This window comes from Candidatus Poribacteria bacterium, assembly GCA_009839745.1.
In the GTDB taxonomy this organism is placed as follows: Bacteria; Poribacteria; WGA-4E; order WGA-4E; family WGA-3G; genus WGA-3G.
In genome coordinates, this window is record VXPE01000036.1 from 57672 (window position 1) to 115342 (window position 57671).

Sequence of the window (57671 nt, forward strand, 5' to 3'; positions counted from 1 at the left end):
AACACCGTGGGGCAGTAGGGATGCGTGCCCCCGCACACTTCACATTGTGTGCTTTCTTGTCAAACAGCAAGAACAGATTTTCAGGGATGAAATCTATTCTGAACTAACCTTTGGTGCGTGTTATTGAAGGCTGTGAGGTTAGGGAGCCTCTCTACCAGTAAAGGTAGGTGTCTTCGGAACACGCTTGGAAATTTAGGTTTGGAGTATCTTTTATAGATTATGCCAAACCACTTGCATAAACGTTGTTAATTGTAAACGAGTTACGAAAAAAGTCAAGTCTTTTTTAGCGGGATCGGAAATCGCTCAAATTTTAGAATTCAGGAAGTCCGTTCTACCACAGTTATGTAATTATTATACTACATTTGTAATGCAGTGTCAAATTTTTCTTCAAAAAAATGTGTAGTGGGTTTTTGTTGGGTTTCGCTAACCCCCTACCCAACCTACGTTACACGTTATTAATTATACCGTAGGCTGTATTTTTTGTCAAATTTTTTTGAAAAAATGTTTTCAGAGGTGGAGCGTTCGGATTCTCGGTTTCGGTGAGGATTCGGTCTCCATGCCTTCTATGCCCTTTATTAACACTCATAATTGTAAAATAGTTACGAAAAAAAGTCAACACTATTTTTTCGTATATTTGGAATTCTACAGAAATTGGGTATTTTTGTCAAGTATTTTTTTTCAACAGGGTGCGAAAAACGCGTATTTCGGTGTTTTTAGGGTTGAATCGATATTAATTATAGCGTAATGGATGTTTTTTGTCAAATTTTTTGTCTGAATCGTGGATTACGCGGATTATCGCGAGCACAGTTCGTTCCCACAAGTTAGCAATCAGCAGGCAGCAATCTCCTGTTCTGAAAATCCTGATTCTGACGAATTCGCTGACGGGCGAATTTGCGAAGTCCCTACACCTATGCTATAATGTCTTGTAGGAGGCATTCATTATGACAGCAGATCTTGCTATCGCACAGTTACTTTTAAGCACACTCTTTGTCGGTGTTACCTTAATATGGGGTATCCTTCGGTATCGACGGAGCGGTTCCTGGCGGCGTGGCGTTCATAACAAATTGCAGGCGTATCTGCTCTGGACGTTGAGCGTGCTGATTGCGATGAGCTGCTTTTTCCCTTTGGCGCATCTCTATACAGAACACCTCTGGTTTGAACACGTTGGCTACGCTGCTGTGTTCTGGGGGCTCCAGAAGGTCCGGTGGGGCATTTTCGGTGTCTGTTTCATTGTCGCTGCTGGATTTATGAATGCCAACACGGCAATCGCTAACATGTTATGCCCAGAATCCCGCGAGTTTCGGCGCTGGACACATACGCAGACCTTCTCTTTCCATCGGATGGTCATCTGTATCACGTTGATTGCGGCATTTCTGCTCGCAGGACCGATGCTTCTATTAGACGATATAATGCTTCGGTACCTGAATCAATCAGATGTGGTAGCGGTAGAGAGTTCTCTCCACTTCGGAATGGATCGGAATTTCTACCTTTTTAGTTTCCCACTCCACCGATGGGTGAGTCTCTGGGTAGAGATAACGCTGTGGGTAACGTGTATTGTCGTTGGGTTGTTATATAATTTCTATTACCGTCGGGACGCCCACACAATGGCACGTGTGAAACGACATATTATCTTTCACGGCTCGGCTTTATGGATATTGCTACTGATCGTCAACGGGTGGCGGAGCTATGTGAACCTCTGGGACAAGGTATATACAAAGCCCCTGACGAACGGGCTGCAGACCCTCCATGGATTATTTTACATGGATTTTCACCTTGCAGGTGCTACGAAAATTTATTGCGGCGTGCTGATCGGCATCGCAATCGTTATCGTGATTAACATCTTCTGGCGGAAACGCCTGTTGTGGTATGTGTCTGGGGCGATATGGGGATTGAGTTACGTGTTGTTGATCCAAGCATATCCGCTGGGTCTCCACGTGGCACGTATGCGTGTGGAACCTTTTCTCAAAGAGGGTCGGTACTTGCAGAGGCACATTGAAGAGACACGCCGCGCCTTTGATCTCGATGAGATCGTGAGGGTTGACCGCGAGCCTGGGACCGCAACACTGGAAATGATAACGGAAAATGCCGAGGTCAAGAAGAATATCCAAATTTGGGATCGACGCGTACTGTATGAGGCCCTCCGAGAGACACAGATTAAACCGCATTACAACTTCCATCCGTATACCGATGTCGACAGATATACAGTAGATGGTGAATATCGGCAGGTCCTGATAGCCGCCCGTGAAATTGATCCCGGTCCTGAGATTACGGGGTGGGATCGCCTGAAAACGGATCTGCGCTCTTTTACGCACGGCTATGGCGTGTGTGTCGCCCCCGTGAACGAGTTCGTTGGCGAGGGTTTACCGAAACTCTGGGTCAAGGATACACCGATCGATAGTGCTTACAAGGAACTGACAGTAGAATATCCGCAGATTTACTACGGTGAGATGATCCGCAATTACATGATTGTGAACACCGATCGCGATGCAAATAGTGCTGAACGCAGGCTGGACCCCGAAAGTGACGAGGGTGTTACGGAAACCCCAGAAATACCTGAATGGATGCAGCATACATACGCCGGGGACGGAGGCGTGTCTTTAGGTGGTTGGTTCCGTCGACTCTGTTTCGCGCTTCGATTCGATTTCATCCCCATCCTCATCTCAGAGAAGTTGACACCGGAGAGCCGAATCATGTTCCGACGAAGGATCGGTACCCGTCGAAATGACCGCCTCGTCAAAGACCGTGTTTCATACATAGCCCCCTTCCTGAATTACGACCCCGATCCGTATATTGTGATTAACGATAAACAGTTGTATTGGATCATCGACTTCTATGTAACGAGCCGGTATTATCCGAACGCACAGATGTATGTGGACGATAAGACGCAACTCACAGACAGTGAGCTATATGAGGAGCCGGATTTTGACACATTCAACTACATCCGAAATGCTGGTGTCGCTGTCGTTAACGCTTACACCGGTGCGGTGGATTTCTATGCCATCAAGAAAGATGAAGTAGACGAAACCGTGATGCGGACTTATCAGAAAGCGTTTCCGAATCTCTTTAAATCACTCTCGGAGATGCCGGACGGGTTGGAGGCGCACTTGCGGTACCCGGATTACCTGACCCGGATTCAAGCGAGACTCTACGGCGATTATTACCGGCAAGCGAGCGGGTTCTATGATAATACGAACCCTTGGTCGATACCGAAAGAGGCATACTACTCCTCACAAGCCGATCAGGAAATGATGCCCTATTATGCTATGTTGAAGTTGCCGGGTGAGGAAAAAGTTGAGTTTGTGAATGTGATTCCATTCGCGCCGCAAGATCGCGAGAAACAGTTGAAGGCATGGATGGTGGCACGCTGCGATCAACCGCATTACGGTGAGCGTATCGTTTATGTGCTCCCTGAGAACGCAGGGATCGCCGGACCGACACAGGTGGAAGACGATATTAATAAAAAGACCGGAGATCAGCAACGCGGTTGGCAAACGGCAAACGATGTGATTCGGGGCAATCTACTGATTATTCCGATTGAGAACGCGCTGTTCTATCTTGAGGCGATTTACCTGCAAGCGAAAAAGCCGGAGGGTGAAGATGACGACAAGCCGCGGCGTCCGAAGTTAGAGATGGTGGTCCTGAAGGCAGGATCAAATGAACTTGAGGCGGTACAGGCGCAGACATTTGATGAGGCGTTGAATATGCTGCTGTTGGGAATCCCAGCGAATGGTGAAACACTCACAAAAGGTGAGAAACCGTCAACGTTAGCGGAGTTAGTCCAACAATATCGGGAGCGGGAAGCCGATAGCAATCAACTCCTTGAGCAGATCCTTGAGAAGATGGTGGAATAGTCATTAGCCGTCAGCAATCAGCAATTATTGCTAATGACCAATCGCCTCTTTACACAGGGCACTGTAATACTCCACACACACCGCTAACACCGCCTCCAATTCTGTGGGAAACGGTTCCGATTTCGGACGGTACGGCGCAAACCCTGTGCTCCGATGCACGTTCTGATACCAATACGGTGCCCATACGCCATCCGCGGGATTCCCACCAGCCTCCCAAGACAGCATTGATCGCTCGAATTCCAACCCGAGCCGCTCACATAATTGTGACAAAACAGTAGACGGGTTCTCCAATAACAGTCGCGCGTCGAGAATTGGAGGGGACTGCCCCGCGGCGCGTAGGTCCTTTAAGAGATCGTATTGTGTTTTGAGTCCGGTGTCGGCGAGTGTTGGTGTCCCGATGACCTTGGCAAGAGAGGGAAGCATCTCTCGTGGGTCGCGGATGAGTAGAACGTTGTGGGTGTGTTGAAGGAAACTGAGGTTAATGTTGAGGAGGTGGTGCGCCATCTGTTTCATAAAAAGCACAGGCTTCTCACAGGAACCAAGGATCACCTGCTCAATCACCTGTTCGCCGTCTGTTGACATAGATGCCAGCACCTCTGCTGCGCCGGGATGTGTACCCTTGAAAGCCTGTGCACCGTATTTTGTGTAGAGGTAGTGTGCGTAGAGCGGTTCGTCAATGACCTCGGTATCGCTGCGTTGTGCGAAGGCGTACATCAGTGCGGTTGAGACGTTCCGCGGTCCCGACCAGAGACAGATACGTTTTGTGTCCAAGTTGTGTATCCTTTAAAACATTACCGCCGCTGGCGGTGTCTACCCCGCCTATTCCGTCGACGCGCCTTCCTCTCTTCGCCTTCTCCGGTTTCGCCGGTGAGATCGCTCACTCCAACCAGCGCTACGTGAGGTCGGTTGTGCATCCAGAAAATGAGCCCAATGCCGACAATGAACGCCGCGATACTGAAAAATTGTGCTGCGGTCATCCACCCAAGTACGCGCGGTGTGATCCGCCAGAACTCGGCAATAAACCGCTCCACCCCCAACGCGACAAGACTCGCACCGAACAAAACACCAGGTGTCTCCTCAAGTCTACGGCGTTGCGACCAGAGAATACCGAAAAATGCGAATGACATTAGGGTCTCGTATATAGGGGTTGGATGGACAGGAACATCGGTTGGGACAGTGCCGTTAGGGAACGCCATCGCCCACGGTAGATCTGACGGGGGTCCATAGTCACCATCACCAGCGAGGAGACATCCGATCCGACCAATGCCGTATCCAAGAATGACTGTCGGACCGACAATGTCGATTGTAGGTAGGAATGGATTCGGAGAGCGGAGGACGACGATAATAACGGCGAGACATCCACCGATGAAACCGCCATACCAGACTAATCCACTCGTTGAGAAGAGTTCGTGAAAAGTGATTTGACCGTCGAGTAATGCAGAATAGAGTTTCGCGCCGACAATGCCGCCGATTGCTGCAGCCATGACGATCGTCGAAGCGAGTTCTGGGACAAAACCCCTTCGCTTCAAATCGGATTGTATAACAAAGACGACAGTAATAAACGCCGTAGCTAACATCAACCCGTAAGAATGGATACCCACGGGACCGAAATCAATGATCGTTGGATACATTAATATTTATTCTCCGAGGTAAGCCTGTCGCACGCGTTCGTCGGCTAACAGGTCGGCAGAGGTGCCTTCAATTGTAATTTCACCGGTTTCCATAACGTAGCCTCTATCGGTTACTTGCAGTGCGATTTGTGCGTTCTGCTCGACGAGGAGGATAGTTGTGCCATCGGCGTTAATCTGCTGGATGATCTCGAAAATCTGTTTTACGATCAGAGGTGCAAGTCCTAAGGAGGGTTCGTCTAATAAGAGAAGTTTCGGTCTGGACATCAGGGCGCGTCCGATTGCCAGCATCTGTTGTTCGCCACCGCTGAGACTGCCCCCCCGCTGTTTCTGCCGGTTCTGTAGGACGGGAAAAAACTGAAAGATTCTGTCTAAATCATCTTTGATGGCACTTTTGTCGCTCCTTGAATAGGCACCGAGTTCGAGGTTTTCAAGGACACTCATATCCGGAAAGATGAGTCGTCCCTCTGGGACCTGTGAGATACCGAGGATGACGCGTTCTTCTGCGGATGTTGTTGTGATGTCGTTACCATCAAAGTGTACACTGCCTTCAACGGGGGTATGTATCCCGGATGTCGTCATGAGCGTTGTCGATTTTCCGGCACCGTTGGCACCGATCAAACAGACCATCTCGTTCTCATTGATAGCGATAGAGATGCCTCGAACGGCGCGTATGTTTCCGTAATAGGTATGAATATTTTGAAGTTCAAGCATCGTCAGAAGTCCCCAAATATGCCTCAATGACGCGTTGGTCGTTCTGTACGTCCGTAGGTATCCCCTCGCTGATTTTTTCCCCATGGTCTAATACGGTAACCCAATCGGAGATTTGCATCACCAACTTTACGTCGTGTTCAATGAGAAGCACGGTGATTCCCTGCTCTCGTATGGCGTAGATCAGGTCAATAAGTTCTTGCGTCTCTTGAGGATTCATTCCAGCGGCGGGTTCATCAAGGAGCAGGAGTTTCGGTTCAGTTGCTAAAGCTCTGGCGATTTCAACGCGGCGTTGGTCGCCGTAGGAAAGGTTTCCTGCTGTGTGGTCGCTGATGTCGTCTAACCCGACAAATTCAAGCATATCACGTGCGCGTGCGGTGATCTCCTCTTCCTCACTTTTCTGCCGATTTGTGCGGAAGACTGCGCCGACAAACGTGCTGATCGTGCGGGGATGCCTTCCGATTTTAACATTATCAAGAACTGTGAGTTCTGCGAAGAGTCGTATGTTCTGAAAGGTCCTGCCAATGCCGAGTTTTGTAACTTGGTCTGGACGGAGATCTGTAATGGCTTCTCCTAAGAAATCAACGGTGCCAAATGTTGGTTTATCCAAACCCGTAACACAGTTGAAGAGTGTCGTTTTTCCTGCACCGTTCGGTCCAATTAAGCTGAAGATTTGTCCGGGGTGTACAGCCATTGTCACTTCGGACAACGCGATGACCCCACCATAATGTCGACTGAGTCCATTTGTTGAGAGCAAGCGTATGGAGGTATTTTGCATTTTTCTCCCCTCGTTTCGATTGTCTACACTTTAAAGTATACCTTTAACTGAAAGGAGATGTCAATTTGTTTTTCGGGCTTATTCCTGTAGGAGCAGCACAACACAGATTTGACATCCATCCTTATACTATGTTATACTTTACTTATATATTAAGGTATAGAGGAAAGACTTTATCGAACTGTAAATGGATATGACGCATTCAAAAAAGAACACCACTCTTGAATATTGGTTGGCACTTGCCTCCGTTGAGGGACTCGGTAGCGTGCGGATTAGACGGCTGATAGCACGCTTCGGTAGTGTGCAGGCAATTTTTGAAGCGGAACTCCCCGAAATTGCGCGATTGCCTTCCTTCAACCCTGTTCTCGCATCTCGGATACTCACAGTATCCGGGAACTTTCCGACCTTTCGTGAGAGACTCGATGCTCTCGAAAATCAGGATGTCAGGGTAATGTGCCTTGAAGATCCAGACTATCCAGCCCCTCTCAAAAATCTGCCCGACGCTCCGGGAATCCTCTGTAGGGTCGGGACGTTAACAGGCATCGGTGATCGATGTGTTTCGATTGTGGGGAGTCAGAAACCGAGCATAGAAGGAATTGAACTGACGCTTTCGCTGGCGACACAACTCGCGCTTGCCGGATTCACGGTTGTCAGTGGATTAGCAACGGGTATTGATACGTATGCCCACTCGGGTGCGCTCGCGGGTATGGGAAAGACGATTGGCGTTGTCGGAACGGATCTGTCTTCTATCTATCCCGGACGGAACAATCCACTCGCAATGAAAATTTATGAGCATGGTTGTCTGTTTTCAGAGCATCCATTCCCGACTGCCCCGTCACCGGGCAACCTTGTGCAGAGAAACCGTATTATCAGCGGTCTTTCTATAGCAACCATTGTAATTGAAGCGCGAAAGACTGGGGGTGCGATGCATACAGCACGGTATGCGCAGCGTCAGGACAGATCGGTTCTGGCATGTCGCTGGGATACAGGGCACACGCAACGGGAAGGACCTCAAGAGTTGATAGGGACAGGCGCGTTTCCTTTCGCACCGACCGAAGTTGACAAGGTGATTGATGTGCTAACGCATCCAGAACGGCTTGAAACGTATGTGAGTGGAACAATCAGCGAACAGATGGGATTGTTTGAAGAGTAGCACTCAGAAGTTGGGAACTGGAGTTCCTTGAAGAAAAAATTGCTTTTTTTTTCAATGTGTGATATACTATATAATGTCCTTAAACTTGATGATGTGAGTACATGTATCAATTTTTTCTTGACACCGTTAAAATTTATGGTAAATTTACGTAAAAATGAAGTTTTCTCTTGACAAAAGAGACTAATTTTCATATAATTTTGGGAAAATCCGTAATTTACCTTTACAAAGTTTGCAATTTTTGCTAAACTTTAAGGTACTCGTTTAGATATTGACTTTCGGGCGAGGGGTGCAACAATCCAATGGTGTTTTACTCTGTTAACTGCCCTCGCGGAATTCTGTTCTCAACGTGTCGGTTTGTTCTTTACGCACCGCGAAGAGGACAACAAACGAAATAGCCTTACGTTACTTGACTTAACGAGAATATGATCATAGGTTTTGAAGCGTTGCTGAATTGTACAAGCAGCAGCACTATAGAAACCGACTTTCCCCGATGCTTTCGCGAGCGTCTATGGGAAAGGACCGAAAGTTGTTAGGACACCCTATCCGAAGGGTGTATTTTGATAAACTTTACAATTTAAGGAGTTAACTCTAATGACAAAATTGTTTAGAACCTTCGCTTTATTGCTGGCAGGCTTGTTCGCCCTTTCGCTGATAGTCGGCTGCGGTGGCGATGATGATGGTGACGGTGAAGCAGCTGCACCAGCCAACTTCGTAAGTGCTGCCCCGCCGGGCGGTGAGATTGCCGCGAATGGAAGTATTACAGTTACCTTTGACAACGCCCCCGCTGATGTCACGGTAAGTGCCGGTACTGTCACAGTTGCCGGTAAAACAGCGACTATCGCGGGTCCTTTCACCCCTGGTCCGCTCGCGTTGACGATCACTTGGGCTGATGGAACGCAAGCACTGAACTATACGGTCACCGCACCGGATACCGATCCACCGGCAGTCACGGGTGGCACCGTCTCAGATGGTGATAAAGATGTCGATCCCGAAGCTATCAACACCGCCGCAGCGATTGAAATCGAGTTCAGTGAAGACGTTTCTGGTAACGTCGCACTTCAGACCGAAGGCGGCGATGATGTCGGTTGGCTTGGTAAAGTCGAAGGCAACAAAGCGACGCTCGAGCTTGTCAAAGGTAAAGAGATTGGCAACGAGACGACTTATGTTATCGCAGGTAAAGTCTCAGACGCTGCTGGCAACTCTACTGATGTCAGTGTAACCTTTGTAACCAAGGGTAAAGAGTAAAATTGAGGCTATTTCGACAAAGAGGGCGGCGTATTTTCAATACGTTGCCCTTTTTTAATGACTGACTGCCAATTATTTTTTGTTTACACAATTTTTGGAGTCATGCTATAATAAAATCGTAGAAGGGACTTCTGATAACTAACAACCATTTTTTTTGAACGGTTTTCAAAAAGGCGTTGTCTAACCCATTAATCCGTTAGAAACCTGAAGGAGAAAGTTCGGTGGAAAGAACTGAAGCCTTGCTCATTGCCGATCTTTGTGAAGGTGACGAGACAGCATTGGCACCGTTGGTGGAAAAATATAAGCGGACGGTCTACCGTCTCGCGATGCAGATCACCAAGAACCACGCGGATGCCGATGATGTTATGCAAGAGACCTTTATTAAGGTGTACCGCTCAATTCGGACGTTTCGGAAGGATGCAGCCTTTGAGACGTGGCTCTACCGAATAACGGTCAATGAAGCACTGAACTTTGTCAAACGTAGAGAGCGGCAGCGAGTGTCTACACTTGAGACGGCATCGGAATCGGAATATGAGGCGGTCACGCGATACCGCGCCCAGGTCGCCAATGATCCGCATGCCCATGCTGAAAAGGCTGAATTGCGACATCACGTCACAAAGGCAGTCAATAGTCTCTCACTGAAGCATCGGACAGTTGTTATTCTTCATGAATTTGAAGGGTTAACGCACGCGGAGATCGCTGCAATCCTCAATTGCTCCGAAGGCACAGTCCGCTCCCGCTTGCATTATGCGCGCAAAAAGCTCCGAACCTTGCTCAAACCTTACGTAGATGCGAGTAATGTTTAGGTTTCCTTAAAACCAAACCGGTAGCCTGCAACAATACGCAGAAATACCCTATCAAAAACACGCAGGCGGATCTAAGGAACGCCTCTGATAGTTCTAACGGACGTTATTTCTCCGCAAGGTAAAATTAAAAAATAGACGTGTGGAACACACTCTCTCGAGGAGAATATCAATGAGATTGAAGTGTGAAAAAATAGGACGCCTTTTATCCGACTATATAGATGGAACGCTTTCCGAACGGCAGAACAGCAAAGTCGCATTGCATCTCCGCTCTTGCGGATTGTGCAAACGAGAAGTCGTAGCCCTGAAGAAAACGAACCACCTCCTCGAAAACTTTTACGTTGAACCGGAGGCATCCGATGCCTATTACGCCCGGTTTACAACGCAACTCCAGCATCGTATTGAACAGAGCGCGCCAACTGCCCTCCATCAACGTATCTTCGCAGTTGCTACGCGTTTGGGGTGGCATCTACTTACCCAGTTTCATCGTGGTATTGATCATTCGCGTTTAGGCGGGCTTTTCTCCATAAGGCAACACGTTTTTCCGTATTACATATTCGGGTTAACACTGACGATGTTAGTTGTTGCGTCGCTTCTGCTTATCCAAGTATCAACACACGATGATGGTAGTCATGTGCTTAGTCGCCTATATGCAGCGACGAAAATTCGGTTCTTCTCTGTCGATTCACCTATCTCCGTTCAACCTACCGCAGCACTTGCTATCAAACAGGATACGACTGGTACTCAACCGACTGGCATTCGTCGCAATGTCAGTAGTGGGCGTCCGACAGAACCCCCTGCTATTGATTCAGGTTCTGATGTCTGGGTATTCACCGATGAACCGATGACAGAAGGATACATCTTCACTACACTTCAAGAAGATGATTCTGATACAATACCGAGTGTCGCGTTAGACATTGACTCGGAATTACTCGCTTATGCCGAAATTCCGGCGCAGGGTGCGTTCTGGGCACGTCTCACGGGTCGCGATGTATTAACTGAAAGTAGGTATGCCCTGCTCTTATTGCAGGGTATGGATGAACAGCATGCACTCCAACAATACGAACGGAAGTGGAATGGATCCAAAGGTTTTTCACAGAAATTGTTGGATGTGCCGTTGGAAACATTGTCTATTTCAGAAGTCTACGATTCCAGAGAGTTGTAGATAGGCGTTATTATAGTATAGTTTAAAGTCGATAATTAAATATCTTATCGAAAGCGTTTGAAGTTAGTTTAGTATTTAATCTCGTGGGCGCGTTCCGAGCGTGCACGATGTAAACAAGGAGAATACGAATGAACCCAAGGATTTTGGGCATTATTGGTGGTCTCGCCTTAATAGTTGCACTCCTTTCACCTTTTATGATGGGTAGTTCCAAAAAGGTGGAGCAACTCTTCCAATCCGCTGAAGACCTATATGGACAGGCAGATTATGAAGGCGCAATTGGAAAGTATACCGAGGCACTCGAAGAATCAACAAAGCGGGGTGTGAAAACCGAAGTCATTGACAAGGATTTCCCCACCCTCGCCAATTATAAGATCGCGGTTAGCTACTCGCGTCTCGCTGAACAATCAGGCGATGTAAATCACTACGACACTGCGATCGAATACATTGAAAAGGTTGCTCCGACGGCAACCATTCCCAAACATCAAGAGGGGTTAACCTACCTCTGGGGACACATCCTCTATCGGACAGAGCAATTTGAATTGGCGGAACCGAAGTTCACACAGCTCATTGAGAACTTCCCGAACAGCCTTTTCGTCGAAAACGCTTGGTACGCTATCGGGCAGTTGAACTATAAACTGCAGAACTACGAGGACTCCCGACAGGCATTTAAAGCGGTTCTTGATGGTTTCCCAAACTCCGATTTTAAAGATGATGCACAGCACCTGATCGCGCAATCGTTCCTCAATGAATCCAACTACGAGCAAGCGTATCAGGAATTCGATAAAATCGCTACAGAGGAATTCAAGAACTACCCGGATCTGCAAGCCGAAGCGATGTATAAAGCGGCTTATAGCTTGAACCAACTCGGTAGAGATGATGAATCGATCGGTCGGTATACGAACTTCATCACGCAGTTCCCGGAAAGCCAATATGTCACGGCGGCATACTTCGATCAAGGTGCGATTTACGCTCGTCAGAAGGACTATGACAACGCGCGTGTGAACTACGAGTTGGCACTGCAAAACACTGCAGATCGCACACTTCAATCGGAAATTCAGTCTGCCATCGGACGTACCTATTTCGATCAAGGAGACTATGAAAACGCCATTGTTTCCTATCAGACCCTCCTTGAAGAATACCCGGAGAGCGACTTCATCGCGGAAGCGAAACTTGGTATTGCCGATAGCCATTTCCGCTTAGAGAATTGGAGTGAGGCAACCTCAGCGTATCAACGTGTTATTAATGAACACGAAGAAGCCACCGATTTTATTCCCTACTGCTCCTATCAGATTGGGGAAGCTTACTACAAACTCGGCAGCGATCAAGTAAAGGCTGGGGACGCTGAAACCGGAATGGGAACGCTTGAACTCGCGCTCCAATGGTATCAAAAAACGGTTGACGACTATCCGCAGGATCCAGTTGCTCCGCACGCGCTCTACGGCGCAATTTGGGCACTCAACGATCTCGGACGCAAAGATGAGTTGGAAACAATCGCCCGCGAGTTTATCGAGAAGAACAAAAACGATAACGAGTTCGATATCCTCGCAGCTGAGGTTCAACTCCGTTTCGCCGACATCAAACGGACTGAATTTAAACAGTACATTGAAGCAGCGGAAGAATATGCGAAATTGTGGGATTACCGTCCCCTACCGAAGTTCCATCTCGTCAAGTTGATGGGTAAATTCTTTGAAGGACGTTCCTACTACGAAGCTGCCAAACCCGAAGGTTATCAGGAAGGCGATGCAGACGCGAACTTCAACGCGGATTACCTTGGGAAGTCTGTTTCGGCGTATCAGGAAGCGATCGCCATGTTTACTGACGATGCCTTCCTCCCAGGGGTCGCCGAGGAACGTTACGATGACTTCAGTGAGCGTATTGCTCAAGTGGAAGCGTGTATCATGAACGAAGCACTTTCTCATGAAATGCTTGGTGACTGGACGCAAGCACGCGACCGTTACGCATCTATTCCTGAAACGAGTGAATACTACGAACGCGCACTCCTTCTCGTTGCAAACAGTCATGTCAAGGAAGGCGATAAAGAGGGTGCGATTAGTTACTACAACAGTATTTTAGACAAGCTTGCCGATGCTGACAACCGTTCGTTGGCAGAGATTAAACTCGCTGACCTGCTTCGTGCAGAGGAACGGTTTGAAGAAGCCGCCGTTCAGTATCAAGCTGTGGTTGATGGGAATCCGACTGGTGAATACGCAGACGATGCGCTCTACCTCGTCGGACTTTGCTATTACCAAGCCGCTTCTGAAAATCCGGCACTCTTGGAATCCTCCGAAGCGGCGTTCAAACGGGTAATCGCCGACTATGCCGATAGTCCCAACGCTGTTGAAGCGTATTACGGCTTGGCACTCGCCTATCGCGATGCGGCACAGAAACAGGACGATACGGAAAAATGGCCCCTCATCCTGCAACTCGCCGACGAAGCAAACGATAAATATGCATCCAGTGACAATGAGCTCGTTCTCAAGACACTCGGACATATCGACTTGATTAAAGCCACTGCTATTGAAAACACCGGTGAAGAGGTCGATGTCGATGCGCTCGTGGCTTCGCTGAAGCGAATTGTTGATAACACAGGTGCGCCAGAAGAAGCTCGCAGCCGTTCGCAACTGAAGATCGGGCATACTTACTATAGTGCGAAACGCTATGATGAAGCACTGGCGGAATATCTCCTCTTTGTGCAAACTTTCCCGAATAGTGAACTCGCACCGAACGCGCAGTATCAAGCAGCAGTCTGTCATTATCAGATCGCGCAATCTGCGACGGATGCAGGTAGCAAGCAGTTGAGCCTGCAGAACGCTGTAAGTGCGGCGGAAAAAGTATCAACGCTGACAGAGGATGCGAACAACCTCATCAGTGCTAACTACACTGCGGGTTTAGCGTTGCTCGGCCTTGAGGACAACAAAGGTGCTGCAGACGCATTCAAAGCGGTTACAGCATTAGAAGGACAGACCGAAGACGAGGCGCGCAAGTCGCTTATTTTCCAAGCACACTCCCGGCTTGCTGAACTCAACGGAACTCTCGGCGACCACGCCGGATCGGTGCAAGAGTATCAATACATTATTGAGAACACCGAAGAGGCAGACATGAAGGGACGTTCCTACTTCGCAATGGCATTTGCACAAGAGGAGCAACTGAAAACTTATCAGGACGCATTGATGAGTTACCAGAACGCCATTGAGTTAGTAGAAGACGATCTCGTTAAAGCGCAATCCTACTATCGGATTGGTCTGATTTACCAAGACCAGTTGAAACAACCGTCTAAGGCGTTGGAAACCTTCCAAACCCTTATCGGAGAATATAGCGGTTCAGCCAACACAAATGTCGCCTCAATGGTAGCAGACGCTGGCATTCGTCGTTCAACCCTCTACGTTGAATTGGGACGCTTAGATGAAGCAATCACCGAAGCGGTTGAAGCCCTTGATCGGACGAAAGGGAACCCGAACGCGAGTGTGGCAGAGAAAGCCGCTGCGCAATATAACCTCGGTTTCCTCTACTCCGACAAAGCGCGTTCCCTCTTCTCCACAGAGGCAGGCACAGACCTGAAACCCTACATTGACGCGAGTCGCAACGCCGCAGGGGCATTCTTCGAAGTCGCTTCGATCGCAGCACCGGTTGAAAAGGCGGACAAACAGACGGTCATCCCGTATGTTCAGAATTCACTGTTCCAATCCGGTCAGATTTACTATTCTGTCGGTATTGGCGTGAAACTTCCGCAAGACCTCGTCAGTGCGCTGAGCCCGCTCACGACGTTCGTGAGTTACGTCGATAAGGGACTCTTCCCGAAATCGGATGCACTCCGTAAGAACACGGAAACCGCACTGAACTATACAGCCGCTTCGAACTTTGAACTCGGACGGATGCAAGTAGGCATGGACGGAGAGATGTCTGAAAAAGCGGTCAGTTACTTCACTGCCGCTGGTGATGTCTTCCGTGATATGGTGCGTCGTTATCCGAGTGCTAACGATGCTGCTTTCTGGCAGTATCACGTCGGCGAATCCTACTACGCCGCGCAACAGTTTGAGAAAGCGATTACCGAATACGAGAAGGTGCGCACTGTGAATAAGACCCACAAGAGTGCTGCTGAATCGTTGTATGCTATCTCAACATGTGCGCAACTTCTCAGTGAAGCCGCTGAAAAGGCGGGCGATGAGGATGCAAAACAGCGCTGGTATGATCGACTCTTTGAGGCGAACGAAGTTCTCGCCGCTGAGTATCCGAACAGTCAGTACACTGCTGATGCGCTTATTAATATTGGCAACAAGTACTACAACGCAGGCTCCGAAACTGAGCTGGAGCAAGCGGAACGGATCCGTCTCTATCAGATGGCGATAGAAAACTATCAGAAAGCGATCAATACGCCCGGTATCGGTGGGGAGTCAAAATCGACTGCCCAAGGCTATCTCAACGACACTGCGAACGCGCTTGCTTTCTACGAGTATGAAGTCGCAACGGATCTGCTGAATGAATCGAAACTCGCGAGGGGTGAAGAGCAGAAACCTGCTGTCGAAGCCGCCATTGCTGAGTATCAGAAGATCATTGAAGCATATCCGGGAACCAAGTATGCAGACCTCGGTCTCGTGCAGATTGGTGAGGCATACATGGTGTTAGCCGATAGCGACGATGCGTATTTCAACGATGCGTTGGATTACTTCAACCGTTTATGGGCAAAATATGAAACAACGCCGCCTGTAGACACAAAGGTCAACCAGGCACTCACCTATGCAATCAGCCAAGTCCAGACGATTATAAGCTACATGCAGTCGAATAATCTGGAAATTCGTGGTGGTGCTGGTGCCGGTGCTGGTGGCGGTGGTGGTGGTGAGTAATCACTACATCCTGTTCCTATAGCCTTGCTCGCCTGAGCGGGGCTTCCCTGAAAGGAGGGTGCGGCATAGCACCCTCCCCTTTTTATGACTTATTCCCCTAATTCTGAGAAATTGCGATTTAGACGATGTCTAAGGAGCCTGCGAAAACAGTGTATGATGAATTAATAGTGTCACCGCGCGTGCTGCTCGGTCCGGGACCGAGTGAAGCCAATGCGCGGGTTCTTAAAGCGATGACAACCCCGATGTTGGGGTATTTAGATACCGAATTTGTCCAGGTGATGGATGACACGGTTGGCTTACTCCGCCGAGTCTTTGGCACTGAAAATAGGCTGACGCTCCCGGTCTCCGGCACGGGTACCGCCGGAATGGAAGCAGCGCTTGCTAATGTTGTTGAACCCGGTGATGGTGTCGTTGTTGGTGTCAAAGGGTATTTCGGCGAGCGAATAGCCGATATCGCCGCTCGGTGCGGCGGCGTGGTGACAAGGGTAGAAGCGGAATGGGGTACACATATCCCTGCCGAAAAAATCGCTGAAGCGGTTGCGAAAGTGTCTACCCCAAAACTGGTTGCGTTGGTACACGGGGAGACCTCTACCGGTATCCTGCAACCCCTGAAAGATGCCGTTGAGATTGCTCACCAAAGCGGTGCCCTTTTCCTCGCAGACTGTGTGACCAGTCTCGGAGGACAACCTGTAGATATAGATGCTCTCGGTATTGACATTGCGTATAGTTGTACCCAAAAATGTCTCGCCGGTCCGCCCGGACTCTCACCTATCAGTTTTAGTGATCGTGCCGTTGAGGTCATTCGGAACCGAAAAACATCTATCCAGAGTTTCTATCTCGATATGACGCTCCTCGAAAACTATTGGCACGGCGAGCAGCGGAGTTATCATCACACTGTTTCGATATCCCTTATCTATGCCTTGCGGGAAGCATTGCGTGTTGTCTTGGAAGAGGGGTTGGATGCCCGCTACAAACGGCATGTGCACAATGCCCGCGCACTTCTCGCGGGGGCAAAAGCGATCGGTCTGCAACCTGCAGCCGAAGAGGGCTACCGCGCCCCAATGCTCACTACCTTAAGCATTCCTGACGGTATTGACGATGTGACGATTCGGAAACGCCTCATCTCGGACTACGGCATAGAAATCGGTGCGGGCTTGGGTGTCTTTGCTGGAAAGGCGTGGCGAATTGGGCTGATGGGTGAATCTTCAAACGAACGGAATGTTATGCTCGTCCTGAGTGCGTTAGAGAAACTTCTCATTGAGTCGGGACATAACGTGGAGCGTGGTGTAGCTGTTCACGCCGCTGCACAAGTCTATTCGGGATAACTATTCCCATTCAATCGTGCTGGGTGGTTTTGAACTAATATCGTAGACGACACGGTTGATGCCCTGCACTTCATTGATGATACGGTTGGAGATTTTGGCGAGCACATCGGTCGGTATGCGCGCCCAGTCCGCCGTCATTGCATCACTACTCGTGACGGCGCGGAGTGCGACTGTGTTTTCATACGTCCGCGCGTCGCCCATCACGCCAACACTTTTGACGGGCAAAAGAACAACCAAAGCCTGCCAAATGTCGTCGTACAACCCCGCTTTCTTGATTTCAGCGATAAAGATAGCATCTGCTGAACGGAGCACTTCTAAACGTTCGTGCGTAACCTCGCCCAGAATGCGGACAGCAAGTCCTGGTCCAGGAAATGGGTGTCGCCCAAGGACCTGCGCTGGCACGTTTAGTTCTGCTCCAACCGCCCGCACCTCGTCCTTGAAAAGCTCCCTGAAAGGTTCAAGCAGTTCAAACGGCATGTCGGATGGAAGCCCGCCGACATTATGGTGGGTTTTAATTGTAGCGGACGGTCCCTTCACAGAGATACTCTCTATAACGTCGGGATAGAGAGTACCTTGCGCGAGAAATCGGAAGCGGTGTCCTAATTCTTGCACCGTTGCTTTGAAAGTTTCGATGAACTGTGCCCCAATCACCTTTCGCTTCTTTTCTGGATCCGTCACTCCCGCCAAACCGTTAAGAAACGGCTCCACCGCGTCAACAATGACGAGAGGAATTCCGAGTTGCTCACAGGTTTTGAGCACTTCAGCGGCTTCGTTTTTCCGGAGGAGACCATTGTCAACAAATACGGGTACAAGTGCGTCTCCAATCGCCTGATGTAAAAGCGTCGCCAGCACCATTGAATCAATACCTCCGCTAACAGCACATAGGACGCGTTCATTTCCGACTCGCTCCTGTATTTGTGTTGTGGCACGGGCGATGAAGGCACGCATTGTCCAAGCGTTACGACATCCACAGATGCGCCGCGTGAAATTCCCCAAAATCTGATCGGCATCCTCGGTATGTTCAACCTCAGGATGGAATTGCAATCCGTAAAACGCGCGTGCGGGATCCGCCATAGCAGCGATGGGAGCGTTCTGTGTTTGTGCGATTGTCTGGAATCCAACGGGAGGTGCCTCAATACGATCACCGTGGCTCATCCAAGCAGAAAACCGTGAGGAAAGTCCTGCGAAGAGTGGATCGGTGGCGTCAAGCACCTGGAGGGGTGCGTGCCCGTATTCTCGTTGTGTCGCTGGATGGACCTTTCCACCTGCCAACAGGGCCGCCATGAGTTGCATACCATAACAGATACCCAATATGGGGGTTTCCAACTCGAAGAGTTTTGGATCAATTTTTGGGGCATCAGCCTCGTAGACGCTTGCGGGTCCGCCGCTGAGAATAATTCCCTTTGGGGCAATGGCTTCTATCTGCGAAAGAGGTAGCGTGTGTGGATAAATTTCGCAGTAGATGTTTTGCTCACGGATGCGTCGGGCAATAAGCTGCGTGTACTGCGACCCGAAATCCAAAATGAGGATAGTCTCTTGCTGTGTGGATGCTGTGTTTGTGTCGTTGGTGTTCGTCATAGACTTGCGACTTTCACTGAAAATAAGGGACGGTTTCGCAATCAATAATGTCCCCTGTCTGCGGCTCGAAAATCGCGCCGTATGCGCCAGGAGGCGCGAAGTCGACATCAGTTGACATAGCCAAACCGGTGTTCGCGTCTTCTAAGTAGTAGCACCCGCAGTGCGGATGTCCCGGCGTATTGATGGACCGCAGATGGTAACAGTGGTTGTGGAACTGAATTGTATTCCCATAAATGATAATATATCTATCTCCAAACAGGCTCATCGCGACCTGATTGACGAGATAAGGGTCTTTGTGTTGCACGAGTTTTTAGTTTGTCTTGACAATTATATCAATTCTACGGTTCTGTTCCTCTTTGTTGGGACCGGCTTCGATAAGAGGCGCGGTTTCTCCCAAGCCTACAGCGGTGAGGCGTTCTGGGTTGACGCGTTCTTCAACGAGGGACCTCTTGATTGCGTCTGCACGCCCCATACTTACATTTCGATTGACGTTCGCATTTCCCAAGGCACTTGTGTGTACCTCGATTCGAATCGGATAACTGCTGAAACTATCCCGACGTAAGACTTTTGCGAGTTGCTCAAACGTCGCGAAAAATTCTCTTTGAAGTTGGATGCTGCCGTGGGCAAACACGTTTCCTCTGATACGGATGAGGACACTATCGCTCTGCTCTATAACGGTAGCTTTAGGGATTCGCTTTGCTGCGTTTAGTAAATCTGACTTCGCCGATGTTATTCGTTGTGCGTTTGCAACGGCGCGTTCCAGATAATCACCGCCCTCCGCGGAAGCTGCGACAGCCGTCTCATATTCCTTGTCTGCTAATGCGGTTTTTGCCTTTGTATACGCCGTATTGGCAAGTTCATAGAGTCGTGCTTCTAACTGTGGGACCTGTGTCTTTGCTTGTGCTGCGAGATTTCGTTTCAGTACATCAACCGCTTGTTGTGCTCCCGCTGCCCGCCGATCTAACTCTCTCTGTGCGCGTTGTCTAAATTCCGCCGCTTCCGAGATTACGACTGTCTCATCGGCGGTTTGTTGCGCCTGTTGCGCAAATTGTTGTGCTTGCTCGTAGCGATGGGTGGCTAATTCCTGCTTTGCACGTTTCAATTGTGCTGTTGCCTTTTGGAATTGCTCTGTTGCGTGTTGGTTGGCATTGAGATATTGCGCACGCTGAATGATTACTTCCGCCTTCGTGATTGCGATATGCGCGCTTGTCCTCGCTACTGCGTCTTCCTCCTGTTTTTCCTGCGCTAACTGGTAAAGGTTGTCGGCGAGTTTCTGTGCATCCGAGATAGCATCCGCTGCTTCAACGAACGCCTCTTGCTCAATAAGGTTCACTATCGAAGCGATTGATGCTTGGGCACGTTCGTAGCCTGCAGTTGTTTCGATCGCTGGATAGGTGTATTGTGAAACACTAACGAGTGATTCTACACTTGTGAGCGACAGGCGAAGTTCCGTCTGATGTAGCGATGTTTTTAAATGCGCGAGTTCCGTCGAAAGCTGCTCTGTTTGCAGTTGCCCCTTGTCTCGAGCGCTCAACGCACGGGCGAGTTGTTCCTCAAGGATCGCCTCACGGATACGGGCGATTTCGAGTTCGTGCTCGTGTGCCTTTATAATTTGTTGGTATATCTGTTCTCGGAGGGCAACGACTTTTTGTCGAGCGCGATGCTGCCGTGCCTTTGCGCTGGCGATCTGCGCAACCAATTCTGCCTGATACGCAAATTCAGCACTTTGGGGGATGTCTCCCTTTTCTCGCGAGTTCCGAGCGAAATTCAGAAGTTTCACTGCCCGCCCGAATTCCTCTGGCACCAGAGGTTCAGCATCCAATGCGGCTGCATCATTGATCGCCTGCTGCGCGTCTTGGAATTGTGTCGCAAGTATGACTTCATCGATCTCTGGTGCAGGGCATCCAGATACGATAAAGCATGTAACCAAAAGTAGCAATCCGTAATATTTCATCTTTATAGTTGTCAGTTGTCAGTTATCGGTTAAGGTCGCATATCCATCGAGTCGTTCTATAGTTACAACACTTGATTCTCTTAGAATTTCTTTAAGGCTTCAAGTTCAGCTTTCATCGCCTCAAGTCTCTGGAGCACCGCGTCGACGTTCTGCTCGGTAAGCGTGAGCTGCGCTTGTACCTCTTGAACGTTTGCTTCCTCGCGAATTGCGATGGCGATCTCAGTTGCGATTCGCGCGTGAAGATACGAGCGGAGTGCGAGTCGATATGCCTGCTCTACATCACCAGCATCCATTGCGTTTTCAGCCGTGACGAGCATCTCTTGAGCGGTGCGTAATGGGGTATCGGCAGCCTCCTGTGCCCCCATCGCGTTGGCAGAAGTCAGAGCGACCTGAGCATTCTCCATCGTTTCGAGGGCGAGTTGCTGTAATTGTCCACCACACCCGAGGACGACTATCAGCGTTATGAGCCAGATTGCCCGTTTCATTTTTTTAATTTTCCTTGCGGTTAAACACTGTGGGTTTGAACTTTGGGACACCTTTTTTTAATCTGCTCCAAATGTAAATGCAGGAGGCTTTGGAGTAAAAAAGCCTCGCTTGGGGTGGTGCGGACTGCAACACCCTAAGGCGAGGCTTCTGGTCGTTGATTCCTGAGACGGGTAAATCCGCTAAAATTCAGGACGCTCTGTATAGACGCTCACCTTTCGGCGATATTTGTCTTTCCGCTCAAACCATACATATCCATCAATTTTCGAGAAGAGCGTATAGTCTCTTCCGACCCCAACGTTGTTTCCGGGGTGGATGTGCGTTCCACGCTGTCGGGTGAGAATGCTCCCTGCGGTGACATAATTTCCGGAAAATCTTTTGACACCGAGTCGCTTTCCGATACTGTCGCGTCCGTTCCGGGTGCTTCCGCCGCCTTTCTTATGAGCCATCAGATTGTTCCTCCACCGCGCCAATAGCGGTAATTTTCACGCGTGTAAATGATTGACGATGCCCTAACTTACGTTTGTAACCTTTACGGCGTTTCGATTTGAAGACAACCATCTTTTTCCCGCGTGCCTGCTGAACCACTTCAGCTGTAACTGAAGTATTGTCAAGATAAGGCGAGCCGGCTTGTAACTGACCCTCATCGTCAGCGACAGCCAAAACGGACGAGAAGGTGACACTGTCACCGACCGCTGCATCGAGTTTTTCAACATCAATTAGGCTTCCTACCTCCACCCGATGCTGTTTCCCGCCGCTCGCAAAGACTGCATACATTTTTATCACTCCTTTTCAATTCTGATTAAATTATACCCTAAAAACGTATCAATGTCAATTCAGATCTGCAATTCGTTATAACGCATACCTTAAAAGGTGCCTTCGATTGCGTTAATTGAGAAAGACCTCTTCACCTTTTCCGACAAAGATTCGGTAATCTTCGAGGTGTAAGTCGGCATCAGGTTCCAGAATGAGATCTAACTTTAATGACTTCCTGAGTTCCCGCAATTTATTCGACATCTTCGACTTTATATGCAAGACGACATAGTCATTCGCGGTAACCCGTAATTGGGGCTGCCGCGTTTGTTTATGCGCCATCTTTATCGCACGTAGCAACTGAATGACAACGGTTTCAACAGATAGAACAGTGCCGTGTCCATCGCAGTAAGGGCACTTCTCCATCAGTAGGGTAGAGAGGCTTGGACGGGTGCGCTGGCGTGTCATCTCAACGAGCCCTAAATCTGAGAAATGAAGGATATTTGTGCGGGCCCGGTCCTTTCGGAGTGCTTCCTGTAGCATTTTAAAGACACGTTTCCGGTGCGCAGCCTCTTCCATATCAATAAAATCAACGACGATAATCCCACCTAAGTCCCGCAATTGAATTTGGCGGACGACTTCCTCAACAGCCTCAAGGTTAGCACTGAGAATCGTGTTATCTGGGTCAGACTTTCCAACGAATCGACCGGTGTTGACATCAATCGAGACCATGGCTTCAGTCTCTTGGATGATAATATGCCCTCCACATTTGAGCCAAATTTTCTCGCTGAGTGCTTCCTTGAGTGCGCGTTCAACCCCGTAAGCATCAAAGAGTGTCGAATCTTCCCGATAGAGCGAGACGCGCGCTTTCAGATCAGGCATGACAGAGGAGACGTATTCCATCGTCTCCTGATACCCTGCGTCTGAATCGATAAGGAATTGCTTGACCTCCTTCGTGAGCATATCCCGGACGATCCTATTGGTAAAACTGAGATCTCTACTGACGAGACTGGGTGCAGATTTTTTGTCTGCGCGGGTGCATACCTGTTTCCATTGGTCAATAAGGTATCGAATTTCGGCTGCGAACTCGGTTTCGTTCAAACCTTCAGCGGCAGTACGGATGATAAATCCGCCTTCAACGTCGGCTTTTACTGCCTTTGCCATACTACGAAGTCTGTCTCTTTCAGAAGCAGACTCAATGCGTCGCGATACGCCGATATTCGAGGAATTGGGCATGTAGACGACATAACGTCCAGGGAGCGTGATGTTACTGGTAACCCGTGCCCCCTTTGTGCCGATAGGCTCCTTGCCGACCTGAACGAGGAGTTCCTGTTTCTTTGAAATGAGGTCACTTATGAGAAATGGGAACCCGCGTCCACCGCGTGTCTGTTTGGTCTGCTTTCCCTTCAGGTCCAATACTGCGGTGTTTTTGCTGGATTTTCGGTCTCCGTTGCGTTTCCCATTTGCGTCCTCATCTTCGTCAGCATGCTCATATTTGAGGTCAGAAATATGTAGAAAGGCATGCCGTTCCAATCCAATATCAACGAATGCTACTTGCATTCCGGGTAGTACGTTCTCAACGCGTCCTTTGTAGAGATTCCCCAATGTTTGCGTTGCTGCTTTCCGTTCAATGTAAATTTCATTCAGCACTCCCTCCTCAAGTACCGCACAGCGCGTTTCATACTCATCATCAGAAATAAGTATCTCCTTTTCCATTAGTACCTCCTATCGTGCCTTTTTTCAAAAGGCACCTCGGTTAATTGTCGTGTCAAAAATCGGCAGCATTGCAAAAAGCAGCGAGGGCTTCGTAGGGTGTGTCCCACGTTTCGTTGGTGCGCTGCGAAGCGTATACATTTTCAAATAGGACGCTTCAGTCAAATCAGTGAGTGTGCGGTGTACTATCTATTTCATCTGGACTTGCAAGCTGCGCTTTACAGCCGCGGTGTTAGTGTGACGACAGGCGTTATGAGTTCACCCATCGAGATACCGCCGTGCTGGAACCCTCCTTGAAACTGCCGTTTATACTTATAAAAATCGTTCGGATAGACGAAATAATAATCGTCTTTCGCGAGAATGTAGTCCTTGCTTGCATTTTCCGCCGGTAGTCGATACTCCTTTGGATTTCGGAGATACACCGCCTCACGTTCTTCGCATCCCAAGTTAGAGCCGATTTTAAATCGGAGGCTGGTAGTCGTATCACGATTACCGTAAGCGCGGGTTGCCCTGTTACAGAAGACAGAACCATGATCGCTGGTGAGGACTACAGTTGCGTTTTGTGCTGCAATAATGCGTAAAATATCGAAAAATACCGAATGCGAGAACCATGAGCGGGCCAAAGCTCGAAAAGCGGATTCATCAGGCGCGAGCTGTTGTAGGACATCGGATTGTGAGCGCTGATGGGTCAAGATATCAATAAAATTGACGACCAGTGCTGAGAGGCTCACGCGCGTGTTCGCGGCAACCCGTTTTTTGTAGGTGTTGCCCCCTCGAGTATCAAAAATCTTGAAGTACTGGACCCCGGGCTTCAGTTTGATACCCCTGCGCTTGAGATGTGCTTCGAGGAGCTGGCGTTCGTAGCGGTTTGTACTTGTGTCCCCATCAGATTCTTCCTGCCAGTATTGTGGATAGCGTTCGGCAATCTCTATTGGAAACAAGCCGCTGAAGAGGGCATTTCGTGCGTACATTGTCGCACTCGGTAGGATTGAAAAACTATATTGACGTTCGATAGAGAAATAAGGGTACAAAAGTGATTCAACTGCCAACCAATGGTCTAAGCGAAAGCAGTCAACCACAATAAAATAAACAGATTTTCCAGATTGAAGTTGAGGGATAACATGCTGATCGAGAACATTGACCGATAAGGGGGGTGCGTCAGAACTCCCCGCAACCCAATCAGGATAATGTGTTGCGACAAAGTCAGAGAATTCGGTATTGCACTCCTTCTTCTGTGCAAGATGTGTTTCCTCTAATCCTCCCTCGGCTAACTTCTCAGACACCAGATCCCATTGTAATAATTTCACATAGATATTGACCCAGTCTTGCCAATTCGGGGACGAGTCCTTCATTGCTCGAATAGCGTTGAAATCAGTGGTGTAGCGACTCGGAATCTGATCTATGACTATCTGCGGTTGATCAAGGACGCGCTTCAGTGTTGAGACGATCTGGGCTACACCGATCGGTTTTACCAAGAAATCGGTTATCTGCTTGCCGAGAGCGACCTCAACAAATTGCTCATCGCTGGATTGGGTGACAAGGATAACAGGGATTTGTGTATTGATGGTGCGAATTGCATCGAGCGTTGCCATTCCATCTTTACCGGGCATCACCTGGTCAAGTAGGATAGCACTGTACTGCGTATCACCGCGCGCTAAAAGCGCGATGCCGTCTTCGCCATTTGTCACGGGCGTGACTGCGTAGCCTCGGTCGCGTAGCACAAGAATATGCGGTTGCAACGCTTCTATTTCATCATCAATCCATAAGATTTGGTGTGTTTGTGACATACGTAAGTTTTCAAAATCTGCTCAGGTGCGGTCCGGTGCCCAATTAATGAGAGTGAACGTTTTCACCTCGACGGCAGTAGGGAAAATGCACAGGCAATCATTTTGCCTATACCGTCCGTTAATACGGGTTACGCGACTGGCAGTCGAATTTCAAAAGTTGTTCCGTCAGGATTCGTTTTAACCATGCGGATGCTTCCGTGATGGTACTCACGGATGATCCGTTGGACGACTGTTAATCCGAGTCCCCATCCGTGTGCCTTAGTAGACATCCCGGGTTCAAAGATCTTTCGCTGATTTTCGCGGGTAATTCCACTTCCATTGTCCGCATATTGGATAACAATATCGCCGCGTCGTTTATCATGCCTTGGTTCAATCTGGATCCATCCATCTGTCTTGTCCATTGCATCCAACGAATTACGAATTAAGTTTTCAAATACCCAGTGCAGTAATTGCGCGTTTGCGAGTATAGGCGGTATTTTATGCAATTTCAATCGGATTTCAACGCGTCGACTAATATGTGGCAGCCGTTTTTCAAAATATGCTCGGACTTCTTCAAATACTTCATCCATATTCACTTCGGTAAGAGGGGGCTGCGTGCCAATCATACCGAAGCGCGCTGTTGTTTTCTGCAAACGCTCCAGATCGTTCCTCATGCTTTCGGAGAGTTCAACGAGTGTTGGATCCTCTTTCTCCTTACCGCGTTCATGCAGAAGTTCTGTCCACGCCAACAGCGACGAGATAGGTGTTCCGAGTTGATGTGCGGTCTCTTTGGCTAAGCCTCCCCAAATTGCCGAGTGTTCATAAGACTTTATCCGTTGGTAGACGAGGAAACAAACAGTTCCAAATGCTAACAGGACCACCGGTGCAATGAGAGGCACGATTAATCCATAGTATGGCTTACTCTCGTAATAAAAGTAGCCCTTGTGCCATTGGGGCGTCGTTTCAATCACAGAGGATGCTGGTGCATTCTCAATAAAAATTTTCGCTCGTTCCTGTTCCTCCGCAGTTGCCTGATCCGCAGTAATAACATCGCCCCATATCTGCCATTTCTGAGGTGTGCCAGTGGTATCAGTTATCACAAAAGGCAGATGTACCATTTCACTGGGTGCGGCATCGCCGTAGTAAATATACCCCTTTAACTTCCTGTCTTCAAGGAGCATGTGTATTTCACGGGGTAGATGCTTTTTTTTCATGCGCGCTAATGTTGACTGTAGTAAAGCGCGCTCATCTTGTGTTAACGAGATATCCTCACTTTGGTTTACCTTGATATCCAAACTGTCGATCTTTGCGTCTAATTGTAGGTCAACGCCTCGTGTAATTAAGACGTTTTCCTGTGCATCGGTGATGATAAACGAGAATGTGCGCGCTCTGTCCTCAGCGAATGACTTTTTGACGATCGTAATTAATTTCTGTTGCAATCCTCGGTTTTCCACGCCGGGGAGTTCCGCTGCGAGATCAGCGAAAAGGTCTATTTGGGCTTCTATATCCGTGTTCAGTCGAGAAATCTGTTGGGTATAATGGAAGAACCCAAATATCAGTGTGCCTAATCCGACGATGAAGTAAACGAGTATTAAACGGGTGGTCGTATACCCAGGGATAATTCGACGATTCAACCGCAACTTCGTATTCCTCCCTACACATCGGACACAACCTATTTGCCTATTGATTGTCTACCTCTAATTATGGTATCACTTTTGAAAGGAAATTGCAAGTCTATTTTGATTCTTTAATTATTTCTTGCGGTTACACAACGGGCGTTTGGGCTTCAATGTGGTTTTCTTATACCTGAAGAAATCCACATTCTCTCTTGATTTTTTCGACTAAATCGGGTAAAATGGAATTATGCTTTGTAATATGAGTCGCTTCTACCGTGAACTGGAAACACAAATTAGAAATGGAAACAATTGATGCTTAAGGCTATTACATTCGATTTTTGGCAAACCCTTTATGCAGATTCCGATATCAATTGGCGAGAGCGTCAGGCGATACGTGTCAAGCACTGTCATACGTATCTTGGCAGCCGCGACTATACTTGCACATTGGATGACGTGGAATTCGGACTTGAAGAGGCATACAATTTGGTGGCATCTCTATGGCATCAACATAAGGGGATCTCAGTGAAGCGGTGCATGCATCGATTTGCTGAGGTACTTCACCTTCAACTGGAGGAGGAAGACTTTGACCAGTTAATTGCGTGTCTTGGCGCAGCTTTCTTGGAAGCCCCGCCGATTATGATGCCACACGTCAAATCGGTCATTTCTCGGTTGAGTGAAAGCTATCCACTTGGAATCATATCAGATTCGGCACTAACGCCCGGCAGTTTTGCTCGAAAACTGATGGCGCGTGACGGCATCTTACAATATTTTACAGCTTTCACATTCTCCGACGAAACGGACTATACAAAACCTCAAGTGGTGCAATTCCATTCAACGTTAGCACAACTGAACGCTGAACCCGCGACAGCGGTGCACGTCGGCGATATTTTCCGAACGGATATTGTCGGCGCGAAAAATGCGGGGATGAAAGCGATTCGTTTCGCAGGCTTCAATAAAGGAGAAGGAGACGACACGCTGAGCGATGCTGTTGTCGACGACTATCGGAAATTAGAGACCGTTATCACTGAGTTGTCAAAATAGGAAACGCAAGGAGAAAAAATGGCAAATGTATTGGTCTCCGGGGGTACCGGATTCATTGGGAGCCGAGTCTGCACTGCCCTCCACGAGCGGGGGGATACCGTGCATGTATTATCTCGCAACCCGACACGCGCAGAAACGAAATTGAAGTCCGCAAGAGCGGTTTATGGTTGGAATCCTGAAACCGAAAAACTTCCTTCAGAAGCTACATCAGATGTGAAAGCGGTTGTTCATCTGGCTGGTGAAACCATCGCCGGTAGATGGAACGCCGAAAAAAAACGACGGATCCGGGATAGCCGAATTCTCTCGACCCGAAACCTCGTTGAATCGTTTGATGGGTTGCCCACAAAACCCGATGTGCTTGTCTGTGCTTCCGCAATCGGATACTATGGTGATAGTGGCGATGAGCATTTTACGGAGGCATCACCCGCCGGGACCGACTTTCTCGCCAAAGTCTGTCAAGAATGGGAGACAGAGGCACAAAAAGCGAATGCGTTTGGGATTCGGGTGGTCATGGTCCGTATTGGACTTGTGCTTGGATTAGGCGGTGGATTGTTAACACAGGTTCTCCCACCTTTTAAAATGGGAATCGGTGGCATACTTGGCAGCGGTCGGCAATGGATGTCTTGGATTCATGTCGACGATGTGGTTGGTATTGTGACACACGCTTTAGAGAATGAAGAGATTCGTGGTCCTTTGAATGCAACAGCACCTGCTCCTGTCAGAAATGTGGAATTCACAAAGACGCTCGGTACTGTGTTACGGCGACCCACCCTGTTTCCTGTCCCGACGTTCGGCTTGCGGTTGATGATGGGTGAATTTGCAGACTTCGTTGTGTTGAGCCAGAACGTGCTTCCAGAGAAAACGGAAGTCAGCGGCTACGAATTTCACCACCGAACGCTTGAATCCGCATTGAGAGACCTGCTATAAACGCGCAGAATTCCAACGAAATATGAAGATCCAAGACGTTCTACTTTCTGATTACGGAAAAGTCTCAAGTATACCCTCCCCTGTTAATCAGCTGATGACCGATTTTGCTGTCGGTTTTCGAGACGGACGCGACATCAATCTCGGTGTCGGATACGTCAATGAACGGACGATTCCGCATCAGCAGATTCAACACGCCTGCGAAGCAGTTCTCGCACACCCTAAAAAATACCGCGCATCCCTCAATTACGGCGGGGCACAAGGTTCGCCGAATCTGATTGCGTCACTCAGAAGGTTTCACATTGAGAATCGGATCGGTGGCATCACTGAACAGACCTTAAACAGTCGGGAGATTGTTATCGGTGCAAACGGGGCAACGAGTTTGTTAGAGAGCATCACCCACCTACTTCCTGCCGGTATCGTGCTGACCGCGGACCCGATGTATTATATCTACTGCAATGATTTGGAGAGGAAAGGTTTTAGCGTTCTCGCGATACCTGAAGATAACGAAGGACTTGATGCTGAACGTTTGAGGACCAAACTAACGGGGCTCGGCACTGAAAAAGAGGCTATCCGTTTTTTTTATGTTGTAACGGTTAACAATCCGACCTGCACAATTCTATCCAACGACCGTAAGAGAGAGCTCGTTGATATTGTTACTCGACTTTCATACGAAGTCGGACGAAAAATCCCTATTTTTTTTGACAACGCTTACAGCGACCTCGTGCATGACAGTGCGATTGAACCTTTGGTGTCTGCGCTCTGCTACGATACACTCGGTATTGTCTATGAAATTGGCACTCTGTCAAAAATCCTTGCTCCTGGGTTACGTATCGGTTACCTCATCGGTCCGAAAGGTCCATTGCTCGACAGCGTTATCCAACGCACAAGTGACATTGGGTTCAGTGCTCCGCTCATCAATCAAGAAATCGCAAGCTACCTGCTTGACCACGGTATTGAAGCACAAATCCAAAAAGTTAATAAAGGGTACCACCAGAAGGCAAAACAGGTCAAAGCATGGATAGCAGAATTACTGAGTGATAACGTTCAGGAGTGCAGGGGTGGGAGTGCTGGCTTCTACTACTACTTGACGCTATCGAGTGTCACAACAGATATGACCTCTGATTTTTTCAAGTTTTTGACGCGAACAACTCAACGAGAAGCGGTCGATGGACCGCCGGTTTCCCAACATCCAAAAGTAATTTACATTCCGGGTGAACACTGTGTCCATTCAGCTGGCGACATGGTCGAGGTCGGGAAACGACAATTCCGTATATCCTACGGATTTGAGGAACTCCCGCAGATTCACGCGGCGTTGACACACATGAAATCTGCGATAGTCTATAGCCATGAAAATTCGTTGGACTACCAACGCACCTCACAGAATTCCTCGTAATCCATCAATTCATGGATGGTGGGATTTTCACCACACATCGGGCAATCGCAATTTTGGCGGAGTTTTAGTTTGTTGAAATCCATGGATAACGCGTCGAAAAGCAGAAGGCTCCCGATGAGCGATTCACCGATGTTCAGCAGGACTTTAAGTGCTTCAACGGCTTGGATTGTGCCGATAATGCCGGGTAACACACCAAAGACCCCGGCTTCTTGGCAGCTCGGTGCCATCCCTGGAGGTGGCGGTTCGGGAAAGATACATCGATAACACGGTCCTTTGCCCGGGTAAAGGACGGTAACCTGTCCTTCAAACTGGGAAATGCTGCCGTGCACAATCGGCTTGCCAAGCATAACACATGCGTCGTTGATGAGATAGCGGGTCGGGAAGTTGTCGCACCCATCAACAATGAGGTCATACTGCTCTAATATCTCAAAAGCGTTTTCTGAAGTGATACGCTCGTTGTAGGGGATCACCTTGACATCTGGGTTCATCTCTGCGATAGTGGCTTCTGCGGATTTCGTCTTCAAAACGCCGATGTCGCTGATGCCGTGCAATATTTGACGTTGCAAATTACTGAGATCAACGGCATCGTCGTCAACGATGCCAAGCGTGCCGACCCCTGCCGCTGCAAGGTACATTCCAATAGGGGAACCGAGTCCGCCTGCCCCGATGAGTAGCACTTTCGATTCAAGCAACCGCGTCTGCCCCATCCCACCGACTTCGTTGAGAATAATATGTCGGCTGTAGCGTTCAATCTGTTCGTTGCTGAAGTTAAACATCTTAGGCTCCCAGATTAGAGAGGAGTTCTGAAATCGGTTTATCGGAATTCGCCGAGACTCGCAAAGCGAACCGTTCGCGTGCGTCTTCGGAAGTGCGTTCCACCGTGAAATCGTCACCGCCATACATCTGTTGTAGGACAGGTGTTAGGTCTGCCTCAACGGACGTTGCTGTTTCGGATGTATTCGGTGCGATATGCCGATTGTTTATCATAAACAGGAGATTTGCGCCGTCGAAATGCACCGCGTTTTCCAATTCCGCTGCTGCTTCAAGTTGCTCACATTTGGAGAGCACTTCTGCAAGTGCTTGGCGAATTTTGTCAGCATTGTCGCCTTCGACTGCATGTTTCCGGTTATAGAGGAATCCGTCCTCATGGTAAGCACTGTCGATGCTATAGTTGGCTTGCTTCAAAATCAACAGTACACCCGGTCCTGCATCAACGTGCGAATAGTCGGCGTAGTTCAAATAATCTTCTGAATCCGCCTCCTCCATCCAACGGTTGAAGACCTTGATGAAGTTGGTATGGTTGATTTTGCTATCTTCGGTTGTAAAAACCTTAATGTTAATCTGTTGTAGATCCATTCTGGTAAAAAATTTCCTATAAACATAACGCCCAGATGGGCTTTTCTTGTAAGAGCAGGGTTCACCTGCGATATTTTAATTACCAGCACACTATTCCTGAATCTCAGCACTGATATTCTGATGTTAAAAGCAACATTGCTTTTACTCTACTTTCTTACAGGTCTCAATTTGACGTATTTCTTTCAAAAATGTTTCCTTATCAAACGTTTCCATCCATTTATGCCGTTCGATAGAATAATCACCTTTTCCATCTTTGTGTTGAAATATTTTTTCTAAAAGCGCGTGAACATCCGGATTTCGACGACGGAGTTCTGCCATCTCATCTTCAAGCAGAGTTTGTATGTTCATCTTTACTAATCTCCTCTAACCATGTATAAGGATTTTCAACACGGACACGAAGTTGTAAATGAAAGCGTTTTGCCCTTCTGAGCATCCGATCATCGGTTGTTAGGAGAATCCGCCTGACCACTTTCGGCAGAAGCGATATGCAAAGCATCCAGCCACTTAAATCCCAATAATTCTAATTGGGTTCCGCGTGCTGTTTCCGCTACGCCAATTGTGACATTTTGGTTTGCGAGATCCAACAAGACTTTCATTTCAGTATGTAACGTTTTATTGGGAGTCCTGCTGATCTCATTGATTAGCACCGTGCTGGTAAGCCACTGCCATTGTGTTGTGAAGAATCGGGCAAGAATTATCTTAACAGCTCCAGTTTCCTGGCAAATCCTCGCTTGGGTCTGATCGTTGAAAAGACGATTCAAGCAACATGTATCAAGATAGATTTTCCAATTCTGAAGAAGGGGCTGCACACACTCACTCTATCGGATGGGTCTGTTATTGTTGAGTTTACTATCGTTACGCGCTTACTATCTGCTCCATGGCAGTAACGGCTTGTAGGGATGAGTTTGAAACCCACCCCTACCAGATAGAAAAATATTATACCCTACTCACCCTTCCGAACGGTGAGACGGTAGTGCTGTCCAACCTTCTTGGTGTCAACAATCTCATGCCCATCGTTGGTGAGGCTCTTCGGGACGTTCTCAATCGGTTCGCCATCGTCGATGGTGACTTCGAGAAGCTGACCGAGGTCCATCGTTTCCAACCGAATCTTTGCTTGGACGTAGTTGAACGGACAGGCAACACCCTTCAGATCGAGGCTATCCACGATTTCTTCAACCGGCTTCGTTTCCTTGACAACCCTTGGTTTCCGGGCAGGTCGTTTACGACGGCGTTTACGACGGCTCTCTTCCTCTTCCTCTTGCTTGATGCGCATACGGTTATAGACGTTATGCGATTCTTCAACGAAGAGTGTAGCTTCTTCAACGCGGCGGTGTGACAATTCGTGGTCAAACGTAGAAGCATCTTCCTCTGTTGCTTTGAAGATATGCGCGCCGTAACCGGGGAAGAAGTTACCGGGTTCAAAGAAGTGGGTGCGGAATTCGTTGACGGTGGTCGCGTCGTCAATATATTGCAAGCCTACCGTCGTCAAGAGTCCATCTGCAGCTCTGATCATCGCGTTAAAAGCCAATTCTGCGGAATCTTGAAATACACCCTTTTCCAAGTCCAAACCGGATTCATAGATAAGCCGATCTGCCTCTTCCAGCTTCATGGAGACGAGTGCGACGACCTCTCCTGCACACTCACCAACACCTGTTTTGAGTTGGTAATCTTTCGTGTCGCCGGTGTCTACATAGAACTCTGGTGCTTCCTCATAAGATGGAATCTTATCGTACTTGGATAAGATTTGCTTGATCTCCGCCTTACCGAGTCGTGCGACGTAATCGGTGAAGGATTCTTCCTCATTTCGTTCCGCCGTATACTTACCGGTCAACTCCTCAATGAACGTCGGAATATATTTGCCGTGGATTTTACCAGTGGCAAGTCCATAAGAACTGGCGTTTTCCACCATGTGTCCACCAAGCAGCACCTGATAGTAAGGTGCAATATGCGCGCCCATCCGGCGCGAGGAACCGAAGAAACCAATATTCGCGATATGATGCTGTCCACAGGAGTTAGGGCATCCGCTAATCTTAATCCGAAAGTCTTTAATTTCATTCTGCACACCGGTTTCAATGAAATAGTTTCGCAGGTGCGCTGCCAGACCCCGTGAAGAAGAAACACCGAGTTTGCAGGAGTCAGTACCCGGGCAAGCGGTAATATCAACCATGGATTCCGCACCTGGGTCCCCGAGACCGATCGCCTTCAGTTCGCGATAGAGCGCGGGGAGATCTGTCATTGTCACCCAACGGAGAACGATGTTCTGTTCGACTGTGGCACGGATAGTGTCTTTCACATATTTCCGAGAAATATCTGCCAAAGCACGCGTCTGATCTGCAGTAATATCGCCCAGAGGCAACGTAATCGTCACAAAAGCATAACCGGGTTGACTCTGTAACCGCACGTTGGATTGATACCACTGTTCAAACCCGTCAGGTCTCGAAGCACCATTGAGCTGCGTCGGTGCCTTGAGCGGACTTTCGTTGTAAGCGTCGAGATTGTCCAGATATGCTGTCCATTCCGGATCGTGGCGTAGTGTAGCCCGATCGTCAAGTACCTGTGTACGGAATTCCTCAATGCCGTATTTGGCGATCACAAACTTTAGACGCGCCTTATTCCGATTCCGGCGTTCCCCTAAACGGGTGAAGACTCTGCAAATCGATTGTGAAATCGGGAGCAGTTCTTCTGCGGAGACGAAATCATCAAACACTTTCGCTTGATGTGGTACTGCACCGAGTCCACCGCCAACATAAAGTTTAAAGCCGCGCTTGACCTCGCCATCCACCTCTTTAACGGCGGCAACTGCCCCGATGTCGTGCATGTTTGCCAAACCACAGGCGTGTTCTTCACATCCAGAAAACGCGATTTTGAACTTACGACCAAAATCTTGGGCATCTGGGTGTCCCAAAAGGAATGCAGACAACGCCTTAGAATAGGGCGTTATGTCAAACGTCTCATCTTGGCAGACCCCGCTGAGGGGGCATGCTGTGACGTTTCTCACGACATTACCACACGCCTCCTTTGTTGTGATGTCCACGCTCGCGAGACGGCGCATCAACTCGGGGGTGTTGTTGATGTCTACATAATGGTATTGGACATCTTGACGTGTCGTAATGTGAATGATGTTGTCCGAGAATTCTTCGGCTACATCTGCTAACATTTCAAGTTGTACGGCTGTGAGTCCGCCGAACGGAATTTTAACACGGATCATCTGCGATCTATCATCGCGCTGCCCGTAAACCCCATGCCGAAGTCTAAATTCGGTAAAGAGCGTCTCTTCGACTTGGCCGGCTTGAACCCGACCGAGTTGAATTTCATAAATTTCAATTTCGCGGGCAACATCAGACGGGATTGCCGACGTATCATAGGCCCCCGCGTATTCAGTAGCCATTCTAAACTCCTTATTGACCTCAGATTCTTAGTGTGCGTTGATTAATGTCCGATTGTTTTCTATTTAGCCGAAGGTTACGCGCCGATTTGCATGGTATCCAGCCATTAGAAATCCTTAAAGAGTATAGTATACCGTAAAATGCAATAAAAATCAAGGATAATCTTCTGTTCTAAGTTTCTGGTGCGTCTCCCCAATCCGGAATTGGAAGTAATTCTCCGTCTCGCAAAGCAGATTCATGTGCAACAAACCCGGGTGCACAATATCGAACCGCCTCCCAAACGTTGACGCGTGGCAATCGTTGACGATTGACGGAATCCACGAATTCGTGTACGATATAGGCGTGTGAACCGCCATGTCCGCCGAGATCCGCAGCGAGTGTATCCGGAAGATCTTCGTGCGATCTTGAAGGCTCGACGATTTCTCTCCCGTGTTTGTCTGCCCAAACGCATCCCGCGAGACTTTGTTCGTAACTCCCCTCTGTCCCATAAATACCACTGACGCGTTCAGATCCGGGGTGTCCAACCCGCCGGAACTCACAGATTTGCATTGTTGCTCCGTTGTTCATTGTGAAAAGTCCGACTTCGTTGGAGTAGGGATTTTTGTGAATGGTGTCCGTTCGAAACCAATCGTCGTTCGGATAGATATATCCCTGTGCGGAAACCGATGTTGCGTGCGCTTTCATTACGGAGATAGGAAAACAGGTTGAGTGGGTTGGATAATACATCGGGATACCGCCCATTTTATCGCGTCCCCACTGCGCTCCCCACCGATTTTTCGCCACATCGTAGAGCCCGTGGTCCATGTCATGAAAATACTCGGCACGGCAATGAACGAACTCCCCGAACGCCCCCTCCGCTGCTTTCTGACGACAGAAGGCGGTTTCTGGACGGAAATAACTCGTCTCCCCGTTCATGTATATCATTCCGGTTCGCGCAACGGTTCTGACAAGTGCCTCACATTCATCTAAAGATGCCGCAGCAGGGACAGCGGTATAGACATGCTTTCCGGATTCCATGGCTTGAATTGCCTGCGGGGCGTGCATCCAGTGCTGCGTGATGATCACGAGCGCATCTAAATCCGATCTGCAGATGTCATCAAGACTTGAATAGGTTTCAGAAATTTCAAACTGCTTTGCATATTTCGTCAACCGGTCTTCGCGCAAATCGCAGAGCGCGAGACGATGTACATCTGGATGGGACTTATACGATTGGATAAACGCCGGTCCGAACATGCCTAAGCCTACCATCCCGACACTGATACTCATCTGTCGTTTCCTCCTTCGAGCGATAGCGTGTTCCTACGGAGATTGAGGTGCGTTGATTCTCTTATGAAGAAGATAGCACGTAACGGAATTGCTGTCAAGTATATTTTTGGAGATATTTGTTGACAAAAGCACGAATAATCTTATAATAAATGCTAAAGTCGCTGTGGGGTGTTACGGGCAAGCATAAATTTAAACTGCACGTCTTCCCTATAGACGAAATCAATTTCATCATTGGAAGGATTAACTACAAATGGCATTAAAAGTTGGCGTTGTTGGCATGAGTGGAATTGGCAATAATCATGCGAACTGTCACGCAAATGACGACTTAGCGGAACTGGTTGCGGTGTGCGATATCGCGAAAGAGCGGGCAGACAGTGCGGCGGAACGTTTCGGTGTAAAGGCATACTATAGCGTAGCGGATATGATTGATGGCGAACCCGACTTGGATATCGTCGATGTCGGCACCGGTGGATACGAGAACGGTAGTTGGCACTATGAACCAACAATGGAGGCTCTCGATAAGGGAAAACACGTACTCGTTGAGAAACCGCTCTCTAACGATATCGGACAGGCGCGAGAGATGGTAGCGAAAGCCACGAAAGAGGACCTCTATCTCGGCTGTAACCTGAACCATAATTTCACGCCGCCTGCGGAGCAAGCGAAGAAATATATTGAGGATGGACACATCGGGGAACAGATTTACTGTCTTCACAAAATGGGATTTCCCGGCGGTGAGTTTGGCTATAGTTACTCGAAAGCCCCGCGGTCAGACGGCTTTCCCTATTTCCACGTGAAAGCCTTTCTGGCGCACCCCTTCAGTGTGATGCGTCATTTCTGTGGCGATATAACCCACGTCCAAGCCTTCATGAATCGTCCACATTTTAGACGCGGTGCTGGAGATGTGATGGTCTCCATTAACAGCATACATCTCCGTTTTGAAAATGGGTGTATCGGCTACCTATTGAGCCATCGTGGCGATGCTACATTCGGTCTCGGCGGTTGGTGGAGTGTCGAACTCGCAGGCACACGTGGCACCTTCTGCATCGAAAACTGCATCGAAAAAGTGACGTATTGGCCCTCCCCGGGTGCTCCCGATTTCTCTGACGAACCTATTGTCACAGAGTCCGGCATCAATGACTTCGCTCAAACCTTTCCACTGAGAATTCATGCTTTTTTAGAAGATGTCACGAATGGTGTACCGAAAGAGCAGTTACGCGCCTCGGGTAGAGACGCGCTCGCGACACTTGAGTATACGTGGGCGGCGATAGAGTCTTATGAAGAAGGCGGTATTGTGGTACGTCCACATCCACTTCCGCCGTTAAAAGGGTAATTGTAGGGAGAGCAACGCAATATCCATCCCTACAGAAGGAGAATTACATTTGAAATTAGGAGCAAATTCGGTACTCTTTGGCGGTTACGATATGGAGACCGCCTTTAAACACATAGCGATGGCTGGTTACGATGGCATTGAACTTTCAGCAATTGATGGAATGAGCCAACATCTCGTCCTCGCGAACTGGAAAGAACTCGCTGACGACATCAAACGATTCGCGAAAGCGTATGAACTCGACCTCTTGGCGATGGAACAGCCCTCACGCGATCCAGAACGCATGGAACAGGCATTCCAAGCCGCGGCTGAGATAGGTGTCCCGATTATTAACTGCGGTCCCGGTGGCACGTCAGACGATGAATCTGCCTGGCCCGAGGTTGTCGATTCATTGGGCAGCCTCTCCGAACGTGCGGAACACTACGGTGTGACGCTCTGCGTCAAGGCACATGTGGGCGCGAGCATCTATAATACGCCAACGACCCTCCGCATCATGAAAGAGATTTCGTCCCCGGCGTTTGGAATTGATATGGATCCGTCCCATATTCATCGTGCGGATGAAAATCCTGTGGAAGCGATTGCTGCGGTGATCTCGCGCGTCAAACACGTGCATATTCGGGATTGTAAGGGGACCCAACGGGGACCCGGTGATCCTGAGTTGCAGGCAAACGGACGCGGGGACATCGACCTCGTCGGCTATATCCATGTTTTACACGAAAACGGTTATACCGGTCCGTTGAACCTTGAAGTCATCGGTGCAAAAGAATATAGTTTAGAACAGTGTTGCACGATTGGGGCAGAATCGCGCGGACACATGCAGGCGTGTTTGCAAGCGTGTGGTGCCCGTTAATCTATAAATTGAGTAGGCGGGTTAAAACCTGCCTACTTGTGGAAATGCCTTACGCCATCTAAAATAGAACGGAGGAGAAGCGCGATGAAGGATAAGTGCCTGTTGACTGTGTTTCTGGTATGCCTCGTCTGTCTTTCCGCCAGCTGTGCCTCAGAGAAAACTTCTGAAAAAGCCATAGACTATAACAGACAGGGGTTAGCAGCGGCAAAGCGCGGTGAATATCAAGAGGCAATTGAGATGTATAGTGCTGCTATTCTCCTGGATCCCGATTACGCAGAAGCCTACAACAATCGGGGTGTGGCAAAAAAAAGGCTCGGTAGATTCGAGTCAGCAATTGCTGACTATGACACTGCGATACGCTTGGATCCCAGTTTAGGGACTCCTTACAACAATCGTGGGATCATAATGAAAAATCTCGGTGATTATGAAGCAGCAATCGTCGATTATGACACCGCCATCCGCCTGAGACCGGATTACGTAAATGCCTATTACAACCGCGGGATCGCAAAGGCACAACTCGATCAATACGATGCTGCGATCACGGACTATGATGCCGCGATCCAGTTCAAACCTGACTATACCAAAGCCTACTTTCGTCGAGGATTGGCAAAAAGATCCCTCAACAAGCCTACAGCGGCAAAACAGGATTTTCAAACCGCCTTAGAACTCGCAACACAGGCGGGTAACATAGAACTGAAAGGCACTATCGAAAACTTGCTACTCCGACTGAAATAGTGCGTTCGGAGCCGCGATGCGAACCGAATTGTCTTTCTACTGAAGTCGGATCTCTGATAACGGAATCCCGCTGTTAAACATCTGTATCGGCGGAATTTCCTCCTTCACTTCTGTTAATCCACATAACCAGTTCCATGTCAATTCACCCCTGCGGCGATCGCGGTAGGATTCCACCTCGGTGACGTAGGGATGTCTTCCGTGATGTTGATAAGGCGGAATCTCATCGGAATCCCGTGCCCAATCCCGTTTGGGTATTGCGGTGCGGAAGTAGGAAAACTTAATCATTCCGCGTCTATCGGCATTGAGTTTTGGACCCGCCTTATGCCAGATGCCGTAGCGTGTCATTGCGACGGTGCCTGCGGGAACGGTGAGAGAGAGTTGTCCGAGGATGTCCCCGTAATGTGCGATCGCTTCCCTATCCACAAGCCGATGGTGGGAGCCGGGCAATATCATCGTCGGTCCATCTTCGATTTTCACCTCTTTCGGATAATAGTAGCACTGGAGATGTGTGATACCGTATCCGTATTCGGTGAGTCCATCGGAATGCCACGTTTGCCCACGGTGGGGTGCTTCAAAGAGATGATGATGTGCGCTCGTCGGCACGAGAAAATTCTCGCCCAACAGTGAACGGACAGCACCGGCGACTTCCGGGTGTAGCAATACATTCCGGCGAAATTCGTCTGTAAGAACGAAATCACTGAGATGCCCACCCTCTATGGTATCACACGTCTTATTGAAATTCGGATCAATGACGCTCTCTAAAGTGATATAGCCGTTGTGGATAAACTGTATGACTTGATAGTCATTTAGCGTAGGTTTAACGTCAATCATCGTGCGCTTCCTTTATACAAGTTTTTCTAAAACGAACTCATACGTCAGATAGGCGTTGTCGACATCCGTAAAGTTGTAGAGTTCAGGGCGCGGGAATTGAACAATTCTCCATCCATCGTTAACCGCATCAAGCACAGATGCATAGGGGGCATCTTGCGAGGGGAGGACTGGTTCATCCGGCGCGGTTGGGTCGTACAGTGCCCACCCACCCAACGGTGAGCGTAAGTTCGTTGATTTAGAATAGAGATAGAGGATGAGTTGTTTCTCAGAATTCAAGGCGGCGGTTACAGCGCGCAGATCCGTTTCGGTCAACTCACCTGCCTTCAGTTTTTCAATAGAATTGTCGAGCCATTCTTTTATCGCTGGTTTCACACGAACTTCTCCCTTCATTACAATTATCATCATTGTAGCATTAAAACAAAAAATATGATATAATAACCCAAGTTGCTACTTACACGATTTTAGAAGTGCAATCCCCGTTTTTCAGTGAAGATTCTTCAGGATTTGAGCAATTTCGTAGCGTAAACTTTCAGTTTGCGCGTGGCTATGCACAATCTAAAAGATTATGCTACAAACTGGCAACTCACGTTATAATAGTTGAAAAATCGATAGCAACAAATGGACCCACTCATTTTTCTTGAAAAGAAAGGTTATATTATGGCTAAGAAAAGCCGAAAAAAAAGGAAAAGACGGTTAAATAAGTCTCCAGCATCCTATAACACCACAGGACTTTCCAAAGCCTCGCAAGGGTACTATATAGAAGCAATTGCAAATTATGACAGAGCGATCCAGCTCAAGCCAGATTACGCCGAAGCATATTATAATCGCGGTATGTCAAATATTGCGTTAGCGGAATATGATGATGCCATTGAAGACTTCGATCAAGTTATTGAGTTAAATCCAGAGAACGCGAATGCCTACCTACAGCGAGGCTATTCAAAAAACATGATCCATGAAGAAGAAGCCGCTATAGAGGACTGTGATACGGCTATCCGACTGAAACCGGACTTCGCAGAAGCCTACAATATTCGAGGCGAGGCACACGGTGATTTAGAGAACTATGCAGCCGCTATTGAAGACCTTGAGGAAGCGATACGTCTCCGACCAAATTACGCCGAGGCATACTATAATCGCGGCTTTGTAAACGGCGACATGGCGGACTATGAAGCCGCTATCGCTGACTTTGAAACGGTGATACGCTTAGATCCTATGAATGACGATGCCTATGACATGCGTGAAGCCGCCATGAGAGCATTACAACACGCAGACGCACCCGTCGTCATAGGTCCACATCCCACAAATCCATTAGCCTCTGGTGATACCCCTGTTGATCTTGAAGAACTTATGCAGCTTGACGAGGAAGAAATAGAAGAATATGAAGCCGCCGTTGAAGCCGCGAATAAGGCGATACGTTCAAACCCCGAAAACACCGAAGCATACTACGATCGTGCTGTCGCGCAAAACAACCTCGCCAACTTTGAGGATGCTCTTAAGGACTGCGACGAAGCGATACGCCAAAAACCAGAATTCGCTGCGGCTTATGGTGTGAGAGGCTTCGCTAAGGATAAACTTGAACAAACCGAAGCTGCTATCGCAGACTATGACGAGGCCATTCGACTGAAACCTGACTATGCTGAGGCATATTTCAATCGAGGCCTCATAAAGGCTCAACTTGAGCAATACAGTGATGCTATTGCTGATTACGATGAAGCCATTCGACTTGAACCGGAGACCGGGATATTCTATTTTACTCGAGGGCTGATAACTGCCACGCTTGCCGGAGAACCTGACAAGGATAACGTTGAAATCTATGAAACTATTATCGCTGATTACGATGAAGCCATTCGATTTGAACCAGACTTCATGCCAGCGCATTTCGGTCGGATTGCAACGAACACTATGCTTGGCAGAAAGGATGCCGCTCAGGCAGCCACTGAAGAGATGCTCCAACTTGAAAATCCTTTGGCAGAGACAGTCAATATGGCAAATGCAGCGGATATATTCGATATGGAAGACATGGAAGATATAGATACAGATCTTATAGAGATTATAAATACCGAAGAAGAAGAGGAATAGTCAATATTCTAATCTCAGAGGAAATGCGTAAGTCCTAAAGAATTATACCAAAAAATGTCTATTTTTGTCATATTTTTTTACAAAGAAAAACGCGATTTATGCTATACTACCGTAAGCTAATCTGCTTAGAAAATTTGAAGCCTCAATCGGGGTTAGAAACCCCTCCTACAAGAGGACTGGGGAAAAAAGGAGGCAAATTGGAACACATATACACCAAAGATATTAAAGGAAAGGATTCATAATGAGACTGGAAGGAAAAGTTGCGATTGTCGCGGGTGCCGCCTGGGGTGGTATTGGGGCGGCGACTGCTTATAGGTTTGCTTGCGAAGGCGCGAAAGTGGTTGTCAACACACGCCGACGCAAGGAAAAACTTGATGAAACTGTTCATCGTATTCAAGAAGCGGGTGGACAGGCAATCGCCGTCATGGGTGACATCGCAGATGAAAAGACGTGGCAGACACTTGTCGAAACTGCCTTGTCAAACTATGGAAAAATAACAACGCTTGTCCATAACGCTGCACATTCCTACACCAAAAAAGCGATTGAATTTACAACCGAAGAATGGAACGAAAGCCTTGGCGTGACACTCGGCGGACCGTGGCTCGGTGCGAAGTATTGCATTCCTGAAATGATTCGTAATGGTGGCGGCACCTTGGTTTTCATCTCCACGGTTAACGCTACGATTACAAACCCAGGGTTTGGGCTTTACGGTGCCGGAAAAGGGGGTTTGAATGCATTGACGCGAAGTATTGCACTTGATTACGGCAGGGAAGGTATCCGCGCGAACGCCATCGCTCCAGGACAGATCGTCGGCGAAAGAGGCGAAGTTTCTCTCGCTGAGGATTCCCTCGAAGAACGAGCCTCTCGCGATTGTTATCCGGTTGGTCGCTACGGAAAACCCGAAGATATTGCGAATGCTGCGCTTTTCTTGGCATCCGATGAGGCGGATTTTGTTACTGGAATCGTCTTGACTGCCGATGGTGGTTTGACGCTTCAGTCTCCAGAGGCACTCGTGCGTCCCTCCTTCCGTCTTCGCTGGAGAGATGATATTCTTGTCCCACAATCCAAAAAGGATGTATAGGGCAAATTTTCGTTCTATAGGAACAGACATCCGTGTCTATTCTATTTTTAGGAGATTAAAAAATGTGTGGACGATTTACACTCGCAAGCGATGCTGAAGCATTGAATCAAATTTTTTTCGATTTTGCGGAACCCATGAATTTGTCCCCGCGCTACAATATCTCACCGACACAAGATGTGGCTGTTATTGCAAATACACCGACTGATACGGAAGAACGTCCAGACCCTGGACAGGTGGAATTCTTTCATTGGGGACTTATTCCGTCTTGGGCGAAAGACCCGAAGATCGGAAATCGGATGATCAATGCCCGTTCGGAGACCCTGTCGGAAAAACCCTCCTTCCGGAATGCCTACAAACGCAGGCGATGTCTTATTTTGGCGGACGGCTACTATGAATGGAAACGGATTCCGGGTGACAGGCTTAAACAACCGGTGTATATCCGTCTCAAATCGCAGAAGCCGTTCGCACTGGCGGGGTTATGGGAGGTATGGCAGGCGGATGGGATGGATGAAACGCTCCGTTCTTGCACTATCATTACATGTCCACCGAACGCATCTTTGGAGAAAATTCACCATAGAATGCCTGTAATTCTGCCGCAAGATGCTTATGCGGCGTGGCTTGCACCGAACCAACAATCGGAAACCGACACACTTCAACAGATCCTTGTCCCGTATCTCGATGAAGAGATGGAGGCGTATCCGGTGTCAAGGTTCGTCAATCGTCCTACGAACGATTCACCGGAATGTATCGCCCCCTTTTCTTAATTTTTCCTTGGGTTCGGTCAGGTGCATTTAGATTTTTAATTTTTCCCTGCGGTTCGGTGAAGTGGGTTTGATAAACGAAGTGCCTCTCCGTAACTCTTCAGAAACACCCAAGCAAAAACACCTCCATTTCATTGCGGACTACAAATACTCTAAAAAGAAGGAAAGGAATTATGTCAAAACCGAGTAAAGATCAGATGCTGTATATGTATCGTAAGATGTTAGAGATTCGTCAATTTGAAGAAGCCGCTGGCACGCTTTACCAGAGTGGTCAACTTCCGGGTTTCTTGCATCTTTACATCGGCGAAGAAGCCACAGCCGTAGGGGTTTGCGTTCACTTGCAAGACGCTGATTATATTACGAGTACACACCGCGGTCATGGGCATCTCATTGCAAAAGGCGGCAAACGCGACCGGATGATGGCGGAGTTGTTCGCACGAACGACCGGTTATTGTAAAGGTAAGGGCGGTTCGATGCATATCGCCGATAAGGAGACCGGCATTCTGGGTGCTAACGGCGTTGTCGGGGCAGGTATTCCGCTTGCGGCGGGTGCAGGGCTCTCGGCTAAACTTCGTGGAACACAGCAGGTCGCAGTGTCCTTCTTTGGTGATGGCGCGACGAACCAAGGCGTATTCCATGAAACGCTCAACCTCGCTGCCGTCTGGGAATTACCTGTCATCTTTGTGTGTGAAAACAACCGATTCGGTATGGGAACGCCACAACGAGAGCATCAGCGGGTAGAAGATATTGCGGCTGTCCGTGCGCCTGCCTACGATATGCCGGGCATCACTGTTGATGGGAACGATGTTCTCAAGGTTTACGCTGCAGCGGACGAAGCCGTCACACGTGCCCGTGAAGGGGGTGGACCGACGCTCCTCAACTGCGATACTTACAGATTCCGGGGACACCACATCGGTGATCCAGGGACATCTTACCGCGACCGCGAGGAAGTGCAAGAACAAGAACGCCAGCGCGATCCGATTCGGAGACTCGCCGCGGTTCTCATCGAAGAAGAGGGGATGACGCAAGATGCACTCTCGACACTTGAGACGGAACTCGCAAACGAACTTGAGGCAGCACTTGAATTCGCCAAGAATAGCCCAGAACCTCTTCCAGAAGACGCTTTGAACGATCTTTATGCCGGTTCTATTCAGCCGTAATTATCGTCAAGCCTATCATAATAGTTAAAAAAGGATTCACATCTATCGGCGAGGTTTGTAACCTCGCCTTTTTTTACCCAAATTTAAAGTACTTATGAGAGAAGACGAACGCCCGAAATCGCACGGTGTTACATGGAAGTCTATCGCCATTACGCTCGTGCTGATTCCGTTTAATTTCTATTGGATCATCGCGGGTGAAGTCGGACTTGTAGGTTATGCGCTGAATACCTATGCCGTGCCGTTTTACAATGTTGTCTTCGTGGTGTTTGCTTTCACGCTTCTCAATCTTGCAGTTCACCGTCGCTTATTCACAGATGCGGAGCTCCTCACGATATACATCCTGCTCAGCACGGCGTGCGCTTTTCCCTCCATTACGCTGATGACGATTCTCGTCACGACCGTCGGGCACGCCTTCCATTTCGCAACCCCCGAAAATGAATGGAAACACCTCTTCTATGATTACCTTCCGAGATGGCTTCTCGTCGATGATCCAAAGGCATTGACAGGCTATTATACAGGGGAATCGAGTCTCTCTACCGTAGACCTAATCGGTGTATGGATAGTGCCAACCTTATCTTGGGCAGGTTTCATGACGGTCCTGGTCCTCGTGATGTTGTGTATCAACGTTATCTTGCGGAAGCAGTGGGTGGAACGCGAACGACTCGCCTATCCGATCACGCAGATCGCGTTTCATGTCACCCATAGCACGAAATCGCTGTTTTCGCACCGCATCACATGGCTTGGCTTCGGAATTGCGGCATCTATAGCGATTCTCAATGGCTTTAGTTTTCTGTATCCGACGCTTCCTACCTTACCCATTAAGCGGATTGGTGGTTGGCGCGGGTTTGGACACCTGTTCACAGAAAAGCCGTGGAACGCTATCGGTGGCATCAGTATGTCCTATTATCCTTTCGTTATCGGACTTGGGTTGCTGATGCCGCTTGACCTATCGTTCTCCAGTTGGTTCTTCTTTATCTTCTACAAGGCGCAATTAGTCTTAGCAAGTGCCGCTGGCTTGTCCAGTCTGCCCGGGTTCCCCTATATTGATAGGCAATGCTTTGGTGCTGCCATCGGGATTTTCATCTCTGTCGTAGTCCTGAACGGACGGCACTTTCGCGACGTTTTCCGTATCGCACGTCATCGCACAGGCGAGGATGCTAACGAACCGATTTCCTATAGGCTCGCGCTCTGGGGTATTGTTGCCGGACTCGCAATACTCTTTATCTTTTCCAAGCGGATCGGCATGTCCTTCTGGCTGATTCCGCTGTTTTTTGCAATCTATTTTATCATCGTCTTGGTGCTCACACGGATGCGGGCGGAGCAGGGATTTCCCGTGCATGCGATGGAGAATATGCCGAATCATCATATCCTCGTTGACGGATTCGGCACACGACTACTCGGCACGAATAACCTCGTTGCTTTGACGCTCTACCGTTGGTTTAATCGGAGCTACACGAGCAATCCGATGCCGCACCAATTAGAGGGCTTCAAACTCTCGGAACGCTCTGGAATCGCACCGAGGCGACTGTTCTTCGCGCTGTTAGGTGTGTCAGGGTTCGCTGCGGTAATGGTGTTCGGCGTTATCCTCTATATTTTTTATACCTACGGTGCTTTGAACATGAGCGGTGGCAGCGGTTGGGCAACCGGTTTCGGTGGACGCGTCTTCAACGGACTCCAGCGTTGGATTTATTACCCGACTGAACCGAATCTCTATGCGACTGGCGGTATCGTGTTTGGATTACTCTTTTCGACGCTCTTGATGTTTATGCGGGCACGTTTTTTCTGGTGGCCCTTCCATCCGATCGGGTTTGTCGTCTCTAGCGATTGGGGTATGCGGTATTTGTGGAGTTGTATGCTGGTGAGTTCGATTATTAAGTGGAGTGTCTTGAAGATTGGCGGTCCGCGGGCATCGCAGCAGCTGGTGATGTTCGCGATTGGGTTGATGTTGGGTGATTTCACCGTGGGTGGTATCTGGAGTCTTGTGAGTGTTGTGACGCAACAGCCGATGTATAATTTTTGGCCGTAGAGATAATTTGAGAAATTGTTAGAGATATGCTACAATTCAGTATCAATTGGGAAGATATACTGGAATGGATTTTGAAATTATTGGAGAAATCACGCAAATTGAAACAATTAGTCGCGGCAGTGGTATCCGAAACCACGCTCGGCTACAACGTCAGTATGGTCAAGGTAAATGGCGTAAGCTAAAGGGAGTAGCATACGTCCAATTGGTTGATGGTTCAGTCCGTCTTGCTGAAGTTCATTGGTATCAAGCTGACAACATCGGCAAGAGAGAATTTAAGATTAAACTCCCATTTCCTGATTAAAGATGAACAAAAAAGAGAATCAATTTCCGCAATTCGGTCGGTGCCTTAATAATGAAGGATATGCTGCCTCTCTTGAAGTAGGGGAAATATATCGTGTGATTCAGGATGACGAAGCAGCATCTCACGGATATATCCGCGTCATAGACGAAAGCGGCGAAGACTACGCCTACACAGCTAACCGTTTTCACTTAATTCAGCAACCTGCCCCTGTCGAAAGGCTCAGATCCATCCCAAACAACACTTCGATCCCAGACAACACTATCTATCTTACCTTGTGATTTCTTATTATTGTTAACCCAAGTTGCCAGTTTGTAGCATAACCTGTTAGGGTGTGCATATCAGGACGCAGACTAACAGTCTACGCTACAAAACACCGCAGATAATGAACTGTTTTTACCCAAAAACACGACCTGAATGCTCAAAACCCTGTAACTAGCAAGTTGGGTTATTGTTATCACTATTTTCATCTGCCTTTTCTTGATTAAAAGTAACCCTAATTTCACAGTCCCTGACCTGTGTGTCTCCCTTATCGGTTGGTGGGTCCCATATCATTATAATTATCGGCATTATATACCTCTTACTTTTAGGGTATTTTACAAGGATCCGGCAGATGAATATTCACAGACTCGTTACCTATCTGTTTTTTTTCATCATTAGGATTAGGTTCCCTTACAGGTCTAATTTGAAGTCTATCTGCTTCCCCTGGACCAACGTCATTTACAGCCCTTATTTCAATGGTAATTTCTACATCGTTAGGCAATAACGCAACAAATCTTGTGTCAGTGCCATTCAAATCTATCCACTCCGAATATCCTCCATCGTGAATAGCCAAACGCACTTGATATTTATCTATCTTAGAACCACCATCATTGGCAGGTGCATCCCAAGCTATTGTATACGGTATTAGAGTCATTGTAGGCATTATATTTTCCCTATACATCAAAATAAGGAGAACGCCGCGAGCAGCACTATCCAGTTTGTATTTGGATTATACCATCAAATGGGTGTGTTGTCAATTAAATTAGCATTGCTTTAATGGAGCAGTGAAGTGTTTCGGTATGATTTTTATACGCAATACGCAGCTCTGGATTCGAGATTTTTGTAAAAAGACTGAAGATATTGTAGCACTCTCACACGCCATTTTCAAACGAAATTTTCTTGACAATCACCTATCCATAAGTTATTATGTAGGATAAATACAGCGGTAGAGTATTCAAACGTTTCGGAAACTCCGCCAGATAAAATTACGACTCTGGTCGGGAACTCAAAATATGGGAAATAGTTAGTATAATGAAAGAAAAACTTATAAAAATCGGGTTTTTAGAGCCCAAAAGTAATTTTTTTGTCATTGAAATTGGTGGTTACCAAATTTCCATCATATACAATTTAGGAAAGCCAGAAAATTCCAAAATTGACTACGGATCGAAAATTAAGGTTTGGCAAAAGACCACTTCAAATCTGACTAAAGATGAAAATTTGGTTGTTCTCGAATGTGTAGTCAGGCTTTTACAAAAAGGCTATAGACCTGAATCCATTGAATTGGAGAGGACATGGAGATCCGGTCATGGCACAAGTGGACGCCTTGATATCTTCATTAAGGATGGAGAACCAGATGTCTTCGCGATGATCGAGTGCAAAACATGGGGTGAGGAGTATGAAAAGGAACGAAACAATCTTCTTGAAGATGGAGGTCAACTTTTCACTTATCTCGTTCAGGAACGGTCTACTAAGTTTCTTATCCTCTACACGTCTTTAATCTCAGAGAAAGTTGAGTGTCAATCCGAATGTATTGATTTAACAACTGTAAAAGGTAGCAACAATGAGGAGCTGCATAAATCGTGGAACAAAACATTCGTAACTGGCGGTATATTTGAGGCTGAAGCATCGTCTTACAACATTCAGCGTGTTGAACTCAAAAAATCAGATCTCAAAGAATTGGATGAAAACAGCGGGAAAGGACTATTCCATAGTTTTGCTGAGATTCTCAGGCGACATGCGATCTCGGACAAGTCCAATGCTTTTAATAAAATTTTCAACCTGTTTGTTTGCAAAATTTATGATGAGGATACTCACCACCTTAACGAGATACTGGATTTTCAATGGAAGCCAAATGATAATTATGAATCCCTTATCAAACGGCTTTCATACCTTTACCAGCATGGAATTAGGGACTATCTTGGAATGTCTGTAGAAGAGGAATATTTTTCTCCTTATTCTGAATTCGCGTTTATGGATATTTATAACAAACAGTCTTATACCGCTAATTTTACCATCATCCGAGAGATTGTTGAATTACTACAGAGATACCAAATTAAGTACACTCAGAAACACCAATTTCTTGGTGATTTTTTTGAGGATTTACTAAACTCTGGAATTAAGCAAGAAGCAGGGCAATTTTTTACCCCTACTCCGCTGGCAAGATTTTTTATACGTGCAATTCCAATAAAACAATTGGTTGAAAAGGCAATAGACAGCAAATATCAGGAGATTATTCCGTATGTGATTGATTTTGCATGTGGAGCTGGACATTTTCTAACTGAGTCCATAGATGAAATTGAAGGAGTTCTAAAACAAGTAGATTACAGGCATTTAATCGGGCGAGCACAGAAGCATTTTCTAGCAATACGAGATAATTTCTATTGGGCTAAAGATTATATTTATGGCATTGAAAAAGATTATCGTCTCGCTAAAACCACAAAAATAGCACTTTTCTTGAATGGCGATGGTGATGCCATAATCGCGAATGCCGACGGTCTTGGTTCTTTCCAGAGAGAACCAAATTTTCAGGGACAATTGAAGAAAGAGCAGCCGGGACAGCTATTAGGGAACTTTGATATACTTGTTTCTAATCCTCCATTTTCAATCTCAGGCTTCAAAAAGGATTTGCAAAATGAGAAGGACTTCGCACTCGCTGAGAAGGTAACTTCCAAAAGCTCTGAAATAGAATGCTTATTTTTAGAGCGAGCATTTCAACTTTTAAAGGATGATGGTTATTTAGGGATTATACTCCCCTTGAGCATTTTGAACAATGAAAGCAGTGTTTATATTAGTACTCGTAGAATATTGTTTTTGTGCTTTGAAGTTGTCGCTGTTGTGGAATTACGTGATAAGACCTTCAAACCTACTAACACTACGACAACAGCACTTTTTGCCCAAAAGCGAAATATGGGGACAATTACCAACTCTATTAAAGCACTCAGAAATCTAAGCCAAATAAAGGCAAATGAGGAACTAGCAGACATTTCTTTAAAAACACAAATTCCGGCTGAACACATCCAAGAATCCATTACGAATGACGCTTCCATACTTGAAACTATGACATCCGAATTCACTACAAATGGATTGTTAAAGATTTCAAGTTTAACCTATAGGGTACTTCTCCAGATGGTTGAACAAAATAGGAACGTCTATCTAGGATACGCAGGAGAGAAAAAAGACCAAGAAAATTTTCTAGGATATAGATTTTCAAAGTCTAGAGGACAGGAGGACATTGACATTCTCAAGACAGGCTCCGGAGAAATAGCGACAAAATTATTTAGTTTACAAGGCGAAGAAGATAAAAGTAAAATAGATTACTACATTCGGAATGCTTTTCTTGGTAAAGAACCAGAAATTGACGAATCTATTGCTTCAAATCTCACGCGAGTGACTCTTTTGGAGGCAATTAGCAAATCAGCAACTCTGGTTATGGATAATCCATCTAAATTCTTTTCCTCGCGTCATCTTTCTGTAAAATCAAATTCACCCTTCGGTGATTTTATTGATAACTATGAGCAATTAGAAATTTCTCTATCCAGGTTGAGAAAAAGTGGTGATTTATTCTACACTACAGGACTGACCTATAGTAAGCAATCTGAAGAAGTTCCTTATCAAACTCAGAATCGCGTTCTTACCGCAAGCAATCTATCGCTTGAAAAAGCGAGGATTGACTTAAACGAAAAACTCTTATATCTTAGAGACGAATTTACAATGCCAGGTGAGTTACTGCCTCGCTCAGGAGATATTATCATTTCCAACGCTAGTGGAAGCCTAAAACACTTAGGTAAAGTAGTATGGGTTGACGAAAATTTGGATGGTTATGTTGTTGGCGGATTTCTTGGAATCTTTAGGTTTCTTGATAACACGCTTGCAAAAGCAGTGTTTTATAGACTTCTTTCAGAGAAATTCCGAGCATTTGTTGCGGGGCTTAAAGGTCAAAATATAAACAACCTTGATATTGACAAAATAGATGATTTTGGTCTCACAGTTCCTCGGCCCCTTGATGAGTTTGTCAAAGACGCTTTAAAGCGAGAAAAAGAATTAGAAAAGATAAACAAGACGCTAACGCAAATTAAAAATTAAACGCCACACTTATATCTGGCTGATCATTTGAGGGAAGTGATGAAAAAGACTGTCCCTTTTTTGTTGCACGCCAGACCGTTTCATGCTATCCTATTCTCTAAGGAGATAGTGGTATGCATCACCCCACAGATACCCATCGCACAGCGAAAGATTTATCGCCTGAAGAGTTAGCGGAATACAGCCGGCGGCTCGATCAGCATCTTCAAAATCGGAAGGTGGATGAGGCATTGCTGCATCGGGCATGGCACACCGTGCACCGGATTGCGTCAATGCTTTATGAAGACTTTGAGGCAACACAGGTTGCCGTTTTCGGTTCGCTTGCTGAACCAGAGGCGTTCTCGAAATGGTCGGATCTTGATATTGCTGTTTGGGGAATTCCCAATGACAAATATTTTCGGGCATCATCAATAGCATCGGACATCAGCGGATTGTTTAAGGTTGACTTAGTCGATTTTGAAAGTTGTAAAGGGCTGTTTCGCGAGAGAATTCAGAGTCAACTAATTCTTATTCAAAAAGGAGAAACCTACGAAGTGGACAGAAGTGAACTCATCCAACGTATCTCCGACGAACGCAGTAAAATAGAAGGAACTCTAAAAAAGATTGAGGAAAGATTAGAAAAAATAAAAAAAGCCCCTGTTGAATACAGAGAAGAGATAGAAACGACAATTGCCAAAAATCTCGTTGACTGCTACAGAGGAATGGAAAACATTTTTAGACGAATTGCCCTTGACGTTGACTTACGCATACCTGACGGAAGTAGATGGCATAAAGAATTACTAACGCAGATGACAGAACCGCAAGCGGAACGGAGACCACCTGTGATTTCCCAAGAAACTTTTGAGATTTTGGAGGAACTTTTAGAATTTCGCCATGTCTTCAATAACATCTATGGAGAAGAACTGGTTTACGAAAGAACAGAGAAAAACGCAAGACAGATTGACAAATTGTTTGGCAATCTTTCCAGAGAACTGGATACGTTCATCGCTTATTTAGAGAAAAATGAAAATGACTGAACAGACCCTACTCCAACAAATCACGGACTTCTGTCGCTTGCTCCGACAGATGGGCATCAATGTGACGACGACCAACCAACTGAGTTGGTGTGAGAGCGTTCAACTGATCGACATCGGTGAGCGGGAGGTGTTTTATCATACAGCACGGACGAACCTTATCGCTGGAGAATCCGATCGGGAGACGTTTGATACTGCTTTCAATCTGTTTTGGCGATATCCACGTCCTGAGTTTCAAGCGGTGGAGATGGAGGAGCAGACCCCTGAACCCTCTGCGCTCCAAGATCTCTCCGATGCAGGCGATGAGCAGGACATCGTGGAGCAGTGGTTGGATACCGAAGCAGAGGAGAGTGAGGAAGGAGAGGAAGACGATCCGGTCGCTTATAGTGCCGAGGATCTCCTGAGTCGGAAAGATTTTAGCGAGTTCACAAAAGAAGATATGGAGCAAGCCCGAGAGATCGTCGCGAAACTGGCGGCAGTGTTGGCGACAAAACTCAGTCGCCGAAAGGTTGTCGGTAAAAAGGGGAAAATAATTGATTTCCGACGCAGTTGGCGACAAAGTCTCGTTCATGGCGGCGAACCGCTTGAATTGATCCGGAAACAGCAGAAGATTAAGAAAACGAAGATTCTACTTCTCTGTGATGTAAGCGGTTCGATGGATTGTTACGCCAAGTTTCTTATCCAATTCATCTACGGGATGCAGCAGGAGTTGAGAGAAGTGGATGTCGCAGTCTTTAGCACACATCTGACAGACATCACTGGACTCCTCCGACGGAAAGGATTAGCGGAGGGTTTGAACGAGGTCTCGAATGTTGTGCCGGACTGGTCAGGCGGAACGAAGATTGGGGAAAGTCTGCTGGAGTTCTATCGACAATTTGCGCCGTCTTTCTCGGCATACCGTTCAGTCGTTATCCTCATCAGCGATGGCTGGGATCGCGGCGATGTAGATGTGTTGCGCCGTTCTATGGAGATGATCCATCGGCATGCTTACCGGTTAATCTGGCTCAATCCGTTACTCGGTAGCGACGGTTATCAGCCGATTTGTCGAGGTATCCGCACAGCATTGCCATACGTGGATTATTTCCTTCCAGCACACAATTTGGAGAGCTTGGCACAATTGACAAGGATATTGATTCCGCTCTGGGCACGATGAAGGGTACCTATAAATTTAAAAAATAAGATAAGGAATTTTAACTATGCAAGTTCAGGCGGCGGTGATGCTCCAACCGGGGCAGATAGAAATCCGAGAATTTGAGAAACCGTCACCCGCAGATGACGCACTCCTCTTACAAGTGGACAGAGTCGGCATTTGTGGCAGTGATAAACACATGTATCTTGGGCATACTGCCCTACAATTTCCTGTCATTCCGGGACATGAAGTCGTTGGCACGGTTGCTGAGATCGGTAAAAATGCGAATCAGGTTATGAACGTGATGGGGGGTCCCATCAAAGCCGGTGATCGTGTGACTGTGGTGCCTGGTTCAAAGAACTGTGGCAGATGTTACTACTGCTTGCATGTTCCGGGTCGTCCGACATTGTGTACTGGACGCACTATTTATGGATTTAGCAATAGCGAAACACCACCGTATCTGAATGGCGAATTCGCCGAGTATACCTATATTCACGGCAATTCTTGGGTGTATAAAATGCCGGAAAGCGTCCCGGAGGAGATTCGCGTGTTGACCGAGCCGGTAGCAGTTGCGACACGTGCCGTTGAACGGGCGTGTGCCCCCGGTTTACCACAAGTCGGAGATGGATACAGCATCGGGAATCGGGTTGCGGTTCTCGGATGTGGACCGATCGGTCTCCTCGTCATCGCTGTGTTAAGAGATAGCGGTGCTGGCACCATCATCGCTACTGACCTCGTTGAGAGTCGATTGGATATGGCGAAACAGATGGGTGCGGATGTAGTCATCAATGTCGGAGATACAACACCTGAAGAACGGGTCGAACAGATTCAGGACCTCACAAACGGTGTCGGCGCAGACATCGCCATTGAATGTGCAGGTATACCCGCGGTTTTCTCCGAGGCATTGGACGTCGTGCGACGCGGCGGAAAGGTCATCGAAGTTGGACATTACACCGATTCGGGAGATATACGGGTCCGCCCCCATCAGATTTGCAACAAAGATTTAGACGTTTGCGGTGTATGGGCATATCCGCAGATTCAGTTCCAAACGGCGTTGGATTTCCTTCAGATAACGCGCGCCCCACTGCATGAATTGATAACGCATCACCTACCGTTGCACCAATTGGAAAAAGGTATTGACATGCTCGGGCAAGAAGGGGTTTACAAAGTTGTAATTGAACCGCAGTTGTAATAGCAAAACAGTTGTCAGTAACAAGAGGTTTTGGTTATATCAGATATCTCTTTTAACTGATAACTGACAACCGACAACCATTAAAAAATGAAACACTACAGAAACCTGCTCATCTTGATTTGTTGTTGTCTGTCGTTGAACTATTTTTGGGGCATTAAAGACGGATCTGCCGCGGATAGCGATAGTCCCCTTTCCGATGAACTGTTAGTAGAGGGACCGCCTCTCTTCAAGACCATAGAGGATGCGAAAACCTACATCGCGCAGCATCAGAATAAAGACGGCGGCTGGCCCCTCATCCCTGGTGAAGATAGCAATGTGGAGAGTACCGCGTTCGCGGTTTGGGCATTGATCGATGCGGGATGGGGCACTGGATCACAGGTCATCCGAACCGGGGTGCAGTACCTCAGAAATATGCAGTTGGATAATGGGGGTTGGAACAACAACACCGCACATACGACGTTCGCGCTTATCGCCTTAGCAGCGGCAGAGACCGATCCTGAAGTCCGTTTTAATGGGCTCCGCTGGTTAAAAAAAGCGCAGAACCGCAGTGGGGCATGGGGAAAAAAAGAACGGAGTCCTGACAACGTTCTTTACACTGCCGCTGTATTAGCTGGACTGCGGGAACTTGGCTTTAAACAAAACTTTGAACCGATCTCTAAAGGCGCAGATTGGCTGGCGGAAGGCATTAATTTCGATGGCGGCTGGGCATTAGAACGTGGGGGCAGGTCTGACGTTTTCATAACATCCTGGGTGGTTCAAGGCTTAGAAACTGTTTACGATATCGATGTCCAAATTGCCTGGTTGAAGCAGTTCCAGAACAGTGATGGTGGATTCGGGAGATATAAGAACAGTCGAAGCGATCCAGAAATCACAGCGATTGCGGTTATGGCACTCGCTGCTGGAAACGATCCCCTCAACACGCGTCGGGTGGCTATCAACTATTTAACAAATGTGCGGCAGGCGGATGGCAGTTTCGTCAGCAATACACCGATGGAACTGTCGGAACCGACTGCCAATTTACAGTCAACCTGTTTCGTTCTTATCGCTATCCATGCCAAGACACCAGATGAACTTAACTTACAGTGAGCGATAAATCACTATGGGCGGAGAGACAGCGCGCTTACCTCCGCTCATCAGCCCCAATGCCCTGCCTTGCCAATGCCCCCGGCATAATATAGTGTTCACCTTTGGTTACCTGAGCGACCTGCCGTTGGAAATTATCTCCGATGGAGTTGCTTCGCATGGAGGTAACCCCGCCGATGACGTAAACCCGAGCAAACGCACCTCGACATACTGAAATTGCTTTGCCTGCGGTATATCCTTTTTCTGCTCGTTTGCTTGTTGGTTCATCAGTGACGATGATGAGGACGAGATCACGCCCTTCTTCGGTGCGAAGTTTTGGCACGCCTTCAATAACAGCATCCAATAGATGCTCATCGCCATTTTTTGGGAGGCGAAATAGTGATTTTACTTGCTCAGGTTCCAATGGCGGTTTGGTCACAACAATCGTGCTTTCCCCGCCGCCGACTGCCGCCCAAAACCGGATAATCCCAAATCGGTAATCTAATCCGGCTGTGTTGAACACGGAAACCATGAGATCCAAACCATCACATGCCGGATCCGTCTTGGTTTGCATACTCAGACTGTAATCGAAAACGAACACAACGTCCACTTTACCGGGGTTACTCGCAACCAGATTCTCGGCAATCCGTTTAAACAAGCCATCGATCCTGAGGAGGGCTTTGTCTGCGATTGTCCCACCGCTCCGAATGCGCTGTCCGTCCATCCGTCGTTGTTTTGAATCAATTGGGTACCACATACCGTTGGTTTCATCCGTAAGTTCCGCTTGAACCCTTTCGCTCATACCGATACAGTTGAGTTGGACCCCATTTCTGCGACACAGGTCGATAATCTGTTGGCTAATTTTACTTTTCGCCTTCGCTTCTGTCCATGAAGTGCGTAGCCGAGCGTTGGTCACCACAACGAACTGTGTTATTGCGTCTTCTCGGAACTCTAACTCGTTCAAGCCTTTTACCACAGCGTCGAGTCCATACCCAGATTCAATGTTGTTTCCGGATTCGACTCGCATATCCCGGAATGCATTTTCAATATTGAGATAGTC

47 protein-coding genes (1 of these 47 only partly in view) are annotated in these 57671 nt (G+C 47.8%); 25 read left to right on the plus strand and 22 right to left on the minus strand.

The window, feature by feature from the left end; translation table 11 throughout:
• Window positions 1-941 precede the first annotated feature (941 nt).
• On the plus strand, window positions 942-3851 hold the full coding sequence (locus tag F4X88_05200; protein MYA55670.1) for a hypothetical protein: 2910 nt from the start codon (window positions 942-944) through the stop codon (window positions 3849-3851).
• Between the two features lie 30 nt (window positions 3852-3881).
• Here the strand turns inward: F4X88_05200 and F4X88_05205 are convergent, their stop codons facing one another.
• The 4 genes from F4X88_05205 to F4X88_05220 all read right to left on the minus strand — a co-directional run bounded on the left by F4X88_05205 (window position 3882) and on the right by F4X88_05220 (window position 6968).
• Window positions 3882-4565, minus strand: a complete 684-nt coding sequence (locus F4X88_05205) for a sulfotransferase family protein (GenBank protein MYA55671.1) — start codon at window positions 4563-4565, stop codon at window positions 3882-3884.
• Between the two features lie 77 nt (window positions 4566-4642).
• Window positions 4643-5482, minus strand: coding sequence for a prolipoprotein diacylglyceryl transferase (locus F4X88_05210; protein MYA55672.1), 840 nt, complete (start codon window positions 5480-5482; stop codon window positions 4643-4645).
• 6 nt (window positions 5483-5488) lie between these two features.
• A complete protein-coding gene (locus F4X88_05215) occupies window positions 5489-6193 on the minus strand; it encodes an ABC transporter ATP-binding protein (GenBank protein MYA55673.1) in 705 nt (234 codons plus the stop codon).
• On the minus strand, window positions 6186-6968 hold the full coding sequence (locus tag F4X88_05220; protein MYA55674.1) for an ABC transporter ATP-binding protein: 783 nt from the start codon (window positions 6966-6968) through the stop codon (window positions 6186-6188). Before F4X88_05220 ends, F4X88_05215 begins: the two co-directional genes overlap by 8 nt.
• A 184-nt stretch (window positions 6969-7152) precedes the next feature.
• On the opposite strand from F4X88_05220, the gene F4X88_05225 reads away from it, so the two are divergent.
• The 6 genes from F4X88_05225 (at window position 7153) to F4X88_05250 (ending at window position 17497) form a co-directional block, all read left to right on the plus strand.
• Window positions 7153-8118: a DNA-processing protein DprA gene (locus F4X88_05225; GenBank protein ID MYA55675.1), complete on the plus strand. Its 966-nt coding sequence runs from the start codon at window positions 7153-7155 to the stop codon at window positions 8116-8118.
• A 591-nt stretch (window positions 8119-8709) separates the two neighbouring features.
• A complete protein-coding gene (locus F4X88_05230) occupies window positions 8710-9363 on the plus strand; it encodes a hypothetical protein (protein MYA55676.1) in 654 nt (217 codons plus the stop codon).
• A gap of 221 nt (window positions 9364-9584) precedes the next feature.
• Entirely contained in the window at window positions 9585-10169 is a 585-nt protein-coding gene (locus tag F4X88_05235) for a sigma-70 family RNA polymerase sigma factor (GenBank protein MYA55677.1), read from the plus strand.
• A gap of 169 nt (window positions 10170-10338) precedes the next feature.
• Window positions 10339-11331 carry a zf-HC2 domain-containing protein gene (locus tag F4X88_05240; GenBank protein ID MYA55678.1) on the plus strand — a complete coding sequence of 331 codons (993 nt, stop codon included), beginning with the start codon at window positions 10339-10341 and terminating at the stop codon, window positions 11329-11331.
• A gap of 128 nt (window positions 11332-11459) precedes the next feature.
• A complete protein-coding gene (locus F4X88_05245; protein MYA55679.1) occupies window positions 11460-16172 on the plus strand; it encodes a tetratricopeptide repeat protein in 4713 nt (1570 codons plus the stop codon).
• Between the two features lie 125 nt (window positions 16173-16297).
• Entirely contained in the window at window positions 16298-17497 is a 1200-nt protein-coding gene (locus F4X88_05250; protein MYA55680.1) for an alanine--glyoxylate aminotransferase family protein, read from the plus strand.
• On the opposite strand, the gene guaA is transcribed toward F4X88_05250, so the two are convergent.
• The 9 genes from guaA to F4X88_05295 all read right to left on the minus strand — a co-directional run bounded on the left by guaA (window position 17498) and on the right by F4X88_05295 (window position 27378).
• Window positions 17498-19075 carry a glutamine-hydrolyzing GMP synthase gene (guaA, locus tag F4X88_05255; GenBank protein MYA55681.1) on the minus strand — a complete coding sequence of 526 codons (1578 nt, stop codon included), beginning with the start codon at window positions 19073-19075 and terminating at the stop codon, window positions 17498-17500.
• 13 nt (window positions 19076-19088) lie between these two features.
• Entirely contained in the window at window positions 19089-19379 is a 291-nt protein-coding gene (locus F4X88_05260; GenBank protein MYA55682.1) for a hypothetical protein, read from the minus strand.
• A gap of 6 nt (window positions 19380-19385) precedes the next feature.
• Window positions 19386-21029 (minus strand): OmpA family protein, encoded by a 1644-nt coding sequence (locus F4X88_05265; protein ID MYA55683.1) that lies wholly within the window; start codon window positions 21027-21029, stop codon window positions 19386-19388.
• Window positions 21030-21109: 80 nt separating this feature from the next.
• Window positions 21110-21514, minus strand: coding sequence for a DUF4398 domain-containing protein (locus F4X88_05270; protein ID MYA55684.1), 405 nt, complete (start codon window positions 21512-21514; stop codon window positions 21110-21112).
• A gap of 180 nt (window positions 21515-21694) precedes the next feature.
• A complete protein-coding gene (locus F4X88_05275) occupies window positions 21695-21961 on the minus strand; it encodes a 50S ribosomal protein L27 (protein ID MYA55685.1) in 267 nt (88 codons plus the stop codon).
• Window positions 21951-22289 (minus strand): 50S ribosomal protein L21, encoded by a 339-nt coding sequence (gene rplU, locus F4X88_05280; GenBank protein ID MYA55686.1) that lies wholly within the window; start codon window positions 22287-22289, stop codon window positions 21951-21953. The genes F4X88_05275 and rplU overlap by 11 nt, the downstream gene beginning before the upstream one ends.
• Window positions 22290-22400: 111 nt before the next feature.
• A complete protein-coding gene (locus F4X88_05285; protein ID MYA55687.1) occupies window positions 22401-23981 on the minus strand; it encodes an Rne/Rng family ribonuclease in 1581 nt (526 codons plus the stop codon).
• 215 nt (window positions 23982-24196) lie between these two features.
• Entirely contained in the window at window positions 24197-25765 is a 1569-nt protein-coding gene (locus F4X88_05290; protein ID MYA55688.1) for a bifunctional response regulator/alkaline phosphatase family protein, read from the minus strand.
• Window positions 25766-25893: 128 nt separating this feature from the next.
• Window positions 25894-27378: a hypothetical protein gene (locus tag F4X88_05295; protein MYA55689.1), complete on the minus strand. Its 1485-nt coding sequence runs from the start codon at window positions 27376-27378 to the stop codon at window positions 25894-25896.
• Between the two features lie 294 nt (window positions 27379-27672).
• Here F4X88_05295 and F4X88_05300 point away from each other — a divergent pair, with 294 nt between their 5' ends.
• From F4X88_05300 to F4X88_05310, 3 genes are read left to right on the plus strand one after another with little or no spacing between them, the layout of a single operon-like run.
• Window positions 27673-28401, plus strand: a complete 729-nt coding sequence (locus tag F4X88_05300; protein MYA55690.1) for an HAD family hydrolase — start codon at window positions 27673-27675, stop codon at window positions 28399-28401.
• A gap of 18 nt (window positions 28402-28419) precedes the next feature.
• Window positions 28420-29328: a TIGR01777 family protein gene (locus F4X88_05305; protein ID MYA55691.1), complete on the plus strand. Its 909-nt coding sequence runs from the start codon at window positions 28420-28422 to the stop codon at window positions 29326-29328.
• 22 nt (window positions 29329-29350) lie between these two features.
• Window positions 29351-30721 carry an aminotransferase class I/II-fold pyridoxal phosphate-dependent enzyme gene (locus F4X88_05310; protein MYA55692.1) on the plus strand — a complete coding sequence of 457 codons (1371 nt, stop codon included), beginning with the start codon at window positions 29351-29353 and terminating at the stop codon, window positions 30719-30721.
• Here F4X88_05310 and moeB read toward each other — a convergent pair.
• The 5 genes from moeB to F4X88_05335 form a co-directional block, all read right to left on the minus strand.
• Window positions 30691-31497 (minus strand): molybdopterin-synthase adenylyltransferase MoeB, encoded by an 807-nt coding sequence (gene moeB / locus F4X88_05315; protein MYA55693.1) that lies wholly within the window; start codon window positions 31495-31497, stop codon window positions 30691-30693. The genes F4X88_05310 and moeB overlap by 31 nt on opposite strands.
• A 1-nt stretch (window position 31498) precedes the next feature.
• On the minus strand, window positions 31499-32077 hold the full coding sequence (locus tag F4X88_05320) for a hypothetical protein (GenBank protein MYA55694.1): 579 nt from the start codon (window positions 32075-32077) through the stop codon (window positions 31499-31501).
• Window positions 32078-32218: 141 nt separating this feature from the next.
• A complete protein-coding gene (locus F4X88_05325; GenBank protein MYA55695.1) occupies window positions 32219-32425 on the minus strand; it encodes a hypothetical protein in 207 nt (68 codons plus the stop codon).
• Between the two features lie 595 nt (window positions 32426-33020).
• A complete protein-coding gene (locus F4X88_05330; protein MYA55696.1) occupies window positions 33021-35465 on the minus strand; it encodes a nitrite/sulfite reductase in 2445 nt (814 codons plus the stop codon).
• Between the two features lie 169 nt (window positions 35466-35634).
• Entirely contained in the window at window positions 35635-36729 is a 1095-nt protein-coding gene (locus tag F4X88_05335) for a Gfo/Idh/MocA family oxidoreductase (protein MYA55697.1), read from the minus strand.
• 250 nt (window positions 36730-36979) lie between these two features.
• On the opposite strand from F4X88_05335, the gene F4X88_05340 reads away from it, so the two are divergent.
• The 3 genes from F4X88_05340 (at window position 36980) to F4X88_05350 (ending at window position 39641) form a co-directional block, all read left to right on the plus strand.
• A complete protein-coding gene (locus F4X88_05340) occupies window positions 36980-38059 on the plus strand; it encodes a Gfo/Idh/MocA family oxidoreductase (GenBank protein MYA55698.1) in 1080 nt (359 codons plus the stop codon).
• Between the two features lie 49 nt (window positions 38060-38108).
• Window positions 38109-38906: a sugar phosphate isomerase/epimerase gene (locus tag F4X88_05345; protein MYA55699.1), complete on the plus strand. Its 798-nt coding sequence runs from the start codon at window positions 38109-38111 to the stop codon at window positions 38904-38906.
• Window positions 38907-38990: 84 nt separating this feature from the next.
• Window positions 38991-39641, plus strand: coding sequence for a tetratricopeptide repeat protein (locus tag F4X88_05350; protein MYA55700.1), 651 nt, complete (start codon window positions 38991-38993; stop codon window positions 39639-39641).
• A 36-nt stretch (window positions 39642-39677) separates the two neighbouring features.
• Here F4X88_05350 and F4X88_05355 read toward each other — a convergent pair whose 3' ends face one another.
• Window positions 39678-40472: a phytanoyl-CoA dioxygenase family protein gene (locus F4X88_05355; protein ID MYA55701.1), complete on the minus strand. Its 795-nt coding sequence runs from the start codon at window positions 40470-40472 to the stop codon at window positions 39678-39680.
• A 12-nt stretch (window positions 40473-40484) separates the two neighbouring features.
• Window positions 40485-40844, minus strand: coding sequence for a hypothetical protein (locus F4X88_05360; GenBank protein MYA55702.1), 360 nt, complete (start codon window positions 40842-40844; stop codon window positions 40485-40487).
• Between the two features lie 246 nt (window positions 40845-41090).
• Between F4X88_05360 and F4X88_05365 the strand changes: the two genes are divergently transcribed.
• From F4X88_05365 to F4X88_05395, 7 genes are all read left to right on the plus strand, one after another.
• On the plus strand, window positions 41091-42548 hold the full coding sequence (locus F4X88_05365) for a tetratricopeptide repeat protein (GenBank protein MYA55703.1): 1458 nt from the start codon (window positions 41091-41093) through the stop codon (window positions 42546-42548).
• Window positions 42549-42789: 241 nt separating this feature from the next.
• A complete protein-coding gene (locus F4X88_05370) occupies window positions 42790-43629 on the plus strand; it encodes an SDR family oxidoreductase (GenBank protein ID MYA55704.1) in 840 nt (279 codons plus the stop codon).
• Between the two features lie 62 nt (window positions 43630-43691).
• A complete protein-coding gene (locus F4X88_05375) occupies window positions 43692-44393 on the plus strand; it encodes an SOS response-associated peptidase (protein MYA55705.1) in 702 nt (233 codons plus the stop codon).
• Window positions 44394-44563: 170 nt separating this feature from the next.
• Window positions 44564-45550 (plus strand): thiamine pyrophosphate-dependent dehydrogenase E1 component subunit alpha, encoded by a 987-nt coding sequence (locus F4X88_05380; protein MYA55706.1) that lies wholly within the window; start codon window positions 44564-44566, stop codon window positions 45548-45550.
• A 94-nt stretch (window positions 45551-45644) separates the two neighbouring features.
• Entirely contained in the window at window positions 45645-47576 is a 1932-nt protein-coding gene (locus tag F4X88_05385) for a hypothetical protein (protein ID MYA55707.1), read from the plus strand.
• A 64-nt stretch (window positions 47577-47640) separates the two neighbouring features.
• Window positions 47641-47877: a hypothetical protein gene (locus F4X88_05390; protein ID MYA55708.1), complete on the plus strand. Its 237-nt coding sequence runs from the start codon at window positions 47641-47643 to the stop codon at window positions 47875-47877.
• Window positions 47878-47879: 2 nt separating this feature from the next.
• Entirely contained in the window at window positions 47880-48155 is a 276-nt protein-coding gene (locus F4X88_05395) for a hypothetical protein (GenBank protein MYA55709.1), read from the plus strand.
• Window positions 48156-48460: 305 nt separating this feature from the next.
• Here the strand turns inward: F4X88_05395 and F4X88_05400 are convergent, their stop codons facing one another.
• The gene (locus F4X88_05400) at window positions 48461-48799 is read right to left on the minus strand and encodes a fibronectin type III domain-containing protein (protein ID MYA55710.1); all 339 of its coding nucleotides are present in this window, start codon (window positions 48797-48799) and stop codon (window positions 48461-48463) included.
• A gap of 368 nt (window positions 48800-49167) precedes the next feature.
• Between F4X88_05400 and F4X88_05405 the strand changes: the two genes are divergently transcribed.
• The 5 genes from F4X88_05405 (at window position 49168) to F4X88_05425 (ending at window position 56635) form a co-directional block, all read left to right on the plus strand.
• Window positions 49168-52218, plus strand: a complete 3051-nt coding sequence (locus tag F4X88_05405) for an N-6 DNA methylase (protein MYA55711.1) — start codon at window positions 49168-49170, stop codon at window positions 52216-52218.
• Window positions 52219-52331: 113 nt separating this feature from the next.
• Window positions 52332-53231 carry a hypothetical protein gene (locus F4X88_05410; GenBank protein MYA55712.1) on the plus strand — a complete coding sequence of 300 codons (900 nt, stop codon included), beginning with the start codon at window positions 52332-52334 and terminating at the stop codon, window positions 53229-53231.
• The gene (locus F4X88_05415) at window positions 53218-54381 is read left to right on the plus strand and encodes a VWA domain-containing protein (protein ID MYA55713.1); all 1164 of its coding nucleotides are present in this window, start codon (window positions 53218-53220) and stop codon (window positions 54379-54381) included. The genes F4X88_05410 and F4X88_05415 overlap by 14 nt, the downstream gene beginning before the upstream one ends.
• A gap of 43 nt (window positions 54382-54424) precedes the next feature.
• Window positions 54425-55549: a zinc-binding dehydrogenase gene (locus tag F4X88_05420; protein MYA55714.1), complete on the plus strand. Its 1125-nt coding sequence runs from the start codon at window positions 54425-54427 to the stop codon at window positions 55547-55549.
• Window positions 55550-55636: 87 nt separating this feature from the next.
• Complete coding sequence (locus F4X88_05425) at window positions 55637-56635, plus strand: terpene cyclase/mutase family protein (protein ID MYA55715.1); 999 nt, start codon at window positions 55637-55639, stop codon at window positions 56633-56635.
• A gap of 34 nt (window positions 56636-56669) precedes the next feature.
• Here the strand turns inward: F4X88_05425 and F4X88_05430 are convergent, their stop codons facing one another.
• A protein-coding gene (locus F4X88_05430; GenBank protein ID MYA55716.1) for a VWA domain-containing protein crosses the window boundary here: on the minus strand, window positions 56670-57671 show its 3' portion. Its footprint extends 429 nt past the window's final position; the window shows 1002 of its 1431 coding nt (coding positions 430-1431); its start codon lies off the right edge, out of view; its stop codon occupies window positions 56670-56672.

Bases quoted from the DNA above. Each gene is read 5' to 3' on its own strand.
- F4X88_05200 (MYA55670.1), top strand. From the start codon at position 942: ATGACAGCAGATCTTGCTATCGCACAGTTACTTTTAAGCACACTCTTT.
- F4X88_05205 (MYA55671.1), bottom strand. From the start codon at position 4,565: ATGTACGCCTTCGCACAACGCAGCGATACCGAGGTCATTGACGAACCG.
- F4X88_05210 (MYA55672.1), bottom strand. From the start codon at position 5,482: ATGTATCCAACGATCATTGATTTCGGTCCCGTGGGTATCCATTCTTAC.
- F4X88_05215 (MYA55673.1), bottom strand. From the start codon at position 6,193: ATGCTTGAACTTCAAAATATTCATACCTATTACGGAAACATACGCGCC.
- F4X88_05220 (MYA55674.1), bottom strand. From the start codon at position 6,968: ATGCAAAATACCTCCATACGCTTGCTCTCAACAAATGGACTCAGTCGA.
- F4X88_05225 (MYA55675.1), top strand. From the start codon at position 7,153: ATGGATATGACGCATTCAAAAAAGAACACCACTCTTGAATATTGGTTG.
- F4X88_05230 (MYA55676.1), top strand. From the start codon at position 8,710: ATGACAAAATTGTTTAGAACCTTCGCTTTATTGCTGGCAGGCTTGTTC.
- F4X88_05240 (MYA55678.1), top strand. From the start codon at position 10,339: ATGAGATTGAAGTGTGAAAAAATAGGACGCCTTTTATCCGACTATATA.
- F4X88_05245 (MYA55679.1), top strand. From the start codon at position 11,460: ATGAACCCAAGGATTTTGGGCATTATTGGTGGTCTCGCCTTAATAGTT.
- F4X88_05250 (MYA55680.1), top strand. From the start codon at position 16,298: ATGTCTAAGGAGCCTGCGAAAACAGTGTATGATGAATTAATAGTGTCA.
- guaA (MYA55681.1), bottom strand. From the start codon at position 19,075: ATGACGAACACCAACGACACAAACACAGCATCCACACAGCAAGAGACT.
- F4X88_05265 (MYA55683.1), bottom strand. From the start codon at position 21,029: ATGAAATATTACGGATTGCTACTTTTGGTTACATGCTTTATCGTATCT.
- F4X88_05270 (MYA55684.1), bottom strand. From the start codon at position 21,514: ATGAAACGGGCAATCTGGCTCATAACGCTGATAGTCGTCCTCGGGTGT.
- F4X88_05275 (MYA55685.1), bottom strand. From the start codon at position 21,961: ATGGCTCATAAGAAAGGCGGCGGAAGCACCCGGAACGGACGCGACAGT.
- rplU (MYA55686.1), bottom strand. From the start codon at position 22,289: ATGTATGCAGTCTTTGCGAGCGGCGGGAAACAGCATCGGGTGGAGGTA.
- F4X88_05285 (MYA55687.1), bottom strand. From the start codon at position 23,981: ATGGAAAAGGAGATACTTATTTCTGATGATGAGTATGAAACGCGCTGT.
- F4X88_05290 (MYA55688.1), bottom strand. From the start codon at position 25,765: ATGTCACAAACACACCAAATCTTATGGATTGATGATGAAATAGAAGCG.
- F4X88_05300 (MYA55690.1), top strand. From the start codon at position 27,673: ATGCTTAAGGCTATTACATTCGATTTTTGGCAAACCCTTTATGCAGAT.
- F4X88_05305 (MYA55691.1), top strand. From the start codon at position 28,420: ATGGCAAATGTATTGGTCTCCGGGGGTACCGGATTCATTGGGAGCCGA.
- F4X88_05310 (MYA55692.1), top strand. From the start codon at position 29,351: ATGAAGATCCAAGACGTTCTACTTTCTGATTACGGAAAAGTCTCAAGT.
- moeB (MYA55693.1), bottom strand. From the start codon at position 31,497: ATGTTTAACTTCAGCAACGAACAGATTGAACGCTACAGCCGACATATT.
- F4X88_05320 (MYA55694.1), bottom strand. From the start codon at position 32,077: ATGGATCTACAACAGATTAACATTAAGGTTTTTACAACCGAAGATAGC.
- F4X88_05325 (MYA55695.1), bottom strand. From the start codon at position 32,425: ATGAACATACAAACTCTGCTTGAAGATGAGATGGCAGAACTCCGTCGT.
- F4X88_05330 (MYA55696.1), bottom strand. From the start codon at position 35,465: ATGGCTACTGAATACGCGGGGGCCTATGATACGTCGGCAATCCCGTCT.
- F4X88_05335 (MYA55697.1), bottom strand. From the start codon at position 36,729: ATGAGTATCAGTGTCGGGATGGTAGGCTTAGGCATGTTCGGACCGGCG.
- F4X88_05340 (MYA55698.1), top strand. From the start codon at position 36,980: ATGGCATTAAAAGTTGGCGTTGTTGGCATGAGTGGAATTGGCAATAAT.
- F4X88_05350 (MYA55700.1), top strand. From the start codon at position 38,991: ATGAAGGATAAGTGCCTGTTGACTGTGTTTCTGGTATGCCTCGTCTGT.
- F4X88_05355 (MYA55701.1), bottom strand. From the start codon at position 40,472: ATGATTGACGTTAAACCTACGCTAAATGACTATCAAGTCATACAGTTT.
- F4X88_05365 (MYA55703.1), top strand. From the start codon at position 41,091: ATGGACCCACTCATTTTTCTTGAAAAGAAAGGTTATATTATGGCTAAG.
- F4X88_05370 (MYA55704.1), top strand. From the start codon at position 42,790: ATGAGACTGGAAGGAAAAGTTGCGATTGTCGCGGGTGCCGCCTGGGGT.
- F4X88_05375 (MYA55705.1), top strand. From the start codon at position 43,692: ATGTGTGGACGATTTACACTCGCAAGCGATGCTGAAGCATTGAATCAA.
- F4X88_05380 (MYA55706.1), top strand. From the start codon at position 44,564: ATGTCAAAACCGAGTAAAGATCAGATGCTGTATATGTATCGTAAGATG.
- F4X88_05385 (MYA55707.1), top strand. From the start codon at position 45,645: ATGAGAGAAGACGAACGCCCGAAATCGCACGGTGTTACATGGAAGTCT.
- F4X88_05390 (MYA55708.1), top strand. From the start codon at position 47,641: ATGGATTTTGAAATTATTGGAGAAATCACGCAAATTGAAACAATTAGT.
- F4X88_05395 (MYA55709.1), top strand. From the start codon at position 47,880: ATGAACAAAAAAGAGAATCAATTTCCGCAATTCGGTCGGTGCCTTAAT.
- F4X88_05400 (MYA55710.1), bottom strand. From the start codon at position 48,799: ATGCCTACAATGACTCTAATACCGTATACAATAGCTTGGGATGCACCT.
- F4X88_05405 (MYA55711.1), top strand. From the start codon at position 49,168: ATGAAAGAAAAACTTATAAAAATCGGGTTTTTAGAGCCCAAAAGTAAT.
- F4X88_05410 (MYA55712.1), top strand. From the start codon at position 52,332: ATGCATCACCCCACAGATACCCATCGCACAGCGAAAGATTTATCGCCT.
- F4X88_05415 (MYA55713.1), top strand. From the start codon at position 53,218: ATGAAAATGACTGAACAGACCCTACTCCAACAAATCACGGACTTCTGT.
- F4X88_05420 (MYA55714.1), top strand. From the start codon at position 54,425: ATGCAAGTTCAGGCGGCGGTGATGCTCCAACCGGGGCAGATAGAAATC.
- F4X88_05425 (MYA55715.1), top strand. From the start codon at position 55,637: ATGAAACACTACAGAAACCTGCTCATCTTGATTTGTTGTTGTCTGTCG.